This window comes from Viridibacillus arenosi (assembly GCF_001955655.1).
GTDB lineage: Bacteria > Bacillota > Bacilli > Bacillales_A > Planococcaceae > Viridibacillus > Viridibacillus arenosi.
In genome coordinates, this window is record NZ_MSPW01000002.1 from 403,701 (window position 1) to 461,371 (window position 57,671).

Consider the following 57,671-nt stretch of genomic DNA (forward strand, 5'->3'; position numbering starts at 1 on the left):
GAGTAGCTGCAGCATTCACTAGATAAAAAATTTAAAGCTAGATCATTCAAAAAAAGAATGTGCTAGCTTTTTATTTTTTTAAAAAACGTATTTTTTGATGTGCTTTACAAGCTATCGTGAGGCGATTTGTGATTTAATAATAGACATCATACAAGATATGTAGGTGAAGCTATGCATTATATTTGGACTGTATTACAACTCTTAATAGTCGGTTTAATTATCTATTTTGTCAGTGGTCGCTTGATCGGTACGAAATTGAATTTTATGAAGCGCATTTTATCAGCAGTATTTAGTTTAACTTTCACAACGTTTGTTTATTGGTATTCATATTTACGTCACACCGATTATAAAAACGAAGACATGGTGCAAGCAGTAACAAATGTCAGTACACTGGTGTGGATCGGCAGTATGTTATTAATCGCAATGTTATTTTATTTAATATTAGAACTTTTTGACCCTATTCAACTAGGAGCGAAGGGTGAAAGATTAACAGGGCAGAAAAATATCGTCACAAGATTTCGCAGTCGATTTCATAGACAAAAGAGATTAGTGGAAGTATTTCGAATCGCTTTTAAACACGGTATTGGAAAGGCACTGAAGTATAAGCGTACGTATGAAAATGATCGCTATTTATCTATAGCACTGCGTAATATGCTAGAAGAATGCGGTGGTATTTTTATTAAATTCGGTCAGGTGTTATCAGCACGCAAAGATATTTTTCCTGCAGTTTTTATAGAAGAGTTATCTACGTTACAGCAAAACGTTAAACCAATGACAGCTGAGCAAGTAGAAAAGAGACTGGAACAAGATTTATCAAAGCCGATGTCGGAAGTATTTCGTAGTTTTAATATGCAGCCTATTGCTTCAGGTTCCATAGGTCAAGTACATAAGGCTATCTTGAGAGAGAATGGCAAAGAGGTTGTTGTAAAATTACTAAGACCTAATATAACTTCGGTTATGCAAAAAGACTTAGATATTTTATTGCACTTTTCAAGTTGGCTAGTTGAAGAGTCAACTTGGGCTGAAAATTTAGGTTTCCATCAGCTTGCGACTGGCTTTGCTAATAGTTTACTTGAAGAGATTAATTTCGAAATGGAAGTTCGCAATATGGAACAAGTTTCAAATGCACTTTCTAAAAGCAAAAACAAAGTTAAAATTCCATATGTTTATAAAAAATATAGCAATGAGTATTTACTCGTCTTGGAGTACATACATGGCGTGAGTATATATAACTACCAACAAGGTTTTGAAAAAACAAACGAAAAAAGCCAGGAATTACTAAGTTCGATTTATGATAGTTTTTTAGAACAGTTACTTATAGCAGGAGTATTTCATGCAGATCCTCATCCAGGAAATTTATATGTCATGAATAATGGTAAGGCAGCGTTTTTAGATTTCGGAGCAGTCGGTAGACTAGGACCGGTGCAACAAAAAGGATTAAGGACGCTATTTATTGGTATAGAACGCAATGATCCAGAAATTGTGTTAGAAGGTTTGAAGAATTTACTTGTGGATACGAACGGAATGGATGAAGAGGGATTATTACAAGCATTAAGTCAGCTACTGATTCAATTACAATATTTAGATAAAGTATCAACTGAGGAACTTGTACAAACGTTATTTACCATTATTCAGCATTATGAGTTGAAGCTTTATCCAATGGTAGGTGTAGCATTACGCGCGTTAATTACTTTAGAGGGTACGCTTAATGGAGTAGACCCTACTTTTGATTTGTTCTCAGAAGCAAAGCGTTTTACGGCAAAGAATAAACGATCCTTTGTGACGATTTCAAGCCCTACAGAGTTAAAAGACCATTTACAACAAGAACTGATTATGATGTTACCAATGCTCAAACAGATGCCTAAAAAAATTGACCATATTACAACAAGGTTAGAAAAAGGTGAGATGAAGGTCAAGCTAGATATGTTCTCAGGAAAGGAGAATAATTTGTTCATCTCGCAATGGTTCTCGCTTTTCATCTTATTAATGGTCGGTATTACGTTTGGGATTATCTCAGTTGCTCTTTTAGCCATTTCACAATTTATAAATACTGCTTATGCCGTTTATCTAAATACGGTGTCATTTTTAGGTTTATTTTTAAGTGGGGTGTTACTTGTTAGATTGTCTGTTCAAGCAATTAGAAATTCAAAACGCGCATTATAAGAATCTTGTTATCCACCTTCAATTAGATGGTGGATATAAAATTAAAAAAAATTGAAACCTTTTAGTAGTTCAACCGTAGATTAATTAGGCATACTTCATAGTAGAAAGGTGGGGTGAAGTTGCAGCTATCTAAAAAGGTTAGCTTGTTATTTTTAATGCTCATGTCATTCATGCTGCTTTTACCATTAGCTTCTGTTTTCGCTAAGACAGAAGTGTATCATGTGCCAGTGGAAAAAGAAGTTGAGAAAGGCTTGTATGCTTTCTTACAAAGAGCTTTTGAAGAAGCTGAAGAAAGTGGTGCCAAGGCAATTGTTTTAGATATTCATACACCAGGTGGATTTGTCAATGCAGCAGGAGATATTGCAAAGCTCATGGATGAAACACCAGTTAGAACAATTGCATTTATAAATAAAGATGCTCATTCAGCAGGTGCATTTATAGCATTGCATGCAGATGAAATTTATATGGTGCCTAATGGAACAATTGGGGCTGCGGCAGTTATTGATTCTAATGGTAATATGGCCGGTCAAAAAGCAAATAGTGCATGGCTAGCTCAAATGCAAGCAGCAGCAGAAACCTCAAATCGCAACCCTAAATATGCCCTAGCAATGGCCGATATATCCTATGCTTTACCAGAGTTTAGAGCGGCAGAAGGGAATTTACTAACACTTACTGCTAATGAAGCGTTAAAAGTTGGGTATTCTGAAGGAACTGTTTCTTCGTTTCAAGAACTACTTGAGAAAACGGATTTAGATGGTGCGGAGATTGTAAATGTAAATGAATCCTTGGCAGAGCAAATTGCACGGTTTATTACTAATCCCATTATTGTCCCTATACTTTTATCAATTGCTAGTTTAGGATTAGTAATAGAGTTATATTCACCTGGCTTTGGTGTAGCAGGGACTATGAGTATTATATCCATCATTCTATTTTTCTTTGGCCATCTAGTTGCTGGATTTGCCGGATATGAATCCATCATATTATTGATTGTCGGGATTATACTAATAGTGGCGGAGTTTTTCTTGCCAGGTGGTATTAGTGGCATTATTGGTTTTGGCGCAATAGTTTTAAGTCTATTATTAGCTGGTGCTAATGTGACCAACATGGCTTATTCAATTCTTACGGCTCTGTTAGTAGCAGTAATAGGAATGGTGATCATAATGAAATTTTTCGGTAAAAAAATGACGATGCTTAACAAAATGGTGTTAAAAGACGCAACAGATACAGAGAGTGGCTATGTATCAAATAAAAATCGTCTAGAGCTTCTTGGAAAAGAAGCTATAACTTCAACACCTCTAAGACCTGCTGGCGCGATTATGCTAGATGGTGAAAGAATTGATGTCGTCTCTGAAGGCGGTTACATTGATGCAAGAAAAACAGTCATAATTATTAAAGTTGAAGGGCCTCGTATCGTAGTAAGAGAGGTACTCTAAACTAAAGGAGGAAGTTTTACATGGCATTAACAGGTAGTGCAATTACAGCCATTATCGCTATTGTAGTCGTATTTATAGTATTGGCAGTTCTATTTACATTCGTCCCTGTAGCATTGTGGATTTCGGCATTAGCGGCTGGGGTAAGAGTTAGTATTTTCACTTTAATTGGTATGCGTTTACGTCGAGTTATTCCATCACGTATCGTCAATCCATTAATTAAAGCACATAAAGCTGGTTTACCAGTAACGATTAATCAATTAGAAAGTCATTATCTTGCAGGTGGTAACGTAGACCGTGTTGTCAATGCGTTAATCGCAGCACATCGTGCGAATATCGAGTTAACTTTTGAACGCTGTGCAGCAATCGATCTTGCAGGTCGTGACGTGTTAGAAGCTGTCCAAATGTCGGTTAACCCGAAAGTAATTGAAACACCATTTATCGCGGGTGTAGCAATGAATGGTATTGAAGTTAAAGCGAAAGCTCGTATTACAGTGCGTGCGAATATCGAACGTCTTGTTGGTGGTGCTGGTGAAGAAACAATCGTTGCCCGTGTAGGTGAAGGTATTGTTAGTACAATTGGTAGCTCTAAAAACCATTCAACAGTATTAGAAAATCCAGATTCAATTTCTCAAACAGTATTATCAAAAGGATTAGACTCTGGTACAGCGTTTGAAATTCTTTCGATTGATATTGCAGACGTTGATGTCGGCAAAAATATTGGTGCAGAACTTCAAATTGAGCAAGCGCAAGCTGACAAAAATATCGCACAAGCAAAAGCAGAAGAACGTCGTGCAATGGCTGTAGCCAACGAACAAGAAATGGTTGCTAAAGTGCAAGAAATGAAAGCGAAAGTAGTAGAAGCAGAAGCTGAAGTTCCTTTAGCAATGGCGGAAGCACTACGTACCGGTAATATTGGTATTATGGATTATATGAACTACAAAAACGTGCAGGCTGATACAAGCATGCGTGATTCAATTAGTAAAATTAATCAAGACTCACATGATAACACCAATGACAATCAATAAGTAATCGTCAACCATTAGGAGGGAGGCACTTCCATTGGAAGTAATCATCCTGTTCATAATATCAGCTATCATAAGTGCTTTTTTCAAGGACAAAAAGTCAGGGAATAAGCAAGCACCAAATAAGGGACCCGTTCAAAGATCTCAGCATTCGGAACACCGTAAACCGATGCCACAAAGAACAGGTCAAACGCGTAGTTTAGAAGATTACGCGAAAGAAGTTTTCCGTGATCTTGAAAACAAATTTGGTGAACAACCGAAAGCTGAAGTTGAAAAAGCGAAAGAAATTATCGAAGAAAAAGTTGCACCTATATTAGAGAGAAGCAGTGTTTCAGAGGGTACACGTAGTTTTGAAAACTCAAGATCGACCCGTCCTGCTATGTCTCGCGGAGCAGAAATTCAGAAAAAAGTGAAACAAACTGAAAATAGTACGTTTAATTTTCCAAAAACAAAAAATCAATTAGCGCAATCAATTATAATGGCCGAAATATTAGGTCCACCAAAATCGAAACGCTAATACATGACCCCCGCTCTCTTTGCATATGCTATAGAGAAGGGGGTTTTTGTATGTCGAAACGGCTATTTCAGCTACTGCCTCTTATCGAAATTGAAAACTTCCAAACGATCCAGTTAAGAGGGAAAATTACAATTCAAAAGATTTCTGAGAAGCAAGTGGAATTTTTGCACGAAGAGTTTATCATTCATATCGAAGCGAAAGAGCTGCAAATCCAAGTGCTAAAGGACGAGCTGGTAGCTTTGAAATTGAATCAATTAGAAAAAATGACAATTGAAAAATGGCAGGAGAGTTAATTTGCAAAGGCATGGATGGAATAATCGTAAACTGGAGTTAGAAGTGACGCAAAATGATCGCCTACCTGGATTTTTAAGGGCATTAGCAAAGGCGAACATTCCTCTAAAGAAAGTGAAAACGACAAAAAATTATGTTACATTCCAAACAACTCGGAAGCATTTACCAATGATTCGTAAACTCAGACGCAAGTATCATATGAGAATTACAATAGACTGGCTAGACGAGGAAGTTATTTTACGTAATGAGTGGATCGTGCATATAGGATTATTATTGTTATTTCTCGTCCCATTATGCGCCTCACAATTTATTTGGTCTGTAGATATCGATGCATCCACTCCAGAGCAGGAGGAAGAGCTGCAAAAGAGTTTATATATATTGCAAATTTCACCGCCATTTCTTAAGCGTAAGTTACCTGACGAAACAGTGATTAGACAGCAAATTTTACAAGATCAGCGAGATTTATCTTGGGTGCATATTAATCAGCAAGGAAGTCATCTCACCTTTTCATCAATCCCTTCGCCTAAGCTAGATATTGAAAATGAAAAAAAAGAACAACCTAGCCACTTAATAGCTAAAAAGAGTGGTGTCATAACGCATTTTAATTTAACGAAAGGTGAACGCGTTGTAGAGGAGAATAAGGCCGTTTATAAGGGTGATTTGCTCGTCACCGGTATATTAAAACAAGGTGAGAAAGAAATCGTCTACGGGGCTGAAGGAGAGGTATTTGCGGACTACTGGATTGAGGCGTCGTTCTCGCTACCAAAAAAGATTGAATATGAGGTACCAGGTGAACGACACTATGAGTTGAAGTGGAAAAAGGACAAGAAAAAAAAGGACGGTGACTGGCAAACAGTAAAATTACCTAAATGGTTAGCCAAGTATGTTGACTTATCTGTCACACAGCAAGGTATAACAAGAGAACTTGTATTAGATGAGAAATCGGTTGAAAAGGTACTGTTGCCACTACTTCATCAAAAATATGTCAATGAATTGCCATCTAAAACAGTTATGAAACGGGAAAAACTTTTGCAGGTTGCTATTGATAATGATACAGTAAAAGGGAAAGTATTGTTTTTGGTAAATGAAAACATTGCAGTTAAACAAGCGATTTATCAAGGAGATTGAGCATGCTAGAACAACAACCAACCCAATTAAACGTGCAAGATCCTAACGAAGCGGTAATGCTTTTAGGTATATCAGATGTAAATATGAAATTGATTGAAACGGCTTTTAATGTGCAAATCATTACGCGTGGCGAAACAATTCATATTGTCGGTAATGAAAGCCAAAAAGACGATGCAACGAAATTATTAGAACAATTATTAAAAGTTATTCGTAAGGGAATCAATATCAATCAACGCGACGTTGCTACAGCAGTTGAAATGGCTAAAAACGGTACAATTGAGTATTTTGCAGAACTTTATGATGAAGTCATCGCCCGTAATACAAAAGGGAAGATGATTCGGGCCAAAACGATTGGTCAACGTGAATACATTCAAGCAATTAGACACCGTGATTTAACATTTTGTATCGGACCTGCAGGAACAGGGAAAACGTACTTAGCTGTAGTAATGGCTACACAAGCACTAAAGAACGGCAATGTGAAACGAATTATTTTAACACGTCCTGCAGTAGAAGCTGGAGAAAGTCTAGGTTTCTTGCCGGGCGATTTAAAAGAAAAAGTCGACCCGTATCTACGTCCTTTATATGATGCACTTCATGATATTTTGGGCGCTGAACAAACGACACGACTAATTGACCGAGGTACGATTGAAATTGCGCCACTAGCTTATATGCGTGGACGTACGTTAGATGATGCCTTTGTTATTTTAGACGAAGCTCAAAATACAACAAAAGCACAAATGAAGATGTTCTTAACACGTCTTGGCTTTGGATCGAAAATGGTTATTACAGGCGATAAAACCCAAATTGACCTACCAAAAGGTGCAATATCAGGGCTAACAAATGCTGAACAAACTTTACAGAATGTGAAGGATATCCATTTTCAAATTCTTGAACAAGCGGATGTGGTTCGTCATCCACTTGTAGCAAAAATTATACAAGCTTATGAAGAAGAGCAATAGTGAACTAAATGACGCAATACTCATTTTATGGGTGTTGCGTTTTATTTTTGTATAAATATTTTCGTGTCGATTTTGTGTTGGTATTATTAATTATTTATAAATTTATTATTATTTATAGCGAAATCCGTTATATTTTTTGTGAAAAAAATGTCAATTGTTGATATGATAGTCTATAGATAGGAGGTGGCTGTATGGATGCTTTTTTAAAAAAGCTAATGCAGTACTTTCGTTTTCCGGTATTACTTGCCGTCATATTAACTGTCACGGGCATTTTGCAATTTTCACTGATGCTCGGGAATGTGAGGGGCGAACATTTCGACTTAAAACTTTTTCAATTATCGCCGGATACGATACGTTCGATGAAGACAGTGGAGGACACCGTAAAAACCGAGGAAGATAGAGAGCAAGCAGCTAGTGCGGTTAAGCCTGTCTATCAATATTCTGAAGAGATTGCGAAAAATCGTGCATCAATGATTAAGTCCATTTTTGATTATGTTTTAGAAGTGAAGACTTCAATTGAAGAAGGAAAAACTAAAAAAGAAAAAGAAGCTGTTATGCAAGATCGTGTAGCAGAACTACGAGAAAAATTAAACGCTTTAAAAACAGATGGTCAAGGACTTCGGTTTACTGATCAAGAATTGACAGCATTACTTGAACAAGATAATGATTCTTTGCGAATAACGCGTGATGAGTTAACAGAACTTGTGAAGAAGCAGCTATCTGAACCTATTCGAACTGATCATGTAGCAGAAATAAAGGCGAAAATTGATAAAGAAATTAGAGAAAAACCTGAATTTCCAGAAGAAATTCGAGCAACACTCGTTTCAATTGGAAGGTTCTCTATAACAGAAACTGAAAAGGAAAATCCAGATTTAACAAAGGAACAAATTGAACAAGCAAAGGCTAGTGTTGATCCAACACGTATATTACAAGGTCAAATTATTGTACAAGAAGGACAAGTGATCGATCGTGATGTTTTCCGAGAATTAGAGTTAGCAGGGATGCTTGCTGATCATACATCAAGTAAGCCGATATTAGGATTATTCTTATTGATCACTTTACAGATGGCATTCTTTTTTGCTCTTTTCCGTAATTGGAAAACCGAAGAAAAAACAAAAGTCCGTGATTTAATCATTACAGTGACAATATATTTGCTATCTATTGTCGTGATGGAATTGCTGAGTCTCATCAAGAACGAATTCGAAGTAATGATAGGGTTTCTTTACCCTGTAGCGATGGCACCTATGCTTATTAGGTTACTAGTTAATGAGCGTATCGCAATCATCATTACGATTATGACAGGGGTTGCAGCAGGCGTCATTTTCCAAGAGGGTTACGCTACTGTAATTCAAATGGAAGTATCTTTATATATTATTTTCGGTGGGTTAAGTAGTTTATTTTTCAATAAAGGGATTGAAAAACGTTCGCGTATTTTACAAACAAGTATGGGTATTGCTTTAGTTAATGCAACTTTTATTGGATTTTATTTACTATTGACTCAATCTACATATGGTATGACCGAACTTGCGTATTATTTAGTCGCATCCATAGTTTCTGCCTTATTGTCAGGTGCACTTACATTAGGGATATTACCGTTTATCGAATCGGCATTCGGTATTCTGTCATCCTTTAGATTAATAGAGTTATCAAGCCCAAATCATCCATTATTAAAAAAGATTTTAGTAGAAACACCTGGTACTTATCATCACAGTGTGATGGTTGCAAACCTTGCTGATGCTGCCTGTGAAGCTATTGGAGCAGATGGCTTGCTTGCAAGAGTTGGTTGCTATTATCATGATATTGGAAAGACAAAAAGGCCGGGATTTTTCGTTGAAAATCAAATAGGGGCGATCAATCCTCATGATAGCCTGCCAGCAGAAACGAGTCGAGATATTATTATCGCGCATGCTGAAGATGGAGCTAAGATGTTAGAAGCTCATAAAATGCCAAAAGAAATTATAGACATTGCAAGACAACATCATGGGACAAGTCTTTTGAAATTCTTTTATTATAAAGAGAAGGAAAAAAATCCGGCTGTAATTGAATCTAATTATCGTTACCCTGGACCGAAGCCACAAACGAAAGAAGTTGCTATAATAAGTGTAGCGGACAGCGTAGAGGCTGCTGTTCGTTCGATGAAAGAACCAAATGCTGAGAAAATTCAAAAGCTGGTTCATGCCATTGCACAAGATAAATTACAGGATGGACAATTTGATGAATGCGATCTTTCCGTACGGGAATTAAAAAAGATTGAAGCAGTTTTTTGTGAAACGCTAAATGGTATCTTCCATTCACGTATCGAATATCCGAAGCCAAAATAAGCCTAGGAGGCAACTATATGAGTTTAAACATTGATTTTTTAGATGAAACATCCAAAGTAAAGGATTCTGATATCGAGCTAGTAGAAAAATTACTACAACACGCTGCGACAGTTGAAAATATTGAAGATGAAACAGAATTATCCGTGACGTTTGTAACAAATGAAGCAATTCATGAAATTAACCGACAATATCGCCAAAAAGATGCGCCAACAGATGTCATTTCATTTGCCCTTGAAGAAATGGGAGAAGGCGAAGTGGAAATTATTGCTGAAGGTATGCCGCGTATTTTAGGTGATATTATTATTTCAATCGATCGTACAAAAGAACAAGCGGATGAATACGGACATTCATTTGAACGAGAATTAGGATTTTTAGCTGTACATGGCTTTTTACATTTGCTTGGCTATGACCATATAGTGCCTGAAGATGAAAAAGTAATGTTCGGCAAACAAGATGAAATTCTTGAATCATACGGCCTAAGCCGTGATGCTAATGAACGTCAGTAAATTTTTAAAATCATTTCAATATGCGTTTCAAGGGATATTATATGCATTTAGAGAACAGAACTTCCGTTTCCATTTGTTAGCGGCAGTTGTTGTTATTAGCGCGGGTTTGCTAACTGGATTATCGCTAATGGAATGGTTAGTGATTATTATTGTCATTGCTATTATGCTGACCCTTGAAATGATTAATACGGCAATTGAGAGAGTAGTGGATCTTACTACAACAGAAATACACCCTCTTGCCAAACAGTCAAAAGATCTGGCTGCAGGTGCCGTACTTGTATTTGCTTGTGCAAGTGCTATAATCGGGATACTCATCTTTTTGCCTAAGTGGATGAATTAATTAATTTACATGAGGTGATTCTAATGGACAAACATCAATTAATGGAAGAGTCAAAACTAGGACGCGAAAATGCCCATGTCCCTTATTCAAAATTTAAAGTCGGTGCATCTCTACTAACAAAAGACGGTAAAGTTTACCGTGGATGCAATATTGAAAATGCGAGTTACAGTATGACGAACTGTGCAGAGCGTACTGCCATTTTCAAGGCTGTTTCAGAAGGCGAAAAAGAATTTACTGCGCTAGCTGTTGTTGCAGATACAGAAGGGCCATGCTCACCATGTGGAGCATGTCGCCAAGTTATTGCTGAATTTTGCGCACCAGATATGCCAGTTTACTTAACAAATTTAAAAGGCGATGTTCAAGAGACAACAGTTCGTGAACTTTTACCAGGTGCCTTTACACCGGAGGATTTAAGGAATGCAGGAAAATAATCAATTCAAATCAGGCTTTATTTCAATTATTGGTAGACCAAACGTAGGTAAATCAACGTTTCTAAACCGTGTTATCGGTCAGAAAATCGCCATTATGAGTGATAAACCACAAACAACACGAAACAAAGTACAAGGTGTTTTAACACAAGATAATAGCCAAATGGTTTTCATCGATACACCAGGAATTCATAAACCAAAACATAAATTGGGAGAATTCATGTTAAAAGTGTCTAAAAACACTTTGCGAGAAGTTGATGTCATTATGTTCATGGTTAACGCAACTCAAAAGTTAGGCAAAGGGGATCAGTTCATTTTAGAAATGCTTGAAGGCAATAAGACACCTGTCTTCTTAGTAATCAATAAAATTGACCAAGTGCACCCTGATAACTTATTGCACACAATTGAAGATTATAAAGCTGAATATGATTTTGCTGAGATTATTCCAATTTCTGCTCTTGATGGTAATAATGTTGATCGTTTGCTTGAAACTATCGAAAATTATTTACCTGAAGGCCCTCAATATTACCCAGCTGACCAAGTAACAGACCATCCTGAGCGCTTCATTATTTCAGAGTTAGTACGTGAAAAAGTGTTGCACTTAACACGTGAAGAGATTCCACATTCAATTGCAGTACAAGTGGACAAAATTGCAAAAGATGAAGATAAAGATATGATTCGTGTAATGGCTACAATTATTGTAGAACGTGATTCACAAAAAGGGATTGTCATCGGTAAACGAGGTGCCCTATTGAAAGAAGTTGGAATCCGCGCACGTAAAGACATTGAGATGCTTTTAGGCAGTAAAGTATACTTAGAACTTTGGGTCAAAGTACAAAAAGACTGGCGTAACAAATCTTCTCAATTACGTGACTTTGGTTTCAGAGAAGACGAATATTAAGTTAGGGATGTGAAGACAATTGCTGAATAAATGGGAAGGCATTGTCTTAAAAACACAACCATATGGCGAGACCAATAAAATAGTCACGTTTATGACGCGAGAAGCTGGAAAGGTAACGGCGATGGCTCGCGGTGCGAAAAAACCATCTAGTCGTTTAGCTTCAGTTACGCAACCATTCACATATGGTTCCTTTTTAATTCAACAAGGACGTGGTATGGGCACTGTGCAACAAGGCGAACCTCTTGAGTCGATGCGTCATATTCGTGAAGATATTGTAGCAACCGCTTATGCAAGTTATGCAGTTGAACTTGTCGATCGTTTAATTGAATCAGAAAAAGCGGAGCCTTATGCTTTTGAAGTGTTAGTGCAAGCATTACGTGCCATTGAAGAAGGTTACGACCCTGAAGCTATCGCATTGTTTGTTGAATGGAAAATGCTTCCTTTTACTGGTGTACAACCAATATTGCATGAATGTGCAAGTTGTAGTGCTGTTGATGGAGAATTTGCTTTTTCTTTTACGCAAGGGGGCTTCCTTTGTCATCGATGCTTCCACCAAGATCCGTATATAATACGCCTAACACCAACTCAGTTAAAGCTTATCAGAATGTTTTATAGTGTACCTATTGAAAAAATAGGGAAGCTGACGCTTAAGAAAGAAACAAAAAAGTTTATAAAAAAAATTAGTACAACGATTTATGAAGAACAAACGGGCATGCGTTTAAAGTCAAAATCATTTATTGAGCAGCTTGAAAGAGCACCTCAATTATTCGGAGCTAATTTCGAATCTAAAAAAGAAGCAACCGAAGAAACAGAAAACCCACAAGCTGACGAAGATTAGTCAGTTTGTGGGTTTTTGTTTTACTTAAATAATAATAATTTTGTTCCCTGTTTTATTACGAGATGAAAATATTCATACTAGTAATATGATAACTAAGCTAAAGTCTTACTTTGAAAAGAAAACTCGACTCAATCGAGAGACTGATTAGTAAGAAGGTTTTTCTTCTGTAGAAGTAATTATATTAGAAGGTGTTTTGAAACCTATTATTATAGCAGAAAGCAATGGTTGCCCGACTTGTTTTAAAGAAGTGATATTATCATTTATACCCCAATGATAGATAATTCCCATAATTCCTTGAATTAAAGTAGTATATACTTCGTCTAGAGAATAACCATTCTTAATTTCATTGTTGGAGAATGCTTTTTCAATATATGTTCTTATTATTTTAAATAACGGTCGATTTGCATTAATGAAGAAAGTATGTTCATTTGATTCAATCGCTGAACTGTATATAACTCTCATTAATTCTTTTCCCATGTCTTTATCTAAAAAATCTAATACCTCAAGAGAAAAATATTCAATTTTTGTTAATTCTAAAAGATCATTTTGAATATTTTTTGATATTTCAGTATAATATTCATCCGCTTTTGAAAATTGATATAAAAAAATAGAAGCTTTAGAAGGGAAATGTTGATAAAAAGAACCTTTTGAAGTTTCGCTTGCTAGAATAATTTCATCAACAGTTACTTTATTGTATCCTCTTTTTTTAAATAATTCTAATGCAGTGGTTAAAATTTTTTCTCTTGTTATTACTCCTCTAAGTTGTTTATTCTCTTTTTTATTCATTTTTTCTCTCCCATTCGCGATTGACTATAGAAATTCTGTGTATTAATATTAGACCACAGTCTAGTATTTTATTCCAATAAATTGAACTAGATATAATTATTACTATAAAAGGAGGGTGAATGATGGGAACAATAGTTTCATTAGAGGAGATACGTCATATTTTAAAGAGCGATATGAGAATTCTTGTAGGTGGATTTGGTATTTCTGGAACACCATTAAGTGTGTTAGATCAAGTATTGCATACTGACATTGAGAACTTAGAAATAGTTAGTAATAATCTTGGGGATAGTGGTATGGGACTTCATAAGGTTTTTATGGAAGGAAAAATTAAAAAAGCGATTGGCTCTTTCTTTACTATAAATAAAGAAGCTGTGATGGCTTGGTCTAAAGGAGAACTAGAAATAGAACTTTTACCACAGGGAACCTTAGCAGAGGCAATTCGTTGTGGTGGTGCAGGAATTGGTGGTTTTTATACAAAGACAGCAGTTGGTACAGCACTAACAAAAGATAAAGAAATTCGTGAAATAGATGGGCAACGTTATGTATTTGAAAAGGGCATTAGAGGAGATGTAGCTCTCATAAAAGCAGCTAAAGCCGATAGACTTGGAAATTTGGTATATCATACAACTGCACGTAATTTTAATCCAGTGATGGCAACTGCAGCCGATTTTGTCATTGCAGAGGTAGATGAAATTGTAGAAGTAGGTGAGTTAGACCCTGAGCATATCGTTACACCACATATCTATGTTGATTATGTTGTTCAAAGTACTTACATAAAAGAAGGGAGTGAGTACGTTGAAGTTAAATAAACGAGAAATTATTGCAAAACGCATAGCTCAAGAGCTTGAAGCAGGTGATGTAGTAAACCTCGGAGTAGGTATTCCGACTTTAGTCTCCTCATTTTTAGAAGGAAAGAAAGTATATCTACAATCAGAAAATGGGCTTATTGGAATGGGACCCCCTCCTGAAGAGAATGCCGTAGATATTGATCTAATCGATGCCGGTAAGACACCAGTATCTATTACGAAAGGCGCCTCATTTTTTGATAGTGCAGATTCATTTGGAATGATTAGAGGTGGGCATTTAAATGTCGCAATATTAGGAATATTACAAATAGATAAAAGTGGTGAAATTGCTAACTGGGCAGTTCCTAACCAACCAATTTTGGGTGTTGGAGGAGCTATGGATTTGGTTGCAGGTGCTAAGAAGGTAATAGTTGCATCAACTTTATTTGCAAAAGACGGCTCTTCAAAATTAGTAGATCAACTTACTTATGAATCTAGCGGTGAAAGAAAAGTAGATTTGTTTGTTTCGGAGTATGCAACATTTATGTTTACTTCGGAAGGTGTAAAAGTTGTTGATTTATACGGAGACTTAACTATTGAGGCGTTAATTGAAAAGGTTGGATTACCATTATTATATGAAGTCGAGATAGCTAAATAGGAGGTGTTTACATGTGGAGTTTAATCACTATTATTGTTTCACTGATATTATTAATTATTTTAGCACTTCGAGGCTTTAGTATCATTATTATAGCTCCAGTGGTAAGTCTGTTTGTGATGGTATGCAATCAAATGCCTATTTTGGAAACCTACCAAACTGAATATATGGGTGGTTTTGTTAATTATGTTAAGAACTATTACCTTATTTTCTTGTTCGCCGCTATGTTTGGCAAGCTAATGGATGATAGTGGAGCAGCACGAAAAATTGCTGAGGCTTTACTTCGTATTTTAGGTAAAAATAGCAAAATGAAAGTTTTGGTTTCAATTATGCTAATCTGTGCTTTTTTAACATACGGTGGAATTAGCTTATTTGTTGTCATTTTTGCTGTGTTACCAATCGCTAAACCTTTATTTAAAGAACTTGAGATTCCTTGGCATCTATTTATACCAGCATTCTTTACTGGAATTGGCACTTTTACAATGACAATGTTGCCAGGAACACCGTCTATTCAAAATATCATTCCTACAAAATATTTAGGTACTACAGTTACATCTGGGGCCGCTATAGGTTTAGTAGCAACTGTATTTGTTATTGCCATTAACCTATGGTACATGAAATTTGTTTTAAAAAGATCTGAGAAACGACAAGAAACATATTTGAATATGAAAAACCCTGATCATAGCGAAGAACAAATTGTAGATATATATGTCGATAAAAAATTACCAAGTATTATACTAAGTGTTTTACCTCCAATTCTTCTGTTGTTCTTATTAAATATTATAAAGCTTGAAATTGTATATACATTAATGATTGCTGTAGTAACTTCTGTTGTTCTATTTTGGAAGTACATCGAAGTGAAACGAGATACTCTAAATCTTGGGGCAACATCAGCTGTACTACCGATAATTAACACTAGTGCAGATGTCGGTTATGGTGCAGTTATAGCTGCAACAACAGGCTTTGCTTTCTTCACGGATGCCATGACTAATATTCCGGGTAGTCCATTGATTTCATTATTCATAGCTACTACAGCATTAGCGGGTATAACAGGTTCATCTTCTGGTGGTTTAGCGATAGCAATGGAAGCGCTATCAAAGGTTTATCTAGATATGGGCGTTAACCCTGATGCAATACACCGAATTGCAGCGATAGCGTCTGGTGGTTTAGATTCATTACCACATAATGGTGCAGTTATTACAATTTTAGTTGTTTCTAAATTAACCCATAAAGATGCATATAAGCATATATTTGCAACTTCGGTCATTGCGCCACTTTTGGCAAGTATTCCGGCTTTGATTGTAGCAATCTTATTCTATTAAAAAGGAGTGTGTTTCATATGATTAAAACAGTAGGGATAATAGGTGCAGGAACGATGGGATTTGGTATTGCTTTTCAATTTGCTATCAATGGTACGAAAGTTATTTTAAATGATTTGTCTGAAGAGATATTGCAAGTTACTATGAATAAATTTGACACGTATTTGGATATTTTTCGCAGACAAGGTTTCGACATTACATTGACAAATGAAGAAGTATATAAAAATGTTCAACTAACTACTAGCTTAATGGATTTAAAAGATTGTCATTTAATCATCGAAACGGCTAGTGAGAATTTGGAAGTAAAACAAGCTATTTTTAAAGAACTAGATAATATTTGCTCAGAAAATACAATATTAGCATCTAATACATCAAGTTTACGATTATCAGATATTGTCGTTCATGTTGAAAAACATAGAAGCAAAGTGTTGTTAACACATTTCTTCAATCCCGCTCATATAGTACCACTTGTAGAGATGTTAAAAAATAATGAAACAGATGAAAAAGTATATACAGATGTTAAAACATTTTTAGAAAGTCAAAATAAAGTGACGATTGAAGTGAAACGAGAAGTTGCAGGTTTAGTGGCAAACCGTATTCAAGTCGCATTAGCAAGAGAAGCTTTAGCATTATTAGAAGATGGAGTAGTTAGTAAAGAGGATTTAGAGACAGCCTTATTTGCTGGTCTAGGTTTCCGTTTTTCATCAAGTGGGTTATTAAAAATTATCGATTTTGGTGGACTAGATATTTGGAATATAGTGTTAGATCAATTACAACCGAAAGTCGAATCTTCTGTACGAGATTTTTGTGTCATTAAAGATCGTGTACAAGCTGGGAATATTGGTGTGAAGTCAGGAAAGGGTTTCTTTGAGTATCCTGGAAAAGGTGTCGATAGGTATGTAGTAGAGCGCGATGAATCTTTAGTACGCCATTTGTTAAATACAAACCCTCATTTGGGTATTAAATCATTGGAGGTAAAATAATGAGAAATATTATTATTACTGGAGCTGCAGGTGGACTTGGACAAGCGATGGTGAAAAAATTTGTTGACCAAGGAGATTTTGTATTTGCAGCAGATCTCCATTTAGATAGAGTATTAGAATTACAAAATCAATATAGTAATCAAGTGAAAGCGATAGTACTTGATGTGACAAATGAAGATTCAGTTCGTGAAGCATTACAGCAAGTCGCTTCTAGAGGGAATGTAGATGTTCTGGTAAATAATGCAGGATTACAATATCGTGAAAAAATTGAAAACTTCCCAACAGAACAGTGGGATTTATTAATTAATGTCATGCTTACTGGGTCTTTTCTTATGACTAAGCATGCTATTCCTTATATGAAAGAGCAACAGTATGGACGTATAGTGAATATTTCCTCTGTACATGGAGAAATGGCTACACCTGAAAAAGTCGCTTATGTTGCAGCAAAACACGGTGTAATTGGTCTGACAAGAGTAACTGCATTAGAAGGTGCTGAATTTGGTATTACAGCCAACGCTGTTTTACCTGGACCAGTAAAAACGCCATTGCTAGTAAAACAAATACAAGATTTAGAAGGTAAAGGGATGACTGAAGCTGAAGCATTAGCTGAAATTATGTATCCAAAGCAAGCGATGAAACGATTCATAAGCACAGAAGAAATTGCCGATGGTGTTTACTTCTTATCATCAAATGAAGCTTCAGGTATTACAGGGGAAAATTTAAATATTTCTGGTGGTATGTAAATTTAAATCATTATGGGGAGTGATGAAAATGGAAGCATATATTTTAAACGGTTCTAGAACAGCATTTGGAACATTTGGCGGCTCATTTAAAAATACTAGTGATATAGACTTAGCGGTAGCAACAGTTAAAGAAACGATAAAACGTAGTGGAGTAGAGGTAGAATCTATCGACGAAATTATTTTTGGGAATATTATTCATACAACGAGTAATTCCGCATATTTAGCAAGACATATTGGGTTAAAGAGCGGGATGACAGAGTATTCAACAGCATTGACAGTTAATCGTCTATGTGGTTCTGGTCTACAGGCAATAGTTTCTGCTGCGAAAAATATTATTTTAGGTGAAACCGATGCAGCTATTGCAGGGGGGACTGAAAATATGAGTTTAGCACCTCATGTATTACGGGGCACTCGTTTTGGTTCTCCTAATAAAGCACCTGAAATTGACGACATGCTTTGGGAGACATTATATGATCAATATGCAGGTTGTGGCATGGGAATGACGGCTGAAAATCTAGCGGATAAGTATGGAATTACTAGAGAAGAACAAGATGCTTTCTCTATGAACTCACACAAAAAGGCATCTATCGCTCGTGAAAGTGGCCGCTTTGCAGAAGAAATTGTTCCAGTTGTGCTAAAAGGAAAAAAAGGCAAAGAAATTATTATTAATCAAGATGAGCATATTCGTACTGACATTTCTGCTGAAAGATTAGGAAAACTTAATCCAGCCTTCAAAGAAACTGGAACCGTGACAGCAGGAAATGCCAGTGGTATTAATGATGGTGCTGCTTCTGTTTTAGTTGTATCAAGTGATTACTTAGAAAAGAATAAATTACAACCATTAGCGAAAATTGTTTCTTGGGGGATAGCTGGTGTAGATCCTAAATATATGGGAATTGGGCCAGTACCAGCGATTCGAAAAGCATTACAAAAAGCAAAGTTAGAAATTAATCAAATTGACTTGTTTGAATTGAATGAAGCATTTGCAGCGCAGTCTTTAGCAGTCGTGAAAGAACTTGAAATCGATGAAGAAAAGGTGAACGTCAATGGTGGTGCTGTAGCACTAGGCCATCCAGTTGGAGCTAGTGGAGCGCGCATTAGTTATTCGTTAGCAGTTGAAATGAATAAAAGAAATGTTCGATATGGTGTTGCGAGTTTATGTATTGGTGGTGGGCAAGGCATTGCAATTATATTGGAAAATCCAAACTATTAATTATGGGGGTTAGTTTATGAATGCTATTTCACGTATAGAAAAGTCTACTCTTAGAAAAACGATGACTCGAATTTTGCCTTTCATATTGATTTTATACACAATTGCTTATTTAGATAGAGTTAACTTAGGTTTTGCAGCTTTAGAAATGAATGCTGACTTAGCTTTAAGTGCTGAAGTATTCGGATTGCTGTCAGGTATCTTTTTTATAGGATATTTCTTCTTTGAAGTTCCAAGTAATATGATTATGCATAAAGTTGGTGCGAAAGTTTGGATTGCTCGAATTATGATTTCCTGGGGGATTTTAGTAATATTAACTGGTTTTGCTCAGAGTGCTACGCATTTATATATTTTAAGATTCCTATTGGGGGTCGCAGAAGCTGGATTCTTCCCAGGTATTATTTTATACCTGACTTATTGGTTCCGCTCTAGAGAACGCGGTAAAGCAACAGCTGTCTTATTATTAGCATTACCGATTGGTGGTTTAATAGGAGCGCCACTTTCGGCTTGGATTATTGATAATGTTGTTTGGTTTAATCTCCAAGGTTGGCGTTGGATGTTTATTCTTGAGGGGATTCCAGCAATTATTTTAGGTGTGATAGTTGTCTTTTATTTAGTAAATCGACCTAAAGAGGCGAAGTGGTTAACTACCGAGGAGAAGGATTGGCTTGAGGGTGAGTTGAAAGAGGAACGAAGAGCAAGTGAAAAGGTCAACAAAGTATCTAAGAAAGAGATGCTTAAGGACTCTAAAGTTTGGAAGTTAGCATTTTTTTATTTTGCTGGTTATACAGGCATCTATGGTTTGTCTTTCTGGATTCCAACAATAATAAAAAACCTATCAGTTGTAGATACATCTAACATGCAAATCGGTTGGCTTGCAATGATTCCTTCATTAGTAGGAATTCCGGCAATTATTTTTACAGGTTGGAATACGGATCGAACTGATACTTATAAATCACATCTTATCGTATGTTTAATAATTGCAATTTTAGGATTCATAGGATGTGGTTTTGTAACAACACCTTTATCAATGGTTGCTATGCTTACTATTACATCTGCTGGGCTTTATGGATTTACTGGATGTTTCTTTGCTTATATGACATTCTTTTTCACTGAATCAACAGCACCTGTTGGTATTGCACTTGTAAACTCATTTGCGGCTTTAGGTGGCTTCGTTGGCCCAATGATTCTAGGATCTTTAACGTTAACTTCAGGAATGCTTCTCATTGCATTTTTACTTTTTGCAGGCTTATTAACTTTACTTTCTTTAAAACAAGTAAGAGATAATTCAGTTGTTGAAATTGGAGCATTAGAGATAGATTAGAGAATTAGAAAAGACTACTAAAATTAATCTATAAGGGCTGTAGAGCGGGTTTGAATTGCTCCCTATTTAATAACTTTATCCCTATTTTGGGATTAATCAATTTGGTTCTATTAATGGAAGAAACAATATTTCAACTACAAATTACAGAAGTATATATGGTTTGCTTTTTATTATGTAGAAAATTTTATTATTCAATGTTAAATTGCTGACGAGGAACATTTATAAGGGGTATAAAAAGAGCCGTGATAGAATATCCCATCACGACTCTTTTTGGTTTGATAATGTTACTGTTTATTAAGTTCAGTTTAGCTTAGCTGTTAGAACTCAAGATGTTTAGCAATATAAGCTTTAACATCTGCAATCGGCATACGAACTTGTTCCATTGAGTCGCGGTGACGTACTGTTACTTGGCCGTCTTCTACTGAGTCAAAATCGTATGTGATACAGAATGGTGTACCAATTTCATCTTGGCGACGGTAGCGTTTACCGATTGATTGAGATTCGTCATAATCCACTGGGAATTCTTTACGAAGATCAGCCCAAACGTCATTCGCTTGCTCTGCTAATTTTTTTGAAAGTGGTAATACAGCTGCTTTGAAAGGTGCTAAAGCAGGGTGGAAGCGAAGAACTGTACGTTTGTCGTCGTTCTCTAATTCTTCCTCGTCATATGCATCACATAAGAATGCTAGAGTTACACGGTCTGCTCCTAATGATGGTTCGATGCAATATGGTACATAGCGTTCATTTGTAACTGGATCGATATAAGTGAAATCTTCACCTGAATGTTCCATATGACGTTTTAAATCGAAGTCTGTACGAGACGCTACGCCCCAAAGTTCGCCCCAACCGAATGGGAATTGGAATTCGATATCTGTTGTAGCATTTGAGTAGTGAGAAAGTTCATCGTCCGCGTGATCACGTAGGCGCATACTGCTTTCAGACATACTTAAATTTAATAACCAGTTTTTACAGAAGTCTTTCCAGTAAGCATGCCACTCTAATTCAGTACCTGGTTTACAGAAGAATTCAAGTTCCATTTGTTCGAATTCACGTGTACGGAAAGTGAAGTTTCCTGGAGTGATTTCGTTACGGAAAGATTTACCAACCTGTGCGATACCGAATGGTGTACGTTTACGCATTGAACGTTGAACGTTTTTGAAATTCACGAAAATACCTTGTGCTGTTTCAGGACGTAGGAAAATTTCATTTGTTGAAGATTCCGTTACGCCTTGGAAAGTTTTGAACATTAAGTTGAATTGGCGGATTTCTGTGAAATCTTGTTCGCCGCAATCTGGGCATTTTACGTCATATTCACTCATAACTTCAGCCATTTTATCTAATGGTAAACCATCTACGATAATTTCTTGACCTTGTGCTAATGCTGCATCTTCGATTAATTTATCTGCACGATGGCGTGATTTACATTTTTTACAGTCAACCATAGGGTCATTGAAGTTACCGACGTGACCAGATGCTACCCAAGTTTTTGGATTCATTAGAATAGCTGCATCAAGACCAACATTATATTGTGATTCTTGAACGAACTTTTTCCACCATGCTTTTTTTACGTTGTTTTTTAGTTCTACACCAAGTGGGCCGTAATCCCAAGTGTTTGCTAAACCTCCGTAGATTTCAGATCCTGGGAATACGAATCCACGATGTTTTGCTAAGCTAACGATATTTTCCATTGATTTTGCCATGAAAATCCCTCCAAAAAGTAATTGAAAATAAGAAAGCACCCGTCTCCGGGCACTAATGCCCGGGGACGAGTGCGTAATGACCCGCGGTTCCACCCCGATTGACTAAGAACAAACTTAGTCCTCTTTGAAAAAAATAGCTCCCGGTTGCCGTTTCTCATTTCCTGTAGGCTTTCACTTTCCCCACTCGCTATGTTTTGAAATGATACTTATTTTCCGTTCATCGCCTATATGATTTGAACACATTGTAACACGCGTTTCTTTTCTTAGCAATATACAGTGAAATAGTATATAATTATTAAGTATTGAGTATAACACTTTTTGAGGCGGTGAGTCCAATAGAACTCAACAAACGTCAGGAAGAGATCTTAGAAATTGTTAAAGGAAATGGCCCTATAACGGGGGAACAAATTGCTGAGCGTCTTTCACTGACTAGAGCAACACTAAGACCAGATCTAGCCATACTTACAATGGCAGGTTATTTAGATGCTAGACCACGTGTGGGTTATTTTTATTCTGGTAAAAAGACAGGTCAAGCTGTTATAGATAGCATGATGAATATGAAAGTGAAAGATTTTCAATCAATTCCGGTTGTGGTATCTGAGAATATATCAGTATATGATGCCATCTGTCAGATGTTTCTAGAAGACGTTGGAACTCTTTTTGTTGTAGACAAAAACGCATACTTGACAGGTGTCCTATCAAGGAAAGATTTGCTTCGCACAAGTATTGGAAATCAGGACTTAAATCACATCCCAGTGCATATTATAATGACTAGAATGCCTAATATTGCATTCTGTATGAAGACAGACGGATTGATTCAAGCAGCCCAAAAGCTTATTGAAAGACAAATTGATGCGCTACCTGTCGTCCTTGAACATCCTGATGGCTACGAAGTCATAGGTCGGCTAACAAAAACAAATATTACGCGGGCATTTTTATCGCTTGCGGATAACCATGATTTGTGAGGTGATGCATTCAATGAATAAATTAGCCGTATTTATCGTTTCTGATTCAGTTGGAGAGACAGGAGAACTTGTCACGAAAGCTGCAATCAGTCAGTTTAGACCAGGAATGCAAGATACATTTTTGAAGCGTTTCCCTCATGTGGAGAGTTTGGAACAGTTAAATGAGATCGTTCATTTAGCTACTGAACAAGGTGCTATAATCGTCTATACACTAGTAAAAGAAGAAATGCGTTCTTATATACAACACTTAAGTGATAACATGATTGTTCCAGCTATTGATTTGATGGGACCACTAATGGGGAAATTGGAAGAAACTTTAAAAATAGAGCCTGTAGAAGAGCCTGGGTTAGTAAGAAAATTAGATGATGATTATTTTAAAAAGATTGAAGCAATTGAATTTGCAGTTAAATACGATGATGGTCGCGACCCTAGAGGCTTATTACTAGCAGATATAGTGTTAGTAGGAGTTTCACGTACTTCAAAAACACCATTATCGCAATATTTAGCGCATAAGCGTTATAAGGTTGCAAACGTACCACTTGTTCCCGAGGTGGAACCACCAGAAGAATTATTTTTAGTGGATTCTCAAAAATGCTTTGGGCTTGTAATTTCACCTGAAAAGTTGAATAATATAAGAAAAGAGCGTTTGATTGCACTTGGATTAAACGACGGTGCGAATTACGCGAAACTTGATCGAATCAATGAAGAAATTGTACATTTCCGAAAAGTTGTCGATCGCATCGGTTGTCATGTCATTGATGTGACGAATCGTGCAGTGGAAGAAACTGCAAATGATATACTGCATCGTATTCAATTATCAAAACAATGAGATAAGTATGCTAACCGCCCCGTTCCTGGGGAGGTTTTTTTGTGTGTTTTATAAAAAAGTGATAGATTTTTCAGACAAAATGTTTTATAATAAAAAATTGTGGTAAAAATGTATATAAGCATTTTTACCTTTCCATAATAAAATATAAATTTTTATGTCGAAATATGCAGGACTTTTAAATGATTATCTCGAATTCAGTTATTAGCAAGTAAAGATGGTGATGGAATGGCTCAAAGAATACCTGAAGAAATTATTGAACAAATTCGTTCTCAGGCAGATATAGTTGATGTCATCAATGATTATGTGCAATTGACGAAGCGAGGCAGAAACTGGTTTGGTTTATGTCCGTTTCATGGTGAATCGACACCTTCTTTTTCTGTATCTACAGATAAACAAATATTCCATTGCTTTGGTTGCGGAGCTGGAGGGAACGCTATTACATTCTTGATGGATATCGATCATATTCCATTCCAAGAGGCGGTTGCTAAGTTAGGTGATCGTGTGGGCGTTCATGTAGAGGTATCAACTTCTGAAGAACAAACGCACCCTATTTCTAAAGAAGAAGGGCGGATGAAAGAAGCTCATGCTTTTGCGGCTGAGTATTATCAGCACCTCCTCCTTAATACGGAGGAAGGAGAAAAAGCTCTTATATATTTGCAACAAAGAGGATTTACGAAGGAACTTATCGAATCTTATGGCATTGGCTGGTCCTTACCCCATTGGGATTCACTGACTCAACTGTTAAAACGAAAAGGTTTCGAATTAGCAGAAATGGAACAATGTGGACTCATTATTCAAAAGGAAGATGGCTCTGGATGGTTTGACCGCTTTCGGGAAAGAATAATGTTTCCAATCAAAGATGAAGGTGGGAGAATAATTGCTTTCTCAGGTCGGATAATTGACAATACTGGAGAAGACGCTAAGTATTTGAATAGTCCAGAATCACCAATTTTCCATAAAGGGCAAGTCCTCTATAATTTGGATCAAGCTCGACCGGTTATTCGTAAAGAGAGAAAGATTGTATTATTTGAAGGTTTTATGGATGTTCTGTCAGGTAAAAAGGCAAATGTTCATAATTCTGTTGCTACAATGGGAACAGCACTTACGATGCAACATTTGAACAAGATAAAACGTCTAGCTGAACGTATCATTGTTTGTTATGACGGAGATAAAGCCGGCTGGGAGGCTGCAAAGCGAGCTGCGGAAATGTTACACGCAGAAAAGATGAAAGTAGATGTTGCAGTACTCCCAACAGGACTTGATCCGGATGACTATATAAAGCAGTTTGGAGAAGAATCTTTTAAAGCTAAGATTATTGAAGAACCACTCAGTTATATAGCATTTATGCTGATGTTTGCACGCAGAAACAAAAACTTCCAATTTAATAATGATATATTGCAGTATGTGGATGAAGCCTTGAACTATTTAGTTGGAGGAATATCACCAATCGAGAAGGAATTATATATAAAGCAAATATCAACAGAAACAAGTATTTCAGAAGACACGCTAAATATGCAACTGCGCCAAAAGGAAGGACAGCTTGCTCAAAACTCAAAAAGTCAAGAGCAACAACAGTCTCCTGCGCCGCAAATGAGGCTCCCTAAAAAGAAGATCACAGCGATAGATCGTGCTGAAAGATTACTTCTAGCACACATGTTACATAACATTGACGTTGTTGATCGTGTACGTTTAGCGGAGCAAGAACCATTTGTTAGAGATGACTATTTAGCGGTCTATGTACATCTCATAGGTTTCTATGAAAACCACCAGAAAGCAGATTATCAGCGATTCGCTGAAGTTCTAGAAGATAGTGAATTACGAAAAATTGCAATGGAAGCAGCTTTAGCAGATCGTGATCCTGAGCATCTCGAAGAAGAGATCTCGGATTGCTTGAAACAAGTTCAAAAGTATAAAATTGAGCAGCAAATTCAAGATAAGAATCACGCATTAAAAGAAGCGGAGAAAATGCATGATTTCGGAAGTGCATTAAAGCTTTCACAAGAAGTAATTGATTTAAGAAAATCGTTATCGGCAATGTGATGCGGATTCGGTTGTTGAAGGAGGAAACACCTATGGCAGACAAGTCTAAAAATATTAAACCAGTAGTTGAACATGAACACACTCTAGAAGAAGCAAAAAAACTTTTAGTAGATTCAGGTAAAAAGAATGGTGAATTAACTTACCTAGAGATTGCAGATAAACTACAATCCTACGAAATGGAAGCAGACCAAGTAGAAGAATTTATCGAGCAATTAGAATCGAAAGGTATTGAGCTTGGTGGAAAAGACGGTGATGAGGAAAATCTTGATCGTCTATTAAAAGGTAGTGCAGCTGAAGAGACGTTTGACTTAAATGATTTAAGCGTACCTCCAGGTGTTAAAATTAATGACCCTGTAAGAATGTACCTAAAAGAAATTGGTCGCGTAGATTTATTAAGTGCAAAAGAAGAAATTGCACTTGCTGAACGCATCGAGCAAGGTGATGACGAAGCGCGTAAGAGATTAGCAGAAGCCAACTTACGACTTGTAGTAAGTATCGCGAAACGTTATGTTGGTCGTGGTATGCTATTCCTTGATTTAATCCAAGAAGGTAATATGGGGCTTATTAAAGCAGTTGAAAAATTTGACTATCGCAAAGGATTCAAATTTAGTACGTATGCAACTTGGTGGATTCGCCAAGCCATTACACGTGCGATTGCTGACCAAGCGAGAACAATCCGTATTCCTGTACACATGGTTGAAACAATTAATAAACTAATCCGTGTACAACGTCAACTTTTACAAGATTTAGGTCGTGAACCATCTCCTGAAGAAATCGGAGAAGAAATGGACTTAACTCCTGAAAAAGTTCGTGAAATCTTAAAAATAGCACAAGAGCCAGTTTCTCTAGAAACGCCAATTGGTGAAGAAGATGATTCACACTTAGGAGACTTTATCGAAGACTCAGAAGCACAATCACCATCTGATCATGCAGCGTATGAGCTACTAAAAGAACAATTAGAAGATGTACTTGATACATTAACTGATCGTGAAGAAAATGTGTTACGTTTGCGTTTTGGTTTAGATGACGGACGTACGCGTACACTGGAAGAAGTAGGGAAAGTATTTGGCGTTACACGTGAGCGTATTCGTCAAATCGAGGCGAAAGCACTAAGAAAATTGCGCCATCCATCTCGTAGCAAACGTTTAAAAGACTTTTTAGAATAGTCCTTAAGGCACTCCTTTACAGGGGTGCCTTTTTTATATAAATAAGGTAAAATTATGGATGAAATTGGTTTTTTAGTTGGGGGACTACTAGATGAAGAATCAACGAAAAGAAACAATCCTAAATGAAATCTTATTTTGGAAGGAAAACAACTTATTACCAGCGCATTATTGTGATTTTTTATCCACTTTATATGCAGAAGGGGAGGAGTTAGCTACTACCGAACTCGAAATTAGCTCGAAAAATGCTATTCTTTCAAAAGAGCGCTCAAAAAAATTATGGATAATGGCATTATTAGGTGTGAGTACAATCTCCCTACTCGTATTTTTATTTTTAATAAGCGTGAAATTTGTCGTTTTTCCTATTATTATCGTATCTATTACAATCATTAGTTTACTATTCTACGTCTTTAAGTTTGCAACGCAAAAAGATATTTTAACCACACTTGCATATACTGCGGCTGCCCTTCTATTACTCGGAATCTCAGTCAGAGTTATTGAAGTCTATTTACCTGATAGTCCACTAGCGATGCATATTGTAATTATAGCGAATTGTTTTTTATGGCTAGTTTCGGGTATATGGATGAAACTAATCTACTTTATGATTTCAGGAGCAGGTGGATTATTAATTATTTTCACATACATACTTTTCTTCTAATATTTTCATATTTTCTCGTTAAATGCGTTTTATTCTATGAATATACAATTTGTTTCTGTATAATCTAATGTGTAAGCGTATTCACAAAGGGGAGTGATTGTATGAATTTTGATCTTACATCAGAACAGCAAATGATTCGCAAAACAATGAAGGAGTTTGCTGATGAAGTAGTAGCACCAGGAGCAATTGAACGCGATCGCACGAAAGCTTTTCCAAAGGAGATTTTCAAACAGCTTGCTGACATGGGGATGATGGGCTTGCCGTTTGAAGAAGAGTACGGCGGAGCAGGAGCAGACACAACGAGTTTTGCCATTGTGACTGAAGAATTGAGCCGAGCATGTGCCTCTACAGGTATTACATATTCCGCTCATATTTCACTTGGGGGAGCTCCACTGCACTTATTTGGTACTAAAGAGCAAAAGGAAAAATATTTAACACCTATTTGTACTGGTGAATCATTCGGGGCATTCGGATTAACAGAACCAAACGCTGGATCTGATGCTGGGGGTACCGAAACACAAGCAAAAGAAGATGGGCAAGATTTCGTTATTAATGGTAGCAAAGTGTATATTACCAATGCTAGCTATGCCAAACATCTAGCATTAACAGCTATTACAGATATAAAAGATGGAAAAAAAGAAATTAGCGCCATAATTGTTCCTACAGATGCGGAAGGTTTTACCGTTTTAGATCGTTACGAAAAAATGGGCTTAAATGCATCTAATACAACAGAACTAATTCTTGAAAATGTACGTGTGCCACAAGAGAATTTACTTGGTAAAAAGGGAAATGGTTTCCGTCAATTCCTTGTCACTCTAGATGGTGGACGAATTGGTATTGCAGCTATGGCGGTCGGTATTGCACAGGCTGCTTTCGAGCGAGCGCTCAGTTACTCAAAAGAACGCAAGCAATTCGGCCAAACATTATCATCTTTCCAAGTAACACAATTTAAATTAGCAGATATGGCAATGAAAATAGAATTGGCAAGAAATATGGTATACAAAGCATCATGGTTAAAAGACGAAGGCAAGCCTTTTACAAAAGAGGCAGCAATGGCAAAATTATATGCGTCAGAAATTGCTATGGAAATTGCTGATCAAGCCATTCAAATTCACGGCGGCTACGGTTACATGAAAGAATATGAAGTGGAGCGCTATATGAGGGATGCAAAATTGCTAGAAATTGGAGAAGGAACCTCTGAAGTACAAAGAATGGTAATTGCTCGTCAAATTGGATGTTAATGTGACGAATATGGCAAATTAGACACATTCCGCCGAAAAACTCCCCAATAAGTCTTTTCGTTTTCAATAGAATGAAGTACAATATTAAGTGTTGACTGATTCTATTTATTTAGAAATAAGACTGAACTTATGAGGAGGGTTAATTGATGAAAAAGAATCCGATTATTCCGTATATCCTAATTATGGCTTTTGGTATCGGTTTGATTTTCTTCATGTCTCTTGATGGAGCAGACAAAAAAGAAGAAATCGCAAAAGGCGATGAAACTAAAACTGAAGAATCTGCTAAAGGTGAAGAAGCAGCAGGTGAATTTGATCCTGAAGCATTCGCTGCTAGTAAATGTATCTCTTGCCACGGTGAAAACCTAGAAGGCAGCATGGGACCAAACCTACACGGTACAGGTTTATCAGCTGATGAGGCTAAAGATATTCTTCAAAATGGTAAAGGCGGCATGCCTGGTGGTTTAGTACCAGCAGATAACCTTGACGCTATGGCTAAATATATCGCTGATTTGAAATAATTAAATCACTATATATGCATGAGCCCTTATTCTCCTTAGAGGATAAGGGTTTTTCTATGCAAAAAAGTATATTTTCGATACAATACAAAATGAAAGGAGGCTTCTGCCATGAATGCACAAAAACTATCAAAACGACTAGAAACCGTTGCGAAATTCGTTCCACAAGACGCTATTGTCGCAGATATTGGGAGTGATCATGCTTATTTACCTTGCTATCTCGTACATAACAATATCGCAAAGAGCGCTATTGCTGGCGAAGTAGTAAAGGGGCCTTATGATTCAGCATGCCACGAAGTCCAAAAAGAACAACTAACAAATAAAATTACTGTAAGACTTGCAGACGGCCTTGCAGCTATCCAACCAGGGGACGAGGTTACTGCCATTACAATTGCAGGTATGGGTGGACCACTAATCACGTCTATTTTAGAAAAGCATCCCTTAGCATTAGAAGGTGTCGAGCGCCTAATTCTACAGCCAAATATACATGCAAAAGTCATCCGTGAATGGGCATTACAAAATAGTTGGAAAATTATCGATGAGGTTATCCTATTAGAGGATGAGAAAATTTATGAAATCCTTGTACTAGAACGAGGAGAGATGAATTTAAGTGAACTTGAAAAGTTATTAGGTCCAGTATTGAAACAACAACACTCTGATGTATTCCATAGTAAATGGACAAGAGAAGTTGAACAATGGGGACACGTACGCGAAGCCTTACAAAAAGCTGAGCAAACACCCGAAATATTAGCAAAATCAGATGAGCTAGCAAATTTGATTGAAGCAGTTGGGGAGGTACTGAAGCGATGAAAAAAACCAATGGACAAGAAATCATTCAGCTGTTCGAAAGTTGGTCTCCAAAAAAATTAGCTGCAATGGACAATGATCCAATCGGTCTTCACGTCGGTAACCTAAACAAACCTGTCACAAAAGTATTAGTGACACTTGATGTCAACGATGTAGTTGTAGATGAAGCTATTGCAGCTGGTTGTGAACTGATCATCGCCCATCACCCACCTATTTTCCGAAAGCTCTCAACTCTCCGAACAGACACACCACAAGGAAAGCTTTTCGAAAAATTAATCAAAAATGATATTGCAGTTTATGCTGCCCACACGAATTTGGATGTCGCTGAAGGCGGTGTAAACGATTTACTTGCTGAAGCGCTATGCTTACAAAATTATGAGGTACTAGTACCAACGTATAGTGAAGAAATGTTTAAACTAGCAGTCTTTGTGCCAGTTGATCAAGCAGACCAACTACGCGAAGCACTTGCTAAAGCTGGTGCAGGACAAATTGGAAACTACGACTCATGTAGCTACACAATGCAAGGAGAAGGACGTTTCCGAGCACTTGCAGGAGCAACACCTTTCACGGGTGAAGTAGGCGAACTACACGTCGAACAAGAAGTGAAAGTCGAAGTCGTTGTGCCTAAGTCTATCAAAAGCAAAGTACTACGTGCGATGCTCAACAGCCATCCATATGAAGAACCAGCGTATGATATCATTCCACTAGAGACAGCAGCAAAAGAAATGGGACTTGGTCGTATAGGTAAACTACCATCATCGATGTCACTTAAACAATTTGCTGAGCATGTGAAAGTATCCTTACAAGTTCCTGCTGTTCGAGTAGTAGGAGACCTTACTTCAACTGTTTCGAAAATTGCCGTACTAGGTGGAGATGGTAACAAATACATCCATACAGCTAAACGTGCTGGAGCAGATGTTTATGTAACGGGTGACATGTACTTCCACGTTGCACAAGATGCAGAAGCAATAGGGCTTCAAATAGTAGATCCCGGTCATCATGTCGAAAGCGTTATGAAGGTAGGCGTAGCCAATAAAATGCAAAACCTATGCCAACTACAAAAACTAAACTGTGAATTTATCCCTTCTAAAATCTCGACAGAACCATTCCAATTCGTTTGATTTTAGTTGCAAAATGAATTGTAACTCCTGCCAAAAGTAAATTTGGCAGGGGTTTTTTGTGAGATTAAAAGGGGAGAGTAGAGTTGAAATTTGCCTTAGAAGTGCCTAAGAGGACACGAGTATGGCCAAAGATTCCGTGAGTAGTGCCAAAGATTTCGTGAGTAGTGCCAAAGCCGAAGTGAGTAGGGCCAAAGCCCGCGAATAGCGCCAAAAATCGCGTGAGTAGGGCTAAAGCTCTCGTGAGTACAGCCAAAGCCGAAGTGAGTAGGGCCAAAGCCCGCGAGTAGCGCCAAAAACCGCGTGAGTAGGGCTAAAGCTTTCGAGTAGCGCCAAAAGCCACGCGAGTAGGGCCAAAGCCCGCGAGTAGCGCCAAAAGCCGCGTGAGTAGGGCTAAAGCTTTCGTGAGTAGAGCCAAAGCCAACGCGAGCAGCGCCAAAGCCCGCGTGAGTAGAGCCAAAGCCAACGCAAGCAGCGCCAAAGTCGCATGAGTAACACTCTCACACTACAACGCACCCAATAAAAAAAGCCCCTGATGCAATCTTTCAACATCAGGGGCTTATCAATTTTATTTCGAAGCCGGGTATGGATCGATTTTGACAACCGGCTTTGGCGTTTTAATTTTAGGTAAGATTTTATCAATTGTGACAGAGCGTTCCATATTATGAGTCTCTGGATCCGCAGGGTCGTATTGGTCTAAAAACTTGATTACTTCTTTAACAATTGGTGTTGGTGTAGAGGCACCAGCTGTGACACCAACAGTATTAACACCTTCTAACCATTCTAATTTCAATTCAGAAAGATCTGCGATACGATATGATCTTGTATGCGCAATTTCTTCAGAAACTTGAGTTAGACGGTTAGAGTTATTACTTTTTGGATCTCCAACAACAATTAATAAATCTGTTGCACCAGCTTGCTTAGCGACAGCTTCTTGGCGAACTTGAGTTGCTAGACAAATTTCTTTGTGCACTTCGATATTTGGGAATTTTTCTTCCAAACGTTTCATTAAATGCGCAACATCCCATTGACTCATTGTCGTTTGGTTCGTTACAAGTAATTTTTCGCGATTTAATTGTAATTGTTCGATATCTTCAATAGATTGCACTAAATGTACATGATCAGGAGCAACACCAATGGCACCTTCTGGCTCTGGATGTCCTTTTTTCCCAATATAAATAATGTCATAGCCTTCTTGTGATTTTTCGGCTATTAAGTCATGGGTTACAGTTACGTCAGGGCATGTAGCATCAATTGACACTAAGCCTTTTTGACGTGCAATTTCACGAATTTCGGGCGATACGCCGTGAGCTGTGAAAATGACTGTTCCTTTATCGACTTTTTCTAAAATATCTTTACGGTTTTCACCATCAAGAGTAATAATTCCATCTTGTTCAAATGCGTCCGTTACATGTTTATTATGAACGATCATTCCGAGAATATAGATAGGTCTAGGTAATGTTTTGTCTAATGCAGCGTTGCGCGCGATGACCATGGCATCAACAACACCATAGCAATATCCTCGTGGCGTGATTTTAGTTACTTGCATGATCCGAACTCCCTTCATTGCTCGTTAAATACCATTATAACGGACAGCCCACCTTAATACAAAGAATCGGTTACGATTTTACTGTATAAATGGTGGTTGGAATATTCGAGGTGTCGAAGGTCTAGGTGTGGTAGGGATTGATGTTCTTGGTTCTGGCGTATCATTATCAAAATCTAAGTCACTATCAGAAGAGCGTGACTCCTGGCGAGTGGTAGCTCCTCCTGTATTATCCCGAGCTCCGGCCCCATCAGATGAAGGGATTGATTTAAAACCTTTGTATAATCTATAAAGTGCAGGTAAGTTTTGGAACATTGGCGACATTTGCTTGAAAATTGGAGTGAATTGTTGTGCGGTGGACATAAATTTGTCAGCAGTTGCCAAATATTGATCCATCCTCGCCAAACCGCCAACAGCTCCAGCGGCGTTTGCAACACCAGCAGCCCCAGGACCAGCAGCAGCAGCGGCCCTACCAAACATACCAGCAGCTCCAGGTCCAGCAGATGCCGCAGCTCTACCGAACATGCCAGCAGCCCCAGGACCAGCAGATGCCGCAGCTCTACCGAACATGTCAGCAGCCCCAGGTCCAGCAGATGCCGCAGCCCTACCGAACATACCAGCAGCGCTAGGCCCAGCTGCAGCAGCACCCCCACCAAACATGTTAGCAGCGCCCTGGGCTACGCCACCTAATGCACCCCCAGATTGCGATAAACCTTGCGCAAATGGATAAAATGATGAATAGCGCATTAATGATCTCCTTTCTCCTTGAAATTTGCACATTTTTGTCAAGAACCACCATTATTTTATAAAATAATGGTCACCTTGAATTGACGTACGTACTATTAATAGATATCATATGCAAATGGTCTACTAAATGTACGAATCATGTTACAATAAGGTAAGTAAGTTAGGAGGGACAATTATGTCCAAATATACAGATTACAATTTTCAACCTTTTTTGCAAGATGCAATTAAGAAATTAGGTTTCACAGAACCAACGCCTATCCAAAAGGAAATAATTCCTTTGGTGTTAAAAGGAAAGAGTGCTATCGGTCAAGCGCATACAGGTACGGGGAAAACACATAGTTTCCTTATTCCAATCGTAGAGCGAATCCGTGCAGATAAAGAGGAAGTGCAAGCGGTAATTGCTGCACCAACTCGTGAACTTGCAACACAAATTTATGCAGAGTTGCAAAAACTAATCGAAGAAACATCGATCCAAGCCAAATTGTTCATCGGGGGTACAGACAAACAACGCTCAATCGATAAACTAAAAACACAACCGCAAATTGTTGTCGGTACACCAGGACGAATCCGTGATTTAGTTGATGAAAAAGCTTTGTTATTATATACGGCGCCAATGCTTGTGGTAGATGAAGCAGACCTTGCATTCGACATGGGCTTCATCGAGGATATCGATAAATTTGCTTCTCAAATGCCCGAAACACTTGAAATGTTCGTATTCTCAGCAACAGTTCCTGAGAAATTACAACCATTCTTGAAAAAATATATGTCTTCACCGGTCCATATTAAAATGGATGATAAACGACCAGTAGCGGATAATTTAGATTTCTATTTAGTATCAACTCGTAGTAAATCAAAAAACAGTCGTTTACTTGAAGTGATGAAAACAATCAACCCTTATTTAGCTATTATATTCACTAACACGCGTTCACAAGCGAATTATGTTGCTGATTTCTTAGCAAATAATGGCGTCAAAGCAGGACGTATTCACGGTGACCTATCTCCACGTGATCGTAAAAAAGTGATGAAACAAGTACGTGACTTGGAATTCCAATACATCGTTGCAACGGACCTTGCTGCACGTGGAATCGATATTCCGGGAGTCAGCCATGTTATTAACTACGAATTACCTTCGGATTTAGAATTCTTCATTCACCGTGTAGGACGTACAGCTCGTGCTGGGAACAAAGGGACATCTATCACAATATTCGAACCTTCAGAAGAAGATGCAATCGTACGCGTTGAGAAAATGGGTATTCCATTCCAACCAAAAGACATTAAAAACGGTGAACTAATCGACATGAAAGAACGTAATGCACGTCAAAACCGTGAGAAAAAAGAAAACGAAATTGACAAAAAAGCGAAATCTCTTGTCCGTAAACCTAAGAAGGTTAAACCTGGTTATAAACGTAATATGAAATGGGAAATGGATAAAGTTAAAAAACGTGAACGTCGTTTAAAAAACCGTCAGAAATAGTTAGGAGGACCTCAGACCATGCTTATTGGCTCACACGTATCTATGAGCGGCAAAAAAATGCTGCTAGCTTCAAGTGAAGAAGCAGCATCCTACGGGGCATCCACTTTCATGATCTATACAGGTGCTCCTCAAAACACACGCAGAAAACCAATTGAAGAGTTGAATATTGACGCAGGATTATTGCATATGAAGGAGCATGGTCTATCTAATATTGTTGTCCATGCACCGTATATTATTAATATTGCCAATACAACAAAACCTGAAGTATTTGCACTTGGTGTCGACTTCTTACAAAAAGAGATTGAAAGAACAGCAGCAATCGGTGCAAAACAAATTGTTTTACACCCAGGTGCTCATGTTGGTGCAGGAACTGAAGTTGGTATAGCGAGAATCATTGAAGGTCTTAATGAAGTACTTTCACAAGATTATCCAGTACAAATCGCTCTTGAAACGATGGCTGGTAAAGGTTCTGAATGTGGTCGTACTTTTGAAGAGCTTGCTCAGATTTTCGATGGTGTAAAAAACAACGAACGTCTATCTGTATGCTTTGACACTTGTCATACACATGATGCAGGCTATGATATCATCAATGATTTTGATGGAGTTCTAGAAAACTTTGATAAAACGATTGGTATCGATCGTATCAAGGTGCTTCATATCAATGATAGTAAAAATGTTTGTGGTGCAGCGAAGGACCGTCACGAAAATATTGGCTTTGGTCATATTGGCTTTGATGCACTAAATCGTATTGTCCATCATGAAGCATTCCAGAATGTACCTAAAATTTTAGAAACACCATTTGTTGGTACAGATGCAAAAAATAAAAAAGCACCATACAAATATGAAATAGAAATGTTCCGTAACCAAACTTTTATGCCTGAGAAAATCGATGCATTAAGAGGGGAATAATTTCGAATGCTTAAGACTTCTCGCCTAAAAAGGTGAGAAGCCTTTTTTTTTTGCAGTTATCTTGAAGTTGTTAAAAATTTAGCGACCAAACTGTTTTAATAAATCTGCTGTTTTCTGTTTGCCAATGGCTTTTTCAATATCCCTCATTACTTGATCAGGTATCCCCATTAGCACCCATTGAATGGAAAAGGACGATAATAGTGGGCGCAACTTTTGAATTTCTTTTTTCGATAATGGAATCTTGTAATTTTTTGCATAGAGGGCGAGCTCCTCATCCGATTTGCCTTGGAATTCCTGTATTATTGACATATAATCCATACTTCCACCCCTTCAAGTATTCATTCTTTACAAAGTTCTATCTTTCACTTATACTAATTCTTTGTAAATCGTAATGATTCTGAATTAGAAAGAAGCGAAGAATATGGCGCAAGTGCCTTTAATTGAACTTAAAAATGTTTCATTCCAATATGACTATACTCAAGTGTTATCAAATATTTCTTTAAAAGTAGAGCAAGGCGATTTTCTCGCATTACTCGGACCAAATGGCTCGGGGAAATCAACAATGTTAAAACTGATCTTAGGATTGATGAGACCAACTTCCGGTCAAATTGAATTATTTGGACAGCCGGCAAACACATTTAAAAAACGTGAGTTGATTGGTTATGTTTCTCAAAAATCAAACTCGTTTAACTCGGGTTTCCCAGCTACAGTCAAGGAAGTTGTTGCAAGTGGCTTAACAAAGAAGATTGGTCTTTTCAAGCGCTACTTAGCTGATCAAAATGATAAAGTGATGCAAGCATTACAAGATGTCGGGATGGATGGCTTTGCGAATCGAAATATCGGTGAGTTGTCAGGCGGGCAACAGCAGCGTGTCTTTATAGCGAGAGCGCTTGTCGCAGAGCCGAAGTTATTAATCTTAGATGAGCCGACAGTCGGGATTGACCACGAAAATGTGCAGTCATTTTATGATATGCTCGCAAATTTAAATGAGCACCATAAAATGACAATGATTTTAGTAACACATGATGTCGATACGGTTTCAAATCGCATAAGTCATGTTGCTTGTTTAAATCAAACAATCCATTTTCATGGCTTCAAGAACGATTATGATTCTTTATCAGACGATCAGTTGAATGCTTGGTATGGTCACGCAGTCCGTAAAATTCATCATACCAAAGAGGAGAAGACACAATGATTTCATCTATATTACATTATGAATTTTTACAAAATGCATTCTTATCTGGCATTATTATAGGAATCATTGCTCCGTTACTTGGCGTTTTCATCGTCGTTAGAAGATTATCGTTAATTGCGGATGCACTAAGCCATGTAACCCTTGCAGGGATAGCTGGTAGCCTTTATCTAAGCCAAACATTCACAGGGCTAGCATTACTTAATCCCCTTTATTTAGGGATTGTGGCATCTGTCAGTGGTTCTGTACTTATTGAACGATTGCGTCGCCTGTATAAGCATTACGAGGAGTTAGCAATACCAATTATTATGTCAGGTGGTATAGGGATTAGTGCAATTTTTATCTCACTTGCAAAAGGATTTAGTACCGATTTATTTAGTTATTTATTTGGCTCAGTATCAGCTGTAAGCAGACAGGATTTATTTATTGTCGTAGTAATAGCTTTACTAGTGATAGCGTTTATTTATTTATTTTATAAAGAATTGTTTGTTTTATCTTTTGATGACGAATATGCAAAAGCGAGTGGTTTGCCTGCAAAATGGATTCACTTATTATTTATGATTGTGACAGCTCTAGTTATTGCTGCTAGTATGCGAATTGTTGGGATTTTACTAGTTTCATCATTAATGACGTTACCAGTGGCTGCAAGTATTCGTATTGCGAAAGGCTTTAAACAAGCGATATTATATGCGATTGTTTTTGGTGAAACGGCTGTTATAGCAGGTCTTGTATCTGCCTTTTACTTAGACTTAGCACCTGGTGGAACAATCGTTATGATCTCTATTTTGATTTTATTAATCGTTATTGTGGGTAAGAAGATTGCAATGAGCGTGCGTGCTTAATTTACAAGGAGGAGTTTGGGTATGAATATTTCTAGAGCATGGGAAATTTTAAAAGAGAATGGCTATAAAAAAACGGACAAACGAGAGCAAATTTTAGATATGTTCGCGGCTACTGAAAAATATTTAACCGCACGTGACCTACTGCTTGTTATGAAAAAAGATTATCCTGGTATGAGTTACGACACAATCTATCGTAATCTTGCTACATTTGTACAGCTAGGAATTCTTGAAGAAACTGAACTTTCCAGCGAACGCCATTTCCGCATGCAATGTGAAACGGAACATCATCATCACCATTTCATTTGTATGGCGTGTGGCAACATTAAAGAAATTCATCTCTGCCCAATGGACCTCCTGCAAGAGCAACTACCATCATACGAAATTGATGATCACAAATTTGAAATCTACGGCAAATGTCCAGATTGCAAAAAATGTGAGCAATTACAAAGTATAAGTACATAAAAACAAGCATCTTTCACAAAGGGAAGATGCTTGTTTTGTTATGAAGAGGAATTATCTTTCACATGCAATGCCATCTTTATCGCGGTCTTTGGATTTATTGGCTGCGTAAAGTTTAGCAGATACTTTAGGTTTATATTTAGTTTTACCGCCTTTATTTTTCACTTTACTATTTTTGGCGATGCCACCCTTGTATGTTTTGTTAAGTTCAGTACAGTTTTTAAATGTTTTAGCAGCGGCGTCTGTTTCTAACGGGGGAACAGATAACCCGAGTAGTAATGTTGATGCGAATGTTGCAAAAATGATTTTTTTCATTGCAGTACCTCCATAGTGTAAATGTTGTAAATATAACAGTACTTACCTTATCATATATTTTCTTAGAATAACTAAAAAATTATTAAGACTTAAAAATAGTGAGACGGGTAGAAGTGTATTATAGTGGTATATATGACTGAATGAACGGGTGATTGAAGATGAAAAAAAGTAGGGTTTTAGTATTAGTTACGTCTGTTTTAGGTTTAGCAATTTTCAGCTTTGCTATATATACACTCATTGCTAAAATAACAGATACATCAGCTATTCAAATTGACGAAGTGGAAGTATTTGATGGACAAACTTTGCATATAAAAGGAGACTTTACAGGTAGCAATCAAAAGTATGCTGGTTATACTTTTGATATTATTGAAGATAAATTTTATTTAAGAATGAAAACTGTACTGTTAGGTGGTAAAGCGGGTGGTTTTGATTTTGAAATAAAAGATTCAAATTTAGCGAATGTAAAAGCCGTTTATTTGCAAGGAGAAAGCAAGCAGGATCAAGTATTACTTTGGACTCCAAAAGAGTAAAGTGGATAGTTGAAAATTTTTTTATAGGTACATACTAGTTAATGAGGCAAATGAAAATTAGAAAGTAAAAGGTTTATAAATTTAAGGATGAGGGTGCAGAGGTTCAATGAGTTGTAATTGTGGGTCAGATATTCCAAATATATTAATTGTTGAAGCGGATTATGCTGATCCTATTTGGTGTGGAGAATGCCGTTTTAATCTTGATCTTGATGATTTTAATTTACCAAAAGATTTACTAAATAAATTGTCTAACTGGTCTGAAGATTACGGTGATTGGATTGATTGGGAGACTGATAAGCGATTTAGTAACGCCAATACATTAATTTCACAACATAATATAGTAGGTTTAAAACTAACAGAAAAGATACGAGTCGAACTTGGCGAAAATTATACAATTACATTTTCACCTACAAAATAATGTGTGCACTTTACTACAATCTGTTGAGATTTGTAAAGAAACGTATAATTTCATTACTTTTTTTCTTTTGAACTTTAAACAATGATCCCAAATACTAGTTATCTACCACTATAATTCGGATAGAAAGTAGGGAAATACCCACTAGATTCATTGTGGTAAGATGTAATTGAGAGTATAAACAGTTAGTATTTAAAGGGGTATTTAGATGAACAAACGAAAAAAGCAAGTCATTGAAAAAACTCATGAATTATTTATAGAAAAGGGTTATCATTCTACATCGATACAAGATATTCTAAATCACTGTGGTATTTCTAAAGGGTCATTTTATAATTACTTTCCTTCTAAGGCAGATCTTTTTAAATCTGTGTTTAAATTAATGTTAGATGAGCTGAAAGAAGAAAGAGATAAATTAATGATAGGAAAAGATATCTCAGATGTGAATGTATTTATAGAACAAGTGAGTTTAATGATTAGGGAAAATCGAAAAAATAAATTACAACAGCTTTTAGATGATGTGATTGTTTCTAGTGATCAAGATTTAATTAAATTCATCAAGAATTTTAAATTTATGTTTTTACAGTGGGTACATGGTCGTTTTCTAAATATACTTCCAAATGATAAACAACCATATTCATTTGATTGTGCCGTTATTTTCATAGGTATTTTACAAAGTTTTCTTCAAACGACCAAAGTTCTACATGAAAGCATTACAGATCAGCAGATTGCCAAGTACTGTACAGATCGTATAATAAATATTATAGAAGATGTTAGTAAAGAAGGGGTTAGGATTTTCACCTCTGAACATGTAAATAAACTTTTCCCACAGCCGAATAACGACGATTTCTTTGATAATGAATTGTCGTTTACAACGCTTACTTTAAGAAGAGAAATTGAAAATGTGTTTGATCATGATGTACACAGAAGGGATACTTATATAAAGCTTCTTTATTTTATCCAACAAGAATTATTGAATAAGGAAGAACCAAGAGCATTTCTAATTGAAAGCGCATTTTCTACATTAAATAATTGTACTGAATTGAATTCGTCTTCGCATTTTAAGAATTACTATACACTATTAACAAAAATGGATTACAAAACAATTGAATAAAAAATAAGGTAGTAAAAGCATCTGCTCTTACTACCTTATTTAATGTCAAAATACCAAAGTATCCAAACGATTATGAAACAAATTACGCCAACAGCTAAACTATATGTACTTATTTTCATCCTTAGAGCACGATCTTCGGGTGTAATGTTTTGAACGGTTCGTCGGTCTCTTTCGCCCGTTTGCCATGCACCTATAACTAGGCCAGCAATGAGAACCGCTATAACACTAATAGTGAAAAAGATGTTAATCATTAAATCATTCCTCTCCATAACTTAGTATATGAAACTTATAGAAGAGTTGTTTAAATATTTTAGAATTATTATCTTTTCTCTATTTACAATACAATAAAGTGTAGTTACTATTAAAGTAGTAACGTTATTTATCTTGTAGTTGAAAGTTAGGGAGATGGTTTGCATGATGGATTTGGACTTGTATACACTTTTATTGTTAGTTGCATTTGGTTTTTTAGCAGCATTTATTGATTCGGTTGTTGGTGGAGGCGGTTTGATTTCTATTCCTGCTTTAATGTTTACTGGCTTATCACCGTCTACAGCGATTGCGACGAATAAGCTAGCAGGGTCTATGGGGTCCCTTACTAGTACTATTTCATTTTTTCGTTCTGGAAACATCGATTTTAAAATAGTCGGTAAATACTTCCCACTTGTGTTCTTTGGTTCGATGTTAGGTGCATGGTTTGTACACTTTATATCGCCAGAAGTACTGAAGCCACTTGTGCTAATACTTTTAATTGCAGTAGCGACATATACCATCTTCAAAAAAAACTGGGGTCAAAAGTCGACTTATGTGAAATTAGATAAGAAGAAGGCGCTAATATTTATAGCTGTAATGACAATAATCGGTTTTTACGATGGCTTTTTAGGACCCGGGACTGGTTCGTTTTTTATCTTTGCATTTTTAATGATTGGTTTTGATTTTTTACAAGCTGCGGGAAGTGCGAAGTTTTTGAATTTTGCTAGTAATATTGCTGCACTTATAATGTTCTTATTTCTCGGAGCTGTTAATTTTTCTTATGGTATTCCAATGGGGCTTGCAATGATTGTTGGAGCAATTGTTGGTTCGAAATTTGCTATTAAAAAGGGTGCGAGTTATGTACGTGTATTATTCATTTTTGTTACAGTTATTCTAATCCTTAAAAACGTACTAGATTACTTACATATCTTATAAAAAAATGACCTTCGCAAAATAAAAAGCGAAGGTCATTTTCTGTTTACATTGAAAAAAAATCATCTCTCTCAGTTGCAATCCATTTTTCTACTGTATCGTTTTGTTTTTTGACTAATCGATTGACTAGAATATCATGCCATATATAGTTTTCTAACAAATAAATATGGACTGGATCGTCGGTATAAAAAGCAGTCTCTCTTTCTAAAATGGAGGGGCCGTAAATCAACTCTTTACTATCAATGGACAAGATAAACCATTTTTGATGACCGATATTTTCAGTATATGAAGTTGTGCGGTGATGATCTAAACCTTGTAATGGCTGTTCAATTTCAAAGACGATACCTTTTAGTCTACAGTACTCTGAAGTTACTTTTAAATCAGCTAGTAGTTCGTCATACATATCTCCCCAAAATGAAATCACCACTTTTTTCTCCGCTTTTTTCAATAAAGTACGACAGAAGGAAAGAATATGTTCGGCACCTTTTAATGTTGCTACACGATTATCCGGTGTCAGTTCTGTTTTTTCAAGTTCTTTTAACGACTTGCTAATGGACTCAAAATTAGAGCGCCAATTCGACTGCATCGATTCTAAAAAAACATCAACAGGGAGCGGAGAATATTGCGCAGCTTCATTTATTTCTTCTTTCAAGACAAGCCCTTGTTTTTCAAGTCCGTTTAAAATTTCATATATGCGTGCACGTGGTATGCCTGAGTCCTTACTTACTTGATAAGCACTGGCAGAGCCAAGTCGCACTAATGCCAAATATGCTTTGGCTTCATATTGATTAAAGCCAAGCGATTGCATTTTTTGTATAATGTCTTGCACAAGACCACCTCAGTACATTTGTCATTCTGTTACTATCATATCAAATAGTCCGTAGACTTGCTTGCACTAACATGAATAGGTGGTTTTACAATGGAGGGGATGTACAGTTGAACTATCGTCCACAACTAGATAGCTCTCTTTCTATAGATAACATCGAAGAAAAATAATAAGTCGTCTAAATGCTAATTACCTTGCCATTCAAGAAAAAAGTAAATCTGTCATTGTAATTAGTAAATATAAAACAAAATGAATGCAGGTTGGTTTAGCATAAATTAAAAATCACGAATAAAGAATTAAAATAGCCTGTTTTGATTCTTTTTCCGGAATACTTCGACATGGATAAAATATAATAGGGAATGGGGACTTTCTGTAATGTCCTTCTTTTTATTTATCCGATATAAGAATTGAAGATAATGTACATTGACTGTAGACTTATAAAGTAGAGGATGTGATGATGACTTGAGAAAGGTAAATTGGTACCTATCGATTTTCAGTTTAATATTGATATTGGCCTTAACAAGTAGTAGTGATAGGGTCTTGGAAGTATCAGCTGCGAAAGATGCTGTCACTGTTTCCTCTGTTAAAGGTCTTAAAACGGCCGTATCTAGAGCTATGCATAATTATGAAGGGAAGTTAATCATCTCTTATAAGGGCAATATTACGCCAAAAATGGAACAAATAAATAGAGTCGTGGAGCAACTCTTAGCAGATGATGATTATCTCGCAGGTAGTTTTAAAGAGAGTAATATTCATTATCAATATAATTCAAGTTCAGCTATTATAAATTATACGTTTTCTTATCATACGTCGAAGAGTCAAGAGCAATATGTAGATGCACAAGTAAAACGTTTCATAAATGAAGAGATATCTGAAAAGATGAGTGATTTTGACAAAGTAAAAGCGATTAATAATTATATCGTATTAAATACAAAGTACGGGGCGGATACAAAATCAAGCGCCCACTCAGCCTATGCAGTTTTTAAAGAAGGTAAAGCAGTTTGCCAAGGCTATACATTAGCGGCTTATAAATTATATCAAGCAGCAGGGATTGATGTGAGATATGTTGTAGGATATGTTGATCAAGTTGCGCATTCATGGAATCTAGTGAAAGTAGATGGCAAGTGGTATCATGTCGATTCTACTTTTAATGACCCAACACCAGATCGTGCAGGTAAAGTAAGTAGTAAATATTTCTTGTTATCTGATTCAGCACTAGCAGAAGATCATAGATGGGTGACAAAAGATTATCAAAAGGCTTCTGATACAACATATAACTTTATAAGAGATACCGAAGATTTTGTGAAGTCTGGAGACGAGGTTTTCTATACAAAAGCAGATGGTAGTAGGGGTATTCATAAAAGAGATACAAAGTTAGGAACTGAAAAGAAAGTAACAAATACAAACGCAAAGTACTTAGTAAAAGCTGGAGATTGGTTGTATTTTAGTAACAAAGATAAAAATGGTTATTTAAATAGAATTCATATGGATGGTTCAAACCAGATGAAGATAAATGAGCAAGAGTCGAGTGATTTAAAAGTACTTGATCAAATACTCTATTTTAATGGTGATGGGAAAGAGCAAACACTTAATTTAGAGGGAATTGTAAAAGGAGAGCAAAAAAAGGATTACGACAATCTATTTTCTTATATTGAACATTTTTTCTTTCAACTATTTCCTGGGAAATTCCGCGAATAATACGAAATAGTAAGAGAAATAATAAAAAAAGGGAGATTTCTTAATCGACAGCAGGTTAAGAAATCCCCTTATTTATTTGTCTATGATTTGAAAAAAAAAATGAAACCATTTAAAGTTATAATCGTATATAGTATTAAGCGTATAAGCTAATTGCTATAAGGCGTAATTCTTTACATAACAAGGTGAATTTGTGGCAGAAGCAATAGCCCAATAATAAATCTATTACTGGGGATACAATTTAATTTGATTCAAAGAAAATATTACTAATATTCTTAATATTTGTTATATAATAACAAATGATAAGGGGTTTATATTCTATGATGATTTTCTTTTCAAATTAAGGCTGAAATATGTGAGGATTTTTAAAAATAAGGAGTGAATGACTATGGGCATTAATTTACAAAAAGGTCAAAGAGTCGATTTAACAAAGGGTAAAGCGGATTTAAATCGCGTAATGGTTGGTTTAGGTTGGGACCCAGTTAGCCAAGGGAAAAGCGGCGGTCTATTAGGTGGACTATTTGGTGGTGGCGGGGGTAACGGTAGTAATGTTGACTGTGACGCCTCAGTATTAATGCTAAAAGACGGTCATTTAAAAGATGGTCAAGATGTCGTTTATTTCGGCAAGTTAAAAAGCAAATGTGGATCTGTTCAACACTCTGGAGATAATTTAACAGGTGATGGAGACGGTGATGATGAAGTTATTACAATCGATTTGAAATCTGTGCCAGCAGATTACGATAAACTTGTATTTGTTGTTAATATTTACGATTGTGTAAAACGTAAGCAACATTTCGGTATGATACAAAATGCATATATTCGTGTATTTGAACCTAATACTGGGAATGAATTGATTCGTTATAATTTATCTGATAACTATGCTGATTTAACAACGTTAGTAACTGGTGAAATTTATCGCCATAATGGTGAGTGGAAATTTGGTGCTATTGGTGATGGTACAACTGATGCTAAATTAGGCGAAGTTTGTACTAGATTTCAGTAATATAAAACATTAAAACTTAGGAGGAATTTCAAATGGCTTCAATTTCATTACAAAAAGGACAAAAAGTAGATTTAACAAAAACAAACCCTGGTTTAACTAATCTAATCGTTGGATTAGGATGGGATACAAACAAGTATGATGGTGGTGGAGACTTTGACTTAGACTCTTCAGTGTTTTTATTAGGTGCTAATGGCAAAGTGACTGCTCCAGAAGATTTTGTCTTCTATAATAATACAAAAGGTGCTGGCGGTGCTGTTGAGCATTCTGGCGATAACTTAACAGGTGCTGGAGATGGCGATGATGAAACGTCGAAAGTAGCATTAAATCAAATCCCAGCATCTATCGAAAGAGTTGCGTTTACAGTTACAATTCACGATGCTGAAGCGCGTCGTCAAAATTTTGGTATGGTATCAAATGCATTTATTCGTGTAGTGAATGCTGATACAAAAGAAGAAATCGTACGTTATGATTTAGGCGAAGATTTCAGTATAGAAACAGCGGTTGTTGTTGGTGAAATTTATCGTCACGGCGCAGAGTGGAAATTCAATGCGATTGGTGCAGGATACCAAGGTGGATTATCAGCACTTTGCAATGATTACGGTTTAGATGTGAACTAATCTTCTTTTAATTAAACTTAGAAAGGGTGTCTAGTGTGGTTATTCAACTAAGTAAAGGACAACGAATTGATTTAACAAAAAATGATCCTAGTTTAAAAAACATTGGAATCGGATTAGGCTGGGATGTAAAACAGTTTGATGGCGGACAAGATTTTGACCTAGATGCATCTGTGTTTTTATTAGATGCATCTGGCAAATGCCGTAACGAACAAGATTTTATCTTTTATAATAACCTAGTTAGTGCAGATCAATCCGTTACACATACAGGAGATAATCGTACAGGTGCAGGTGATGGTGACGATGAGAAAATACTAGTAGACTTAAGCAAAATCTCACCTCAAATCGATAAAATCGTAGTAACTGTTACAATTCATGAAGCAGACACTCGTCGCCAAAACTTCGGACAAGTATTAAATGCTTATGTTCGTTTATTAAATGAAGATTCGCAAAGTGAAGTACTGCGATATGATTTAGGTGAAGACTTCAGTATTGAAACAGCAGTAGTATTCTGTGAATTATACCGTCATAATAATGATTGGAAGTTTGCAGCAGTAGGTTCAGGATACCAAGGTGGCTTAGGAGCTTTAGTAAACGCATATGGACTACAATAAGTTCTGCTAATCGACATACAATTTAATATGTTTTTAACGGAGGAAGTCACTTGGAAATAATCAACGAAATATTGGGTACATACGCTCAATTCTTCAACTGGGAAATGTGGGGGGAAGTATTAAAAAGCCCTGAAGCATGGGGTTTAATCGGCTCTCTAGTTGTGATGGAGGGTTTATTGTCCGCAGATAATGCACTTGTATTAGCTGTACTAGTAAAGCATTTGCCTCCAGAACAAAGAAAAAAAGCACTTCTTTATGGAATGTTTGGTGCTTATATTTTCCGATTTTTATTTATAGGAATTGGTGTTTACCTTGTTAAATTCTCACTTGTTAAAGTTCTAGGTGCCTTGTATTTAGGGTGGATCGTCTATTCTCACTTCAAAAATAAAGGTGGAGAAGATGACGAGGCAAAAGAGTTTAAAAAGGAAAGCTGGACTGTACGTGTGTTTGGGTTATTCTGGGCAACCGTCATTTCAGTAGAGTTAATGGATATTGCATTCTCTATCGACTCAATTTTAGCTGCTTTTGCGATTTCTGACCAAGTATGGGTCCTATTACTAGGCGGTATTCTTGGAATTATAATGATGAGAACGATTGCTGGTGTATTCCTTACATTAATTGAAAAAGTTCCAGAGATGGAGACGACAGCCTTTGTATTAATCGCTATTATTGCGATTAAAATGTTTGCAGGAGTATTTGGTTTCCACATGGAGAATACAACTTTCTTCCTTATCTTAATTGTTGCTTTCTTAGGCACATTCATTGTACATTTCAGAAATAAGAAAAAGCTTGAAAATATGTAACACTAAGCATGAAGGCGTTCTATTAGTCGACTAATTTTAGACTCATAGAATGCCTTTTTCTATTAATTTGTAAGGCCATTTTAAATCGTTGGAGAGAACAATATGAGACATTTTGAAAATATGTTAGATACAATTTTCTATAAAGCACCAGAACATTTTACGAAATGGGACAATCCACAAGAGTTAGCCTATTCATTAGGTGCAACTTTATATATGCCCGGCACTTTACCGAAACTAGATGAAGTAATTCAAAATCGTAAATACAATGATTTGACTTCTCTAGTAATAGATTTAGAAGATGCTGTTGGTGACCATGATGTTGAAGATGCTGAAAAATTAGTTGTGTTGGCTTTGGATAGACTTTATGAAAAGTATTTACATGATACTTCTACAATAGAGGATATCCCTCTTGTTTTTATAAGAGTAAGAGATCCTAAGCAATTGCGTCGCTTAATGCAAGCAATGGGTCATAAACAAGTGGTATTAACAGGTTATGTTTTCCCTAAGTTTACTGTCGAAGTAGGACAAGAATTTTTTGCTTTATTAGCTGAAGCAAAGCTGCAACATAATCTAAAAATTTACGGTATGCCGATATTAGAAACACCAGATATTATTTATAAGGAACAAAGAGTAGAAAAATTGCTAGCGATTAAACAGTTATTAGATCGGTATCGTGAGCTCGTTTTAAATGTACGCATCGGTGCAACAGATTTCTGTGGTATATATGGTATTCGTCGAAGTGCTGATTCGACTATTTATGATGTTTCAATAATCCGTGATTGTATGGCTGACATCGTCAATGTGTTTAAGAGACAACCAGATCCTTATGTAATTTCTGGGCCTGTATGGGAATACTTTAGTCATGAGCGTGTCCTAAAACCATCGTTAAGGCAAACGCCTTTTATCAAAAACGATGCTGTAAGTGAGCGTCAGGCAATTTTAGATAAATATATAGATGGTTTAGTAAAAGAGGTATTGTTAGATAAACAAAATGGCATAGTAGGTAAGACGATTATCCACCCATCACATATTCGATATGTCCATGCGCTTTATGCTGTGACACATGAAGAATATTTGGATGCACTTAGTATCAAGAAGCATAATGATGGTTCTAAAGGAGTACTGAAGAGTCAATATGCTAATAAGATGAATGAGATGAAACCACATAGTTTTTGGGCAGAAGAAATTTTTATGAGAGCTAAATTCTTTGGTGTTTTAAATGAATCAGCTGATTTTGCAACATTTCTAATAAGTATGGATGGTGAATGAATTGATAAAGGATCAATATGAGCAACGATTACCTATTTTAGGTGACTATGAAATTACCGTAACATTAGATCATAATCCCTATCAATTTAAAGTAGAGGATTTATTTCAAATGGCGACACGCATTAATAAAAAGAGAGGCTTTCTTTTTGTCAGTAAAGTACTCGGAAAGCATTTGGCAGTTGAACCTCAAATGCCGTTATTAGTAGGTACATTACTAAGTATGCGATACATGAAAGAGACTTATGGTGAAATGCATGAGTTAGAAAATCTAGTAGTTCGTGCATTACGAGGTGAAGTAGATGTACAAGAAACGCTTGAGCAAGTGACAAAACTGCCGGTAAACTTACAACATCAGACACTTTTCATCGGTTTTGCTGAAACTGCTACGGCTTTAGGACATGCCGTTTTCCGTAACTTTAATTCAAATGCTACTTATATTCACACGACAAGAGAACTGATTAATGAACTTGAGCCGATTATCTGTTTTGAGGAGGAACACTCGCATGCAACAAGTCACCGAGTTTATTCCACAAACGAAGCGGTTTTTGAGCAAGCACAACGTATTGTTTTAGTGGATGATGAAATTACGACAGGTAATACAGTGATTAATATTATTAAGACATTAAATGAGCGCTTTCCACATATTAAGCATTACACGATTATGTCTATTTTAGATTGGCGTCCACAAGAAAAACAGGACATTTTTAATCAGTTAGAGCATGAGTGGGGCATTTCTATTCAGTTTATATCCATTGTGCAAGGTCACTTTACGTTACACGGAGCACCAGAACTAGTGGATAAAAAGCTAGAAAATGCAACACAAAATAAAGCTCGTATTCAAGTACTAGATACTAAATCGAATAATATCCTCCCATATACATCAACGGACGAGCGACAAAAAGTGAATAATGCGTCTTATTTACAAGGTACAGGTCGTTTTAGCTTAACTGCTGAAATGCACCATGAACTTGATAGCCAATTACTACAAATGGCAAAACAACTCACTACATTACGTACAACAGGTCCAGCTCTTGTAGTAGGAACCGGAGAATTTATGTATATCCCAATGCGAATAGCATCATTTATGGGGGCAGATGTTTATTTCCAATCATCGACACGTAGCCCAATTTACCCTTCTTTAGATGAAGGTTATACAATTTCGCAAAAATGGGCATTTGATAGCCCAGAGAATAATGGGGTTGTAAACTTCTTATATAATTTAGATACCTATCCATACACTGAACTTTTCCTTGTAGTAGAAAGAATAGTAAATAAAGCTGCTTTATCAGAGCTAATAGAGCAACTGGAAACCGTGAATATTGAGCAAATATATATCCTCGTGTTGAACTATGGGGAGGATACTGAATGAGTAACGTAAAATATATACCAGATCCAATAGGTAGCTATCAACCGGATGACTGTGTCTTTTTATTACGCGATTTAAGTAAGCAATCACTGGAAATGAGTAATGAGGAGCGTGAACGATTAATTCAATCAGGGACACACTATTCAGAAATGTTGCCTATTGAATATCAGCCTTCTAAAGAGTACTTAAAATTATTTCATCAAACGTTAGCAGCATATGCAAAGCGTATTGCTATTGCAGTAGGTGTTGTAGCAGAGCAAATAAATATGCAAAAAGGCCTTGAGAATTTAGTCCTTGTTAGTTTAGCAAGAGCGGGTACTCCTATTGGTGTATTGATTAAGCGTTATTTGCAAGAACATTATCATGAGAATATCCCGCATTATTCGATTTCAATCATACGTGGTAAAGGTTTCGATGAGACAGCCATCAGCTATATTTTAGAAAAGCATCCTGATGCTAATATTCAGTTTATCGATGGTTGGACAGGAAAAGGGGCGATCACAAAAGAGTTAGACCAATCATGTATGATTTATAACGAAAAGCATGGCACTCTAATTGAAAGTGACTTAGTGGTTCTGGCAGATCCAGGTCATTGTTCTTCATTATACGGGACAAGAGAGGACTTTTTGATTCCATCTGCGTGTTTAAACTCTACAGTTTCAGGATTGGTTAGTCGTACTATTTCAAATGACAATCTTTTGGAAAAAGAGGATTTTCATGGGGCTAAATTTTACCAAGAGTTGCAAGACGATGATGTTTCCAATTTATATGTTGATGAAATATCGGTATATTTTCAGCATATAGCTGATGAAGTACGAAGCATTCTGGTAGAGCGTCTGTTGGAAGATACAACGCCTACATGGCTTGGGATGAAAGCTGTTGAAGCTATTCAAAAAGAAATGGAAATACCTGATGTCAATCTCATAAAGCCTGGAATTGGAGAAACAACTAGAGTATTACTACGTCGTGTACCATGGAAAATTCTGATTAACCCCACATGTATTGATGATTTAGAACATGTATTATTATTAGCAAAAGACAAAAACATTCCAATTGAAGAATACCCTAATATGTCCTATTCATGTTGTGGACTCATTAAAAGGGTATAGAGGAGTTAATATGAAGATACTATTTACATCTGACTTAGACCGTACACTCATTTACTCAAATCATATGATGTCACTTTATCCTACTAACAGATCGAAAACGGCAGTAGAACGTAAAGCTGATGTAGAGACTAGTTGGATGTGTGACGAGACGAAGGAGTTACTAAAAGAAGTAAGAGAAAAGACATTATTTGTTCCAGTTACTACTCGTGCAAGGCACCAATATGAACGGATTCATTTCATACAAGAATTACATCCGCTTGTTGCGGTTACAAGTAATGGGGGGACTATATTAGAGAACGGTAAACCTGATCTCGTATGGGCAAAGCAGTTAAGGAAATCTATTGAAGATTCTTCGGTTCCAGATGAACAAATGCTACAAATTATGAATGATATAAAGTATGCCAATTGGATGGAGCGATCTTTATATATTGATGATTTATTTTATGTTAATCATGTTCATCTAGAAAATGTCCAACCGGTTGCTTTGCAACAACTAAAAGAGGAATTACATGAACTTGGATGGCATGTACTGTTACAAAAGAAAAAACTCTATATGATACCTAATGTCCTAACGAAAGAAGCAGCTGTGACGTATATCAAGAATAAATATAGCTTTGACTTTCATTTTGCAGCGGGCGACTCTATATTGGACTATAATATGCTAGCAATGGCAGACAGATCTTACACACCACTTCACGGTGATATGAAGGATAAAGAGCCCAAAAAACTAATTCAAACTCACTATTCAAACGAAAATGGAACAGCATTCACGAAAGAGCTATTACATGATGTTCTAGAGCATGTAAATCGTGTTACACTATAAGAGAAAATGAAATGCTATAAGTTCAAACACACTCTTTAAGGAAGGAGGAGTTTGTATGCGTAATATGCAAATTGAGCCTATATTACATAAGGATACAACAGATTGGCAAGCGCATTTTTTGGCGCCTTGCAAAGATAGAGCACTTTATGAATTGGATGATACTAGGTTTCGTTTTAGTCGAATTGCTGTACGTGTATTGGGTGTTCCTGTAGAGGAAGATGATTATTTTAATGCTCTATTTGATATGGCGAAAAATGACTCAGTCCATGTATTAAGCGAGAAATTAGATAAATATATTGATCCAAAGGACTTTCAAGCTGTGCAATCAATCTTAAAAACACATCAGGAAACGCCTAAAGGATTGTCTATTAATCGATTAGTTGCCTTGATGTATGGGCATCAATTAATCCCACAACATCCAAATACATTCATCAATAAGCATTTACAGTTAACCATGATTAACATCATTGAATTATTCAAAGAACAGCAAGCAGCGGGTTTACTATCAAATGAATTTAGACGGTTCTTAATCGATATGATTAAATGGCTTAAAAACCACTGGGCAAAATGGTCACAGTCATTAGATATCGGTGATGAATTTCCTAAAGTGGTTTGGTACGGGGAGTCGACTATTAGCCAGCGCTACTTTTTATTATTATTAATGGAGCTGGGTTGCGATGTTTTAGTTTTTTCTCCTACTGGGACAGATGAGTTTTCTGCGTTAGATCCTGATGAGAAGCTGTCTGTTGTCTATCGTTATGCGACGACAACAACATTGCAACCTTTTCCAGAGAAATTACGTGAACGACAAGCAACTGTTGGTTATCGCTCAAGTAAACATTTTGATAAGTTAATGCATGACCAACAATCTGGTGTATTTAAACCATGGCAGTTCAAAGAACATTTACCACGTTCTATTACATTGCGTACGACATATGATGATATTTTTATTTATGGCAATGAAAAAGCGATGGTGCGACCAGAGTTCAAAGTTGTAGGAGAGCAAATATATATTCCGGTTATTTTTGCGAAAATTGCTGGTATTTCAGTGGATCGTGAAGAATATTGGGAGAATATGCACAAGCTTATACAAGGTCCGAATAGCCAATTTGTTAAAGCATTCCCATATATGAAGAGCAGTAAAGCTAATTTTCAATTCCATTACAATCATTGTTTGGAGAATAATGAATTGTCGCCTGCGAAAATGATGGCGAGTGATTGGTGGCAATATGGTCAATTGCAGGAATCCATTCAGGTGGCAATTGCACATACTATCAAAGATTGCTGTGAAAATCCTTCGCTTCTACCTCTTGCGCATGAGAAAGAGATAGATTTACAGCTCTTTATGTTTAAAACAGCTACAATGATTCCGATTGAACTGTTACGATTACTCCAGAACTTTGATTATTCACAGGAAATTCCTCGACTCGTATTATACCTCTCTCAAATGGACGGGGAACTATCTCGAGAAGATGCAGCATTACTAGTCTTTTTAAATCGATTTGGTGTAGATATCATACTATATAATCCGACTGGTAAATTAGATATGGAAATGTATATGGAAAAAGATGTATTTGACATTCACTTACTTGAACATATGGTTTTTGACCAACCATATCAAGAGCCAAAATCTAAACCAAATTCAATAATAAAAAAATTCATCCATAAGTTTTTATAGCTTATGAGTAGGGAGAGAAAAAATGTCTGATTTAGTTGCCATTGAAAAAGATGGATTAAACGAACAAACAGCAAATGAAATGAAATTGCAATTACGTCAAGAACCTGAAGTCCAAAAAATCGTGAAGATGATAGACATTAGAAATCAAATCGATTTATTATCATTAGGTAAAGAACCGGCAATCAAACTGTCACGTTTCTCTGACCGAATTCTAGATACAATGACCGTATCTAAACTAGATCAATCGAGTGAATTGTTGAATCAGTTAGAAAAGCTAATGAATAAATTCGACAAAAATGAGTTAACAAAAGAGCCAGGCATGTTAGATAAAATTTTCAAACGTGCTAAGCAAAAAGTAGAAGCTCTTTTCAGTAAGTACAATACGCTTGGTAAAGAAATTGAAAAAATCCATGCGCAGTTTATGATTATTGAAGAGGAATTGAAAAGTAATAACCGTGATTTGGAAGGACTATATCAAGAAGATATAGAATATTACTTCGAGTTAGAGAAGTATATTGTGGCAGCTGAAATGAAGCTAGATGAAGTAAAAACGGCGTTAATTCCTGAATGTGAAGCACGTGTAAGTGGTGGAAACCAAATGGCGCGTATTGAGCTTGAAAACTTAAGAACAGTACAGGAATTATTAGAACGCAAAGTAGATGACCTTGAAAAAGCACGTATGGTAGCGGTTATCGCAGCACCTCAAATCAAAACAATGCAACGCGGAAATAATGATCTAATTGCTAAGATTAACAGTGCTTTTGTAACAACAATCCCAGTTTTCAAAATGGGTATTATAAATGCAGTCAATGCACGTCGTCAAAAGTTACATGCAGACTCTTTAAATGCATTTGAAGATCGCGCAAACCAAATGCTACAAGATGTAACAAGTGACATTATGCAACAAAGTGTAGACATCGCTCGTCGTTCTGGTAGCTCAAGTATCAAAATGGAAACGATTGAGAACATGTGGGATACTATTGTTACAGGTATTGACGAATACAAAGCAGTTAAACAAGAACAAGCAGTTCAGCGTGTAGAAGATAAAAAACGTCTAGAAGCTATTCGCGAAGATGCTAAGCGCGTTCTATCTAATGGCTAAACGTAAAAAAATAATAAAAAGCATTTCCGAAGAGACTAATATCTCAATGGAAATGCTTTTTTATTTTCCGGGAAATATTCAGTGCAATATTCGTCAAAATTTTCAATATAGCTGTTTTATATGTTAGAAAATCATTATATATGCTAATCGACTAATTAATAGTATTAATAAGAAACTTACTAAACTAAATAGTACAAGTATCCTTTTATCTGGAGTATTTTGCATCAAATTGCACTTCCACTTCATTTGTATTTTGGAACAAATAGCCGCTATAAGATTTTTTTATAACATGAATTAGACCAATAAGCATCATATTCGATAATAATGAACTACCACCATAACTAAGGAAAGGTAGTGTTACACCTGTCACAGGTAACAAACCAATCGTCATGCCGATATTTTGAAATACTTGAAACGTGAATAAGCCGATAATACCGGAAGCTAGTAGAAAGGTATATTGCTTTTTAGCATGTAAAGCATGAAAAACCATGCGATAAATTAATAAAAAGAACAATACAATTACAATGGATCCTCCGATAAACCCCATTTCTTCAGCAATTGTAGAGAATATAAAATCTGTATGTTTTTCAGGTACGTAGACGTTATTCTCTAAGTATCCTTTTCCGCCAAATAATCCAGAGCCGATCGCTAATAATCCCTGTTTTGTTTGAAAGGCAGAGTCACTATATTCAAATGGATGAAGCCAGCCGTTAATCCGAGAAACTTGGTGAGGTGACAAGTTACCTAAGATTTGTTCTGTATAGAAGCTATTAAATTTAAAGTAAATAATCACTAGAGCACTAATAATGATAGTAGGAATCAGTGTAATGATTACTAACAGTTGTTTTTTTATACCCGAAAAATAAATCATTGGAATTAGCATAGCCATATAAAGCATAATCATGCCTGTATCGGGTTGTTTATAAACGATTAGCATGGGTGGTATGACGACAATGCAGATTTTGACCAACAGCCATAGGTCAGTTATGTATGTTTGTTTAAATGCCTTTGTGTTATGTTTTTCAATGATTTGAGCGACGACGAGTAAAAATGCAAATTTTAAAAACTCAGAAGGTTGAAAAGTACCGATAAATTTTATTTGATACCATGATTTTGCTTTATTAATAGGTGCAGCTATACTGTCAGGTGCAAAAATTAACACAATTAATAATAGTACAATCAGAGCATAAAAATACCAAGAAATTTTCCTTAATTGTTCGAAATCTAAACTAGCAATTATGTACATGATTGCAAAGCCAATACAAAAGAAAATAATTTGCTTCACTATAAACGAACCACTATATTGGCCGAAATTAGTATTACTTGAATAGATAAATAAGCAACTAATAAACGCTAGTATTAATAAATATATATTTAATTGCCAATCCATTTGATTTTTCATTTCGCCCTCCTATTTTCCTTATTATGTAGAATTTAGAACGGTTACTAAGTTAAAAAGTTCCTAAAAATTACAATTATAGGTAGTAAGTGATTTTGATATATTAAACCATTTCTCATTTAACATTAATAGAGAAACGTTTGCCAATCTTGTTACAACTTTTGTGACTTTAAGACAGCACTTCTAATCCATAGTATAATAATGGAATTAGAATCGTAGGAGTATTGTTGCAACTAGAGGAGGGGAACTACTTGAAGACATGGAAGATAGTATTGTTGTTATTGATAACTTTAGTAGTTGTAAGTGCTTGTGGCAAAGAAGATAAGGCAAATGAGAATAAGAAAATAAAGATTCCAGATACCGAAGATTATCAATCACTATATGTTCAAGGTGTAAATAATGAGGGAGTTGGTACAGATTCCACTAGAAAAATAATTACGGACAAGAAAATAATTCAATCATTTATAGAAAAAGTAAATCTAATGGAAGTAATTGTGCCGAAATTAGAAGAGGATACTGAAAATGTAAAAGAACTTCATAATCAGGGGAACTATATTATTGCACTTTCTAAATCAACAGATTTGAGTGGGAAAACGTATAAATTATATGTATTAAAGGATGGAACTGTATTTTTCCAAGATCCTGTTAAAAAAGAAATGACTTATATGTCTGCAAAGAAAAACACTGCACTCTATAAAGAAGTGAAAGAATTATTAGCTATTGACTTTTAATAATAGGAACCAAAAAAGCTAGTACGCAATTTACGTACTAGCTTTTAGTCTTTAAATACCGAATTCTTTTTTGATCCAGTGATTTGCTTCTTGCCAGTTACTTACACGAATCACGCCATTTGGAATGGGTTCGCGGTTATAAGGAGCGTCGAATAATAGCACAGGGATGTCTAATTCCTCGTGAAGCTGAACAGCATTTGCATGCTTGTCCTCGAAAAAGGCATGTACA

General features: G+C 36.4%; 61 protein-coding genes (2 of these 61 cut by a window edge). 51 read left to right on the forward strand and 10 right to left on the reverse strand.

The genetic code is table 11. The features are described from left to right. The 14 genes from BK137_RS05805 to recO form a co-directional block, all read left to right on the forward strand. Positions 1-26 carry the end of a bifunctional rhamnulose-1-phosphate aldolase/short-chain dehydrogenase gene (locus tag BK137_RS05805; protein ID WP_038187092.1) on the forward strand. The gene continues 2,032 nt to the left of window position 1, outside the view, so the window shows 26 of its 2,058 coding nt (coding positions 2,033-2,058); the start codon falls outside the window, past its left edge; its stop codon occupies positions 24-26. A 145-nt stretch (positions 27-171) separates the two neighbouring features. Continuing rightward, a complete protein-coding gene (locus tag BK137_RS05810; protein WP_038187090.1) occupies positions 172-2,163 on the forward strand; it encodes an ABC1 kinase family protein in 1,992 nt (663 codons plus the stop codon). Positions 2,164-2,282: 119 nt separating this feature from the next. Beyond that, positions 2,283-3,596 carry an NfeD family protein gene (locus tag BK137_RS05815; RefSeq protein ID WP_038187087.1) on the forward strand — a complete coding sequence of 438 codons (1,314 nt, stop codon included), beginning with the start codon at positions 2,283-2,285 and terminating at the stop codon, positions 3,594-3,596. Positions 3,597-3,616: 20 nt separating this feature from the next. Beyond that, positions 3,617-4,621 (forward strand): flotillin-like protein FloA, encoded by a 1,005-nt coding sequence (floA, locus tag BK137_RS05820; RefSeq protein ID WP_038187085.1) that lies wholly within the window; start codon positions 3,617-3,619, stop codon positions 4,619-4,621. Positions 4,622-4,655: 34 nt separating this feature from the next. Beyond that, positions 4,656-5,135 carry a hypothetical protein gene (locus tag BK137_RS05825; RefSeq protein WP_038187082.1) on the forward strand — a complete coding sequence of 160 codons (480 nt, stop codon included), beginning with the start codon at positions 4,656-4,658 and terminating at the stop codon, positions 5,133-5,135. A gap of 50 nt (positions 5,136-5,185) precedes the next feature. Then, positions 5,186-5,428 (forward strand): hypothetical protein, encoded by a 243-nt coding sequence (locus BK137_RS05830; RefSeq protein WP_038187079.1) that lies wholly within the window; start codon positions 5,186-5,188, stop codon positions 5,426-5,428. 1 nt (position 5,429) lies between these two features. Beyond that, a complete protein-coding gene (locus BK137_RS05835; RefSeq protein ID WP_038187076.1) occupies positions 5,430-6,554 on the forward strand; it encodes a sporulation protein YqfD in 1,125 nt (374 codons plus the stop codon). A 2-nt stretch (positions 6,555-6,556) separates the two neighbouring features. Then, positions 6,557-7,513, forward strand: a complete 957-nt coding sequence (locus BK137_RS05840; protein ID WP_038187073.1) for a PhoH family protein — start codon at positions 6,557-6,559, stop codon at positions 7,511-7,513. Positions 7,514-7,704: 191 nt separating this feature from the next. After that, positions 7,705-9,834: an HD family phosphohydrolase gene (locus BK137_RS05845; RefSeq protein WP_038187069.1), complete on the forward strand. Its 2,130-nt coding sequence runs from the start codon at positions 7,705-7,707 to the stop codon at positions 9,832-9,834. A 17-nt stretch (positions 9,835-9,851) separates the two neighbouring features. After that, complete coding sequence (gene ybeY / locus BK137_RS05850; RefSeq protein WP_038187067.1) at positions 9,852-10,340, forward strand: rRNA maturation RNase YbeY; 489 nt, start codon at positions 9,852-9,854, stop codon at positions 10,338-10,340. Next, on the forward strand, positions 10,327-10,680 hold the full coding sequence (locus tag BK137_RS05855) for a diacylglycerol kinase family protein (protein WP_038188237.1): 354 nt from the start codon (positions 10,327-10,329) through the stop codon (positions 10,678-10,680). The genes ybeY and BK137_RS05855 overlap by 14 nt, the downstream gene beginning before the upstream one ends. Before the next feature lie 23 nt (positions 10,681-10,703). Then, positions 10,704-11,111 (forward strand): cytidine deaminase, encoded by a 408-nt coding sequence (locus BK137_RS05860; protein ID WP_038187064.1) that lies wholly within the window; start codon positions 10,704-10,706, stop codon positions 11,109-11,111. Further along, the gene (gene era, locus BK137_RS05865; RefSeq protein WP_038187062.1) at positions 11,098-12,009 is read left to right on the forward strand and encodes a GTPase Era; all 912 of its coding nucleotides are present in this window, start codon (positions 11,098-11,100) and stop codon (positions 12,007-12,009) included. Before BK137_RS05860 ends, era begins: the two co-directional genes overlap by 14 nt. A 19-nt stretch (positions 12,010-12,028) precedes the next feature. After that, the gene (recO, locus tag BK137_RS05870) at positions 12,029-12,847 is read left to right on the forward strand and encodes a DNA repair protein RecO (RefSeq protein WP_038187060.1); all 819 of its coding nucleotides are present in this window, start codon (positions 12,029-12,031) and stop codon (positions 12,845-12,847) included. Between the two features lie 144 nt (positions 12,848-12,991). Here the strand turns inward: recO and BK137_RS05875 are convergent, their stop codons facing one another. Continuing rightward, positions 12,992-13,633 (reverse strand): TetR/AcrR family transcriptional regulator, encoded by a 642-nt coding sequence (locus BK137_RS05875; protein ID WP_038187028.1) that lies wholly within the window; start codon positions 13,631-13,633, stop codon positions 12,992-12,994. A 122-nt stretch (positions 13,634-13,755) separates the two neighbouring features. Between BK137_RS05875 and BK137_RS05880 the strand changes: the two genes are divergently transcribed. The 7 genes from BK137_RS05880 to BK137_RS05910 are packed head-to-tail and all read left to right on the forward strand — an operon-like array spanning position 13,756 to position 20,652. Continuing rightward, a complete protein-coding gene (locus BK137_RS05880; protein ID WP_412104693.1) occupies positions 13,756-14,442 on the forward strand; it encodes a CoA transferase subunit A in 687 nt (228 codons plus the stop codon). Beyond that, a complete protein-coding gene (locus BK137_RS05885; protein WP_038187011.1) occupies positions 14,429-15,076 on the forward strand; it encodes a CoA-transferase in 648 nt (215 codons plus the stop codon). Before BK137_RS05880 ends, BK137_RS05885 begins: the two co-directional genes overlap by 14 nt. An 11-nt stretch (positions 15,077-15,087) precedes the next feature. Then, positions 15,088-16,395 carry a GntP family permease gene (locus BK137_RS05890; protein ID WP_038187007.1) on the forward strand — a complete coding sequence of 436 codons (1,308 nt, stop codon included), beginning with the start codon at positions 15,088-15,090 and terminating at the stop codon, positions 16,393-16,395. Between the two features lie 17 nt (positions 16,396-16,412). Further along, the gene (locus BK137_RS05895; RefSeq protein WP_038187005.1) at positions 16,413-17,375 is read left to right on the forward strand and encodes a 3-hydroxyacyl-CoA dehydrogenase family protein; all 963 of its coding nucleotides are present in this window, start codon (positions 16,413-16,415) and stop codon (positions 17,373-17,375) included. After that, the gene (locus BK137_RS05900; protein ID WP_051448767.1) at positions 17,375-18,118 is read left to right on the forward strand and encodes a 3-hydroxybutyrate dehydrogenase; all 744 of its coding nucleotides are present in this window, start codon (positions 17,375-17,377) and stop codon (positions 18,116-18,118) included. Before BK137_RS05895 ends, BK137_RS05900 begins: the two co-directional genes overlap by 1 nt. A gap of 28 nt (positions 18,119-18,146) precedes the next feature. Continuing rightward, entirely contained in the window at positions 18,147-19,331 is a 1,185-nt protein-coding gene (locus tag BK137_RS05905; RefSeq protein WP_412104692.1) for an acetyl-CoA C-acetyltransferase, read from the forward strand. A gap of 16 nt (positions 19,332-19,347) precedes the next feature. Further along, complete coding sequence (locus BK137_RS05910) at positions 19,348-20,652, forward strand: MFS transporter (protein ID WP_038186986.1); 1,305 nt, start codon at positions 19,348-19,350, stop codon at positions 20,650-20,652. Positions 20,653-20,969: 317 nt separating this feature from the next. Here BK137_RS05910 and BK137_RS05915 read toward each other — a convergent pair whose 3' ends face one another. Beyond that, on the reverse strand, positions 20,970-22,352 hold the full coding sequence (locus tag BK137_RS05915; protein WP_038186984.1) for a glycine--tRNA ligase: 1,383 nt from the start codon (positions 22,350-22,352) through the stop codon (positions 20,970-20,972). Positions 22,353-22,678: 326 nt separating this feature from the next. Between BK137_RS05915 and ccpN the strand changes: the two genes are divergently transcribed. The 9 genes from ccpN (at position 22,679) to BK137_RS05960 (ending at position 31,691) form a co-directional block, all read left to right on the forward strand. Then, complete coding sequence (gene ccpN, locus BK137_RS05920) at positions 22,679-23,317, forward strand: transcriptional regulator CcpN (protein WP_038186982.1); 639 nt, start codon at positions 22,679-22,681, stop codon at positions 23,315-23,317. Positions 23,318-23,330: 13 nt separating this feature from the next. Beyond that, positions 23,331-24,146 carry a pyruvate, water dikinase regulatory protein gene (locus BK137_RS05925; protein ID WP_038186979.1) on the forward strand — a complete coding sequence of 272 codons (816 nt, stop codon included), beginning with the start codon at positions 23,331-23,333 and terminating at the stop codon, positions 24,144-24,146. 225 nt (positions 24,147-24,371) lie between these two features. After that, entirely contained in the window at positions 24,372-26,186 is a 1,815-nt protein-coding gene (gene dnaG / locus BK137_RS05930; protein ID WP_038186976.1) for a DNA primase, read from the forward strand. Positions 26,187-26,218: 32 nt separating this feature from the next. Continuing rightward, positions 26,219-27,352: an RNA polymerase sigma factor RpoD gene (gene rpoD, locus BK137_RS05935; RefSeq protein ID WP_038186973.1), complete on the forward strand. Its 1,134-nt coding sequence runs from the start codon at positions 26,219-26,221 to the stop codon at positions 27,350-27,352. A gap of 91 nt (positions 27,353-27,443) precedes the next feature. Next, complete coding sequence (locus BK137_RS05940) at positions 27,444-28,007, forward strand: hypothetical protein (protein ID WP_038186970.1); 564 nt, start codon at positions 27,444-27,446, stop codon at positions 28,005-28,007. A gap of 101 nt (positions 28,008-28,108) precedes the next feature. After that, complete coding sequence (locus BK137_RS05945; RefSeq protein ID WP_038186966.1) at positions 28,109-29,248, forward strand: acyl-CoA dehydrogenase family protein; 1,140 nt, start codon at positions 28,109-28,111, stop codon at positions 29,246-29,248. A gap of 146 nt (positions 29,249-29,394) precedes the next feature. Continuing rightward, positions 29,395-29,766 (forward strand): cytochrome c550, encoded by a 372-nt coding sequence (cccA, locus tag BK137_RS05950; protein WP_038186963.1) that lies wholly within the window; start codon positions 29,395-29,397, stop codon positions 29,764-29,766. 108 nt (positions 29,767-29,874) lie between these two features. Beyond that, a complete protein-coding gene (locus tag BK137_RS05955) occupies positions 29,875-30,573 on the forward strand; it encodes a tRNA (adenine(22)-N(1))-methyltransferase (RefSeq protein ID WP_038186962.1) in 699 nt (232 codons plus the stop codon). Continuing rightward, positions 30,570-31,691 carry a Nif3-like dinuclear metal center hexameric protein gene (locus tag BK137_RS05960; protein WP_038186960.1) on the forward strand — a complete coding sequence of 374 codons (1,122 nt, stop codon included), beginning with the start codon at positions 30,570-30,572 and terminating at the stop codon, positions 31,689-31,691. The genes BK137_RS05955 and BK137_RS05960 overlap by 4 nt, the downstream gene beginning before the upstream one ends. Positions 31,692-32,256: 565 nt before the next feature. Here BK137_RS05960 and BK137_RS05965 read toward each other — a convergent pair. Both BK137_RS05965 and vrrA read right to left on the reverse strand, forming a co-directional pair. Continuing rightward, complete coding sequence (locus tag BK137_RS05965; RefSeq protein WP_038186957.1) at positions 32,257-33,237, reverse strand: 4-hydroxy-3-methylbut-2-enyl diphosphate reductase; 981 nt, start codon at positions 33,235-33,237, stop codon at positions 32,257-32,259. Between the two features lie 78 nt (positions 33,238-33,315). Further along, positions 33,316-33,981: a VrrA/YqfQ family protein gene (gene vrrA / locus BK137_RS05970; RefSeq protein WP_051448766.1), complete on the reverse strand. Its 666-nt coding sequence runs from the start codon at positions 33,979-33,981 to the stop codon at positions 33,316-33,318. Positions 33,982-34,156: 175 nt separating this feature from the next. Here vrrA and BK137_RS05975 point away from each other — a divergent pair, with 175 nt between their 5' ends. Continuing rightward, entirely contained in the window at positions 34,157-35,455 is a 1,299-nt protein-coding gene (locus tag BK137_RS05975; protein ID WP_038186954.1) for a DEAD/DEAH box helicase, read from the forward strand. 18 nt (positions 35,456-35,473) lie between these two features. Next, positions 35,474-36,364 (forward strand): deoxyribonuclease IV, encoded by an 891-nt coding sequence (locus BK137_RS05980; RefSeq protein ID WP_038186952.1) that lies wholly within the window; start codon positions 35,474-35,476, stop codon positions 36,362-36,364. Positions 36,365-36,442: 78 nt separating this feature from the next. On the opposite strand, the gene BK137_RS05985 is transcribed toward BK137_RS05980, so the two are convergent. Continuing rightward, a complete protein-coding gene (locus tag BK137_RS05985; protein WP_038186948.1) occupies positions 36,443-36,682 on the reverse strand; it encodes a hypothetical protein in 240 nt (79 codons plus the stop codon). Positions 36,683-36,785: 103 nt separating this feature from the next. Between BK137_RS05985 and BK137_RS05990 the strand changes: the two genes are divergently transcribed. From BK137_RS05990 to BK137_RS06000, 3 genes are read left to right on the forward strand one after another with little or no spacing between them, the layout of a single operon-like run. Beyond that, complete coding sequence (locus tag BK137_RS05990; RefSeq protein WP_038186945.1) at positions 36,786-37,559, forward strand: metal ABC transporter ATP-binding protein; 774 nt, start codon at positions 36,786-36,788, stop codon at positions 37,557-37,559. Further along, positions 37,556-38,398: a metal ABC transporter permease gene (locus tag BK137_RS05995; RefSeq protein ID WP_038186941.1), complete on the forward strand. Its 843-nt coding sequence runs from the start codon at positions 37,556-37,558 to the stop codon at positions 38,396-38,398. The genes BK137_RS05990 and BK137_RS05995 overlap by 4 nt, the downstream gene beginning before the upstream one ends. A 21-nt stretch (positions 38,399-38,419) precedes the next feature. Then, the gene (locus tag BK137_RS06000; RefSeq protein WP_038186938.1) at positions 38,420-38,860 is read left to right on the forward strand and encodes a Fur family transcriptional regulator; all 441 of its coding nucleotides are present in this window, start codon (positions 38,420-38,422) and stop codon (positions 38,858-38,860) included. Positions 38,861-38,911: 51 nt separating this feature from the next. On the opposite strand, the gene BK137_RS06005 is transcribed toward BK137_RS06000, so the two are convergent. Then, a complete protein-coding gene (locus tag BK137_RS06005; protein WP_038186935.1) occupies positions 38,912-39,172 on the reverse strand; it encodes an excalibur calcium-binding domain-containing protein in 261 nt (86 codons plus the stop codon). A gap of 158 nt (positions 39,173-39,330) precedes the next feature. Here BK137_RS06005 and BK137_RS06010 point away from each other — a divergent pair, with 158 nt between their 5' ends. From BK137_RS06010 to BK137_RS06020, 3 genes are all read left to right on the forward strand, one after another. Beyond that, positions 39,331-39,702 carry a hypothetical protein gene (locus BK137_RS06010; protein WP_038186932.1) on the forward strand — a complete coding sequence of 124 codons (372 nt, stop codon included), beginning with the start codon at positions 39,331-39,333 and terminating at the stop codon, positions 39,700-39,702. Between the two features lie 106 nt (positions 39,703-39,808). Continuing rightward, positions 39,809-40,120: a hypothetical protein gene (locus tag BK137_RS06015; RefSeq protein ID WP_038186929.1), complete on the forward strand. Its 312-nt coding sequence runs from the start codon at positions 39,809-39,811 to the stop codon at positions 40,118-40,120. Positions 40,121-40,325: 205 nt separating this feature from the next. Then, the gene (locus BK137_RS06020; protein WP_038186926.1) at positions 40,326-41,228 is read left to right on the forward strand and encodes a TetR/AcrR family transcriptional regulator; all 903 of its coding nucleotides are present in this window, start codon (positions 40,326-40,328) and stop codon (positions 41,226-41,228) included. Between the two features lie 35 nt (positions 41,229-41,263). Here the strand turns inward: BK137_RS06020 and BK137_RS06025 are convergent, their stop codons facing one another. Beyond that, the gene (locus BK137_RS06025; protein WP_038186923.1) at positions 41,264-41,479 is read right to left on the reverse strand and encodes a DUF5316 family protein; all 216 of its coding nucleotides are present in this window, start codon (positions 41,477-41,479) and stop codon (positions 41,264-41,266) included. 163 nt (positions 41,480-41,642) lie between these two features. Between BK137_RS06025 and BK137_RS06030 the strand changes: the two genes are divergently transcribed. Beyond that, positions 41,643-42,413, forward strand: coding sequence for a sulfite exporter TauE/SafE family protein (locus BK137_RS06030; RefSeq protein WP_038186921.1), 771 nt, complete (start codon positions 41,643-41,645; stop codon positions 42,411-42,413). Between the two features lie 43 nt (positions 42,414-42,456). Here the strand turns inward: BK137_RS06030 and BK137_RS06035 are convergent, their stop codons facing one another. Further along, a complete protein-coding gene (locus BK137_RS06035; RefSeq protein ID WP_143690996.1) occupies positions 42,457-43,239 on the reverse strand; it encodes a TrmB family transcriptional regulator in 783 nt (260 codons plus the stop codon). A 459-nt stretch (positions 43,240-43,698) separates the two neighbouring features. Between BK137_RS06035 and BK137_RS06040 the strand changes: the two genes are divergently transcribed. The 11 genes from BK137_RS06040 (at position 43,699) to BK137_RS06090 (ending at position 55,312) form a co-directional block, all read left to right on the forward strand. After that, a complete protein-coding gene (locus tag BK137_RS06040) occupies positions 43,699-44,934 on the forward strand; it encodes a transglutaminase domain-containing protein (RefSeq protein WP_143690998.1) in 1,236 nt (411 codons plus the stop codon). Positions 44,935-45,319: 385 nt separating this feature from the next. After that, complete coding sequence (locus BK137_RS06045) at positions 45,320-45,934, forward strand: TerD family protein (protein ID WP_038186918.1); 615 nt, start codon at positions 45,320-45,322, stop codon at positions 45,932-45,934. A gap of 32 nt (positions 45,935-45,966) precedes the next feature. Further along, positions 45,967-46,551: a TerD family protein gene (locus BK137_RS06050; RefSeq protein ID WP_038186915.1), complete on the forward strand. Its 585-nt coding sequence runs from the start codon at positions 45,967-45,969 to the stop codon at positions 46,549-46,551. Between the two features lie 35 nt (positions 46,552-46,586). Further along, a complete protein-coding gene (locus tag BK137_RS06055) occupies positions 46,587-47,162 on the forward strand; it encodes a TerD family protein (protein WP_038186902.1) in 576 nt (191 codons plus the stop codon). Positions 47,163-47,212: 50 nt separating this feature from the next. Beyond that, on the forward strand, positions 47,213-47,965 hold the full coding sequence (locus tag BK137_RS06060; RefSeq protein WP_038186886.1) for a TerC family protein: 753 nt from the start codon (positions 47,213-47,215) through the stop codon (positions 47,963-47,965). A 102-nt stretch (positions 47,966-48,067) separates the two neighbouring features. Next, positions 48,068-49,234, forward strand: coding sequence for an HpcH/HpaI aldolase/citrate lyase family protein (locus tag BK137_RS06065; protein WP_038186883.1), 1,167 nt, complete (start codon positions 48,068-48,070; stop codon positions 49,232-49,234). Between the two features lies 1 nt (position 49,235). Beyond that, on the forward strand, positions 49,236-50,603 hold the full coding sequence (locus tag BK137_RS06070; RefSeq protein ID WP_235175755.1) for a phosphoribosyltransferase family protein: 1,368 nt from the start codon (positions 49,236-49,238) through the stop codon (positions 50,601-50,603). Beyond that, positions 50,600-51,709, forward strand: coding sequence for a cysteine protease StiP family protein (locus BK137_RS06075; RefSeq protein WP_038186882.1), 1,110 nt, complete (start codon positions 50,600-50,602; stop codon positions 51,707-51,709). Before BK137_RS06070 ends, BK137_RS06075 begins: the two co-directional genes overlap by 4 nt. A gap of 10 nt (positions 51,710-51,719) precedes the next feature. Next, positions 51,720-52,532, forward strand: coding sequence for an HAD family hydrolase (locus BK137_RS06080; RefSeq protein WP_038186879.1), 813 nt, complete (start codon positions 51,720-51,722; stop codon positions 52,530-52,532). Positions 52,533-52,587: 55 nt separating this feature from the next. Continuing rightward, positions 52,588-54,210: a YceG family protein gene (locus BK137_RS06085; RefSeq protein WP_038186877.1), complete on the forward strand. Its 1,623-nt coding sequence runs from the start codon at positions 52,588-52,590 to the stop codon at positions 54,208-54,210. Positions 54,211-54,232: 22 nt separating this feature from the next. After that, entirely contained in the window at positions 54,233-55,312 is a 1,080-nt protein-coding gene (locus BK137_RS06090) for a toxic anion resistance protein (RefSeq protein WP_038186874.1), read from the forward strand. Positions 55,313-55,517: 205 nt separating this feature from the next. On the opposite strand, the gene BK137_RS06095 is transcribed toward BK137_RS06090, so the two are convergent. Further along, entirely contained in the window at positions 55,518-56,714 is a 1,197-nt protein-coding gene (locus BK137_RS06095; RefSeq protein ID WP_038186870.1) for an FtsW/RodA/SpoVE family cell cycle protein, read from the reverse strand. 248 nt (positions 56,715-56,962) lie between these two features. Here BK137_RS06095 and BK137_RS06100 point away from each other — a divergent pair, with 248 nt between their 5' ends. Further along, the gene (locus BK137_RS06100; protein ID WP_038186867.1) at positions 56,963-57,442 is read left to right on the forward strand and encodes a hypothetical protein; all 480 of its coding nucleotides are present in this window, start codon (positions 56,963-56,965) and stop codon (positions 57,440-57,442) included. Positions 57,443-57,493: 51 nt separating this feature from the next. Here BK137_RS06100 and BK137_RS06105 read toward each other — a convergent pair whose 3' ends face one another. Beyond that, on the reverse strand, positions 57,494-57,671 hold the final stretch of the coding sequence (locus BK137_RS06105) for a 5' nucleotidase, NT5C type (RefSeq protein ID WP_038186864.1). 395 nt of this gene lie beyond the right edge of the window; only the last 178 of its 573 coding nucleotides appear in the window; the start codon falls outside the window, past its right edge — the gene reads right to left on this strand; its stop codon occupies positions 57,494-57,496.

Coding starts and splice junctions, on each gene's coding strand:
- BK137_RS06075 (WP_038186882.1), top strand. CDS start 50,600: ATGAGTAACGTAAAATATATACCAGATCCAATAGGTAGCTATCAACCG.
- BK137_RS06005 (WP_038186935.1), bottom strand. CDS start 39,172: ATGAAAAAAATCATTTTTGCAACATTCGCATCAACATTACTACTCGGG.
- BK137_RS05860 (WP_038187064.1), top strand. CDS start 10,704: ATGGACAAACATCAATTAATGGAAGAGTCAAAACTAGGACGCGAAAAT.
- BK137_RS06015 (WP_038186929.1), top strand. CDS start 39,809: ATGAGTTGTAATTGTGGGTCAGATATTCCAAATATATTAATTGTTGAA.
- era (WP_038187062.1), top strand. CDS start 11,098: ATGCAGGAAAATAATCAATTCAAATCAGGCTTTATTTCAATTATTGGT.
- BK137_RS05905 (WP_412104692.1), top strand. CDS start 18,147: ATGGAAGCATATATTTTAAACGGTTCTAGAACAGCATTTGGAACATTT.
- vrrA (WP_051448766.1), bottom strand. CDS start 33,981: ATGCGCTATTCATCATTTTATCCATTTGCGCAAGGTTTATCGCAATCT.
- BK137_RS05995 (WP_038186941.1), top strand. CDS start 37,556: ATGATTTCATCTATATTACATTATGAATTTTTACAAAATGCATTCTTA.
- BK137_RS06030 (WP_038186921.1), top strand. CDS start 41,643: ATGATGGATTTGGACTTGTATACACTTTTATTGTTAGTTGCATTTGGT.
- BK137_RS05925 (WP_038186979.1), top strand. CDS start 23,331: ATGAATAAATTAGCCGTATTTATCGTTTCTGATTCAGTTGGAGAGACA.
- BK137_RS05830 (WP_038187079.1), top strand. CDS start 5,186: ATGTCGAAACGGCTATTTCAGCTACTGCCTCTTATCGAAATTGAAAAC.
- BK137_RS06010 (WP_038186932.1), top strand. CDS start 39,331: ATGAAAAAAAGTAGGGTTTTAGTATTAGTTACGTCTGTTTTAGGTTTA.
- BK137_RS05990 (WP_038186945.1), top strand. CDS start 36,786: ATGGCGCAAGTGCCTTTAATTGAACTTAAAAATGTTTCATTCCAATAT.
- BK137_RS06065 (WP_038186883.1), top strand. CDS start 48,068: ATGAGACATTTTGAAAATATGTTAGATACAATTTTCTATAAAGCACCA.
- BK137_RS05810 (WP_038187090.1), top strand. CDS start 172: ATGCATTATATTTGGACTGTATTACAACTCTTAATAGTCGGTTTAATT.
- BK137_RS05955 (WP_038186962.1), top strand. CDS start 29,875: ATGAATGCACAAAAACTATCAAAACGACTAGAAACCGTTGCGAAATTC.
- BK137_RS05965 (WP_038186957.1), bottom strand. CDS start 33,237: ATGCAAGTAACTAAAATCACGCCACGAGGATATTGCTATGGTGTTGTT.
- BK137_RS05880 (WP_412104693.1), top strand. CDS start 13,756: ATGGGAACAATAGTTTCATTAGAGGAGATACGTCATATTTTAAAGAGC.
- ybeY (WP_038187067.1), top strand. CDS start 9,852: ATGAGTTTAAACATTGATTTTTTAGATGAAACATCCAAAGTAAAGGAT.
- BK137_RS05890 (WP_038187007.1), top strand. CDS start 15,088: ATGTGGAGTTTAATCACTATTATTGTTTCACTGATATTATTAATTATT.
- dnaG (WP_038186976.1), top strand. CDS start 24,372: ATGGCTCAAAGAATACCTGAAGAAATTATTGAACAAATTCGTTCTCAG.
- rpoD (WP_038186973.1), top strand. CDS start 26,219: ATGGCAGACAAGTCTAAAAATATTAAACCAGTAGTTGAACATGAACAC.
- BK137_RS06050 (WP_038186915.1), top strand. CDS start 45,967: ATGGCTTCAATTTCATTACAAAAAGGACAAAAAGTAGATTTAACAAAA.
- floA (WP_038187085.1), top strand. CDS start 3,617: ATGGCATTAACAGGTAGTGCAATTACAGCCATTATCGCTATTGTAGTC.
- BK137_RS05980 (WP_038186952.1), top strand. CDS start 35,474: ATGCTTATTGGCTCACACGTATCTATGAGCGGCAAAAAAATGCTGCTA.
- BK137_RS05845 (WP_038187069.1), top strand. CDS start 7,705: ATGGATGCTTTTTTAAAAAAGCTAATGCAGTACTTTCGTTTTCCGGTA.
- BK137_RS06080 (WP_038186879.1), top strand. CDS start 51,720: ATGAAGATACTATTTACATCTGACTTAGACCGTACACTCATTTACTCA.
- BK137_RS05855 (WP_038188237.1), top strand. CDS start 10,327: ATGAACGTCAGTAAATTTTTAAAATCATTTCAATATGCGTTTCAAGGG.
- cccA (WP_038186963.1), top strand. CDS start 29,395: ATGAAAAAGAATCCGATTATTCCGTATATCCTAATTATGGCTTTTGGT.
- BK137_RS05975 (WP_038186954.1), top strand. CDS start 34,157: ATGTCCAAATATACAGATTACAATTTTCAACCTTTTTTGCAAGATGCA.
- BK137_RS05915 (WP_038186984.1), bottom strand. CDS start 22,352: ATGGCAAAATCAATGGAAAATATCGTTAGCTTAGCAAAACATCGTGGA.
- BK137_RS05910 (WP_038186986.1), top strand. CDS start 19,348: ATGAATGCTATTTCACGTATAGAAAAGTCTACTCTTAGAAAAACGATG.
- BK137_RS06045 (WP_038186918.1), top strand. CDS start 45,320: ATGGGCATTAATTTACAAAAAGGTCAAAGAGTCGATTTAACAAAGGGT.
- BK137_RS05875 (WP_038187028.1), bottom strand. CDS start 13,633: ATGAATAAAAAAGAGAATAAACAACTTAGAGGAGTAATAACAAGAGAA.
- BK137_RS06020 (WP_038186926.1), top strand. CDS start 40,326: ATGAACAAACGAAAAAAGCAAGTCATTGAAAAAACTCATGAATTATTT.
- BK137_RS05985 (WP_038186948.1), bottom strand. CDS start 36,682: ATGGATTATATGTCAATAATACAGGAATTCCAAGGCAAATCGGATGAG.
- BK137_RS05840 (WP_038187073.1), top strand. CDS start 6,557: ATGCTAGAACAACAACCAACCCAATTAAACGTGCAAGATCCTAACGAA.
- BK137_RS05960 (WP_038186960.1), top strand. CDS start 30,570: ATGAAAAAAACCAATGGACAAGAAATCATTCAGCTGTTCGAAAGTTGG.
- BK137_RS05895 (WP_038187005.1), top strand. CDS start 16,413: ATGATTAAAACAGTAGGGATAATAGGTGCAGGAACGATGGGATTTGGT.
- BK137_RS06095 (WP_038186870.1), bottom strand. CDS start 56,714: ATGAAAAATCAAATGGATTGGCAATTAAATATATATTTATTAATACTA.
- BK137_RS06000 (WP_038186938.1), top strand. CDS start 38,420: ATGAATATTTCTAGAGCATGGGAAATTTTAAAAGAGAATGGCTATAAA.
- BK137_RS06090 (WP_038186874.1), top strand. CDS start 54,233: ATGTCTGATTTAGTTGCCATTGAAAAAGATGGATTAAACGAACAAACA.
- BK137_RS05900 (WP_051448767.1), top strand. CDS start 17,375: ATGAGAAATATTATTATTACTGGAGCTGCAGGTGGACTTGGACAAGCG.
- BK137_RS06085 (WP_038186877.1), top strand. CDS start 52,588: ATGCGTAATATGCAAATTGAGCCTATATTACATAAGGATACAACAGAT.
- BK137_RS05945 (WP_038186966.1), top strand. CDS start 28,109: ATGAATTTTGATCTTACATCAGAACAGCAAATGATTCGCAAAACAATG.
- BK137_RS05940 (WP_038186970.1), top strand. CDS start 27,444: ATGAAGAATCAACGAAAAGAAACAATCCTAAATGAAATCTTATTTTGG.
- BK137_RS06025 (WP_038186923.1), bottom strand. CDS start 41,479: ATGATTAACATCTTTTTCACTATTAGTGTTATAGCGGTTCTCATTGCT.